49 protein-coding genes, 4 tRNA genes and 3 riboswitches (1 of these 56 running past the window's edge) are annotated in these 57,671 nt (G+C 39.8%); of the genes, 9 read left to right on the forward strand and 44 right to left on the reverse strand.

Annotation, left to right across the window (positions count from 1 at the left end; genetic code table 11):
- Positions 1-123: 123 nt before the first annotated feature.
- The 5 genes from M028_RS32035 to M028_RS0109835 form a co-directional block, all read right to left on the reverse strand.
- Positions 124-3,666: an immune inhibitor A domain-containing protein gene (locus tag M028_RS32035; protein WP_081810706.1), complete on the reverse strand. Its 3,543-nt coding sequence runs from the start codon at positions 3,664-3,666 to the stop codon at positions 124-126.
- A 346-nt stretch (positions 3,667-4,012) separates the two neighbouring features.
- Positions 4,013-4,813, reverse strand: coding sequence for an ABC transporter permease subunit (locus M028_RS0109820; RefSeq protein WP_026573766.1), 801 nt, complete (start codon positions 4,811-4,813; stop codon positions 4,013-4,015).
- 12 nt (positions 4,814-4,825) lie between these two features.
- The gene (locus M028_RS0109825) at positions 4,826-5,623 is read right to left on the reverse strand and encodes an ABC transporter permease subunit (RefSeq protein ID WP_026573767.1); all 798 of its coding nucleotides are present in this window, start codon (positions 5,621-5,623) and stop codon (positions 4,826-4,828) included.
- Positions 5,624-5,627: 4 nt separating this feature from the next.
- Positions 5,628-6,506: an ABC transporter ATP-binding protein gene (locus tag M028_RS0109830; RefSeq protein WP_026573768.1), complete on the reverse strand. Its 879-nt coding sequence runs from the start codon at positions 6,504-6,506 to the stop codon at positions 5,628-5,630.
- A 13-nt stretch (positions 6,507-6,519) separates the two neighbouring features.
- Positions 6,520-7,143, reverse strand: a complete 624-nt coding sequence (locus M028_RS0109835) for a TetR/AcrR family transcriptional regulator (RefSeq protein ID WP_026573769.1) — start codon at positions 7,141-7,143, stop codon at positions 6,520-6,522.
- Positions 7,144-7,339: 196 nt separating this feature from the next.
- On the opposite strand from M028_RS0109835, the gene M028_RS0109840 reads away from it, so the two are divergent.
- Together M028_RS0109840 and pepT are read left to right on the forward strand one after the other, a co-directional pair.
- Positions 7,340-8,308: a nuclease-related domain-containing protein gene (locus tag M028_RS0109840; protein ID WP_231510791.1), complete on the forward strand. Its 969-nt coding sequence runs from the start codon at positions 7,340-7,342 to the stop codon at positions 8,306-8,308.
- A 292-nt stretch (positions 8,309-8,600) separates the two neighbouring features.
- Entirely contained in the window at positions 8,601-9,833 is a 1,233-nt protein-coding gene (pepT, locus tag M028_RS0109845; protein WP_026573771.1) for a peptidase T, read from the forward strand.
- Between the two features lie 32 nt (positions 9,834-9,865).
- Here the strand turns inward: pepT and M028_RS0109850 are convergent, their stop codons facing one another.
- The 5 genes from M028_RS0109850 to M028_RS0109870 form a co-directional block, all read right to left on the reverse strand.
- On the reverse strand, positions 9,866-10,774 hold the full coding sequence (locus M028_RS0109850; RefSeq protein WP_026573772.1) for a phosphotransferase family protein: 909 nt from the start codon (positions 10,772-10,774) through the stop codon (positions 9,866-9,868).
- 86 nt (positions 10,775-10,860) lie between these two features.
- A complete protein-coding gene (locus tag M028_RS0109855; RefSeq protein WP_026573773.1) occupies positions 10,861-11,163 on the reverse strand; it encodes a hypothetical protein in 303 nt (100 codons plus the stop codon).
- A 174-nt stretch (positions 11,164-11,337) separates the two neighbouring features.
- On the reverse strand, positions 11,338-12,060 hold the full coding sequence (locus M028_RS0109860) for an amino acid ABC transporter ATP-binding protein (protein ID WP_026573774.1): 723 nt from the start codon (positions 12,058-12,060) through the stop codon (positions 11,338-11,340).
- Complete coding sequence (locus tag M028_RS0109865) at positions 12,057-12,695, reverse strand: amino acid ABC transporter permease (RefSeq protein ID WP_035424039.1); 639 nt, start codon at positions 12,693-12,695, stop codon at positions 12,057-12,059. Before M028_RS0109865 ends, M028_RS0109860 begins: the two co-directional genes overlap by 4 nt.
- Before the next feature lie 70 nt (positions 12,696-12,765).
- The gene (locus M028_RS0109870) at positions 12,766-13,557 is read right to left on the reverse strand and encodes an ABC transporter substrate-binding protein (protein ID WP_331280314.1); all 792 of its coding nucleotides are present in this window, start codon (positions 13,555-13,557) and stop codon (positions 12,766-12,768) included.
- 78 nt (positions 13,558-13,635) lie between these two features.
- A riboswitch (Lysine riboswitch) is annotated at positions 13,636-13,817 on the reverse strand.
- Positions 13,818-14,002: 185 nt separating this feature from the next.
- Here M028_RS0109870 and M028_RS0109875 point away from each other — a divergent pair.
- The gene (locus M028_RS0109875; RefSeq protein WP_026573777.1) at positions 14,003-15,652 is read left to right on the forward strand and encodes a M20/M25/M40 family metallo-hydrolase; all 1,650 of its coding nucleotides are present in this window, start codon (positions 14,003-14,005) and stop codon (positions 15,650-15,652) included.
- Between the two features lie 50 nt (positions 15,653-15,702).
- Here M028_RS0109875 and M028_RS0109880 read toward each other — a convergent pair whose 3' ends face one another.
- The 5 genes from M028_RS0109880 to M028_RS0109900 all read right to left on the reverse strand — a co-directional run bounded on the left by M028_RS0109880 (position 15,703) and on the right by M028_RS0109900 (position 21,536).
- On the reverse strand, positions 15,703-16,002 hold the full coding sequence (locus M028_RS0109880) for a hypothetical protein (RefSeq protein WP_026573778.1): 300 nt from the start codon (positions 16,000-16,002) through the stop codon (positions 15,703-15,705).
- A 37-nt stretch (positions 16,003-16,039) separates the two neighbouring features.
- Complete coding sequence (locus M028_RS0109885; protein ID WP_026573779.1) at positions 16,040-16,765, reverse strand: aspartate/glutamate racemase family protein; 726 nt, start codon at positions 16,763-16,765, stop codon at positions 16,040-16,042.
- Between the two features lie 45 nt (positions 16,766-16,810).
- Positions 16,811-18,712 (reverse strand): asparagine synthase (glutamine-hydrolyzing), encoded by a 1,902-nt coding sequence (asnB, locus tag M028_RS0109890; RefSeq protein ID WP_026573780.1) that lies wholly within the window; start codon positions 18,710-18,712, stop codon positions 16,811-16,813.
- Positions 18,713-18,784: 72 nt separating this feature from the next.
- On the reverse strand, positions 18,785-20,266 hold the full coding sequence (locus M028_RS0109895; protein ID WP_026573781.1) for a UDP-N-acetylmuramoyl-L-alanyl-D-glutamate--2,6-diaminopimelate ligase: 1,482 nt from the start codon (positions 20,264-20,266) through the stop codon (positions 18,785-18,787).
- A gap of 79 nt (positions 20,267-20,345) precedes the next feature.
- On the reverse strand, positions 20,346-21,536 hold the full coding sequence (locus tag M028_RS0109900; RefSeq protein ID WP_231510792.1) for a carboxylate--amine ligase: 1,191 nt from the start codon (positions 21,534-21,536) through the stop codon (positions 20,346-20,348).
- A gap of 429 nt (positions 21,537-21,965) precedes the next feature.
- Here M028_RS0109900 and M028_RS29730 point away from each other — a divergent pair, with 429 nt between their 5' ends.
- Positions 21,966-23,222: a GGDEF domain-containing protein gene (locus M028_RS29730; RefSeq protein WP_035424035.1), complete on the forward strand. Its 1,257-nt coding sequence runs from the start codon at positions 21,966-21,968 to the stop codon at positions 23,220-23,222.
- Between the two features lie 40 nt (positions 23,223-23,262).
- On the opposite strand, the gene M028_RS0109910 is transcribed toward M028_RS29730, so the two are convergent.
- Positions 23,263-24,168 (reverse strand): LysR family transcriptional regulator, encoded by a 906-nt coding sequence (locus M028_RS0109910; RefSeq protein WP_026573783.1) that lies wholly within the window; start codon positions 24,166-24,168, stop codon positions 23,263-23,265.
- A 148-nt stretch (positions 24,169-24,316) separates the two neighbouring features.
- Here M028_RS0109910 and gdhA point away from each other — a divergent pair, with 148 nt between their 5' ends.
- Positions 24,317-25,696 (forward strand): NADP-specific glutamate dehydrogenase, encoded by a 1,380-nt coding sequence (gene gdhA, locus M028_RS0109915; RefSeq protein ID WP_026573784.1) that lies wholly within the window; start codon positions 24,317-24,319, stop codon positions 25,694-25,696.
- Positions 25,697-25,759: 63 nt separating this feature from the next.
- Here the strand turns inward: gdhA and queF are convergent, their stop codons facing one another.
- The 4 genes from queF to M028_RS29735 form a co-directional block, all read right to left on the reverse strand.
- A complete protein-coding gene (gene queF, locus M028_RS0109920; protein ID WP_026573785.1) occupies positions 25,760-26,260 on the reverse strand; it encodes a preQ(1) synthase in 501 nt (166 codons plus the stop codon).
- Positions 26,261-26,336: 76 nt separating this feature from the next.
- Positions 26,337-26,383, reverse strand: a riboswitch (PreQ1 riboswitch).
- Between the two features lie 112 nt (positions 26,384-26,495).
- A complete protein-coding gene (locus tag M028_RS0109925; RefSeq protein WP_026573786.1) occupies positions 26,496-27,092 on the reverse strand; it encodes a hypothetical protein in 597 nt (198 codons plus the stop codon).
- A 14-nt stretch (positions 27,093-27,106) separates the two neighbouring features.
- Positions 27,107-28,282 (reverse strand): ParM/StbA family protein, encoded by a 1,176-nt coding sequence (locus M028_RS0109930; RefSeq protein ID WP_026573787.1) that lies wholly within the window; start codon positions 28,280-28,282, stop codon positions 27,107-27,109.
- 608 nt (positions 28,283-28,890) lie between these two features.
- Entirely contained in the window at positions 28,891-30,543 is a 1,653-nt protein-coding gene (locus M028_RS29735; RefSeq protein WP_051590993.1) for a sensor histidine kinase, read from the reverse strand.
- Between the two features lie 206 nt (positions 30,544-30,749).
- On the opposite strand from M028_RS29735, the gene M028_RS0109945 reads away from it, so the two are divergent.
- Positions 30,750-31,637: a DMT family transporter gene (locus M028_RS0109945; protein ID WP_026573789.1), complete on the forward strand. Its 888-nt coding sequence runs from the start codon at positions 30,750-30,752 to the stop codon at positions 31,635-31,637.
- Positions 31,638-31,969: 332 nt separating this feature from the next.
- Here M028_RS0109945 and M028_RS0109955 read toward each other — a convergent pair whose 3' ends face one another.
- The 7 genes from M028_RS0109955 to M028_RS0109985 all read right to left on the reverse strand — a co-directional run bounded on the left by M028_RS0109955 (position 31,970) and on the right by M028_RS0109985 (position 39,710).
- The gene (locus M028_RS0109955) at positions 31,970-32,692 is read right to left on the reverse strand and encodes an amino acid ABC transporter ATP-binding protein (RefSeq protein ID WP_026573790.1); all 723 of its coding nucleotides are present in this window, start codon (positions 32,690-32,692) and stop codon (positions 31,970-31,972) included.
- A complete protein-coding gene (locus M028_RS0109960; protein WP_026573791.1) occupies positions 32,685-33,344 on the reverse strand; it encodes an amino acid ABC transporter permease in 660 nt (219 codons plus the stop codon). Before M028_RS0109960 ends, M028_RS0109955 begins: the two co-directional genes overlap by 8 nt.
- 54 nt (positions 33,345-33,398) lie before the next feature.
- The gene (locus M028_RS0109965) at positions 33,399-34,175 is read right to left on the reverse strand and encodes an ABC transporter substrate-binding protein (RefSeq protein ID WP_026573792.1); all 777 of its coding nucleotides are present in this window, start codon (positions 34,173-34,175) and stop codon (positions 33,399-33,401) included.
- 221 nt (positions 34,176-34,396) lie between these two features.
- On the reverse strand, positions 34,397-35,560 hold the full coding sequence (locus M028_RS0109970; protein ID WP_026573793.1) for a M20 family metallopeptidase: 1,164 nt from the start codon (positions 35,558-35,560) through the stop codon (positions 34,397-34,399).
- A gap of 78 nt (positions 35,561-35,638) precedes the next feature.
- A complete protein-coding gene (locus tag M028_RS0109975; protein ID WP_026573794.1) occupies positions 35,639-37,012 on the reverse strand; it encodes a polysaccharide pyruvyl transferase family protein in 1,374 nt (457 codons plus the stop codon).
- Between the two features lie 148 nt (positions 37,013-37,160).
- Positions 37,161-38,360 (reverse strand): phosphoglycerate dehydrogenase, encoded by a 1,200-nt coding sequence (locus M028_RS0109980; protein WP_026573795.1) that lies wholly within the window; start codon positions 38,358-38,360, stop codon positions 37,161-37,163.
- A 140-nt stretch (positions 38,361-38,500) separates the two neighbouring features.
- A riboswitch (ZMP/ZTP riboswitch) is annotated at positions 38,501-38,579 on the reverse strand.
- 81 nt (positions 38,580-38,660) lie between these two features.
- A complete protein-coding gene (locus M028_RS0109985; protein WP_026573796.1) occupies positions 38,661-39,710 on the reverse strand; it encodes an LLM class flavin-dependent oxidoreductase in 1,050 nt (349 codons plus the stop codon).
- Positions 39,711-39,998: 288 nt separating this feature from the next.
- Between M028_RS0109985 and M028_RS0109990 the strand changes: the two genes are divergently transcribed.
- Positions 39,999-40,943 (forward strand): ABC transporter permease subunit, encoded by a 945-nt coding sequence (locus M028_RS0109990; protein WP_026573797.1) that lies wholly within the window; start codon positions 39,999-40,001, stop codon positions 40,941-40,943.
- Complete coding sequence (locus tag M028_RS0109995; RefSeq protein WP_026573798.1) at positions 40,943-41,896, forward strand: hypothetical protein; 954 nt, start codon at positions 40,943-40,945, stop codon at positions 41,894-41,896. Before M028_RS0109990 ends, M028_RS0109995 begins: the two co-directional genes overlap by 1 nt.
- A 78-nt stretch (positions 41,897-41,974) precedes the next feature.
- Here the strand turns inward: M028_RS0109995 and M028_RS29740 are convergent, their stop codons facing one another.
- From M028_RS29740 to M028_RS0110010, 3 genes are all read right to left on the reverse strand, one after another.
- On the reverse strand, positions 41,975-43,531 hold the full coding sequence (locus M028_RS29740; RefSeq protein ID WP_051590991.1) for a malate:quinone oxidoreductase: 1,557 nt from the start codon (positions 43,529-43,531) through the stop codon (positions 41,975-41,977).
- A 298-nt stretch (positions 43,532-43,829) separates the two neighbouring features.
- Complete coding sequence (gene fabF, locus M028_RS0110005; RefSeq protein ID WP_026573799.1) at positions 43,830-45,071, reverse strand: beta-ketoacyl-ACP synthase II; 1,242 nt, start codon at positions 45,069-45,071, stop codon at positions 43,830-43,832.
- Positions 45,068-45,976, reverse strand: a complete 909-nt coding sequence (locus tag M028_RS0110010; RefSeq protein ID WP_026573800.1) for a LysR family transcriptional regulator — start codon at positions 45,974-45,976, stop codon at positions 45,068-45,070. Before M028_RS0110010 ends, fabF begins: the two co-directional genes overlap by 4 nt.
- Positions 45,977-46,225: 249 nt before the next feature.
- Here M028_RS0110010 and M028_RS33325 point away from each other — a divergent pair, with 249 nt between their 5' ends.
- Entirely contained in the window at positions 46,226-46,384 is a 159-nt protein-coding gene (locus M028_RS33325) for a hypothetical protein (protein ID WP_197031400.1), read from the forward strand.
- A gap of 145 nt (positions 46,385-46,529) precedes the next feature.
- Here M028_RS33325 and rlmH read toward each other — a convergent pair whose 3' ends face one another.
- From rlmH to dnaB, 14 genes are all read right to left on the reverse strand, one after another.
- A complete protein-coding gene (gene rlmH, locus M028_RS0110020; protein WP_026573801.1) occupies positions 46,530-47,009 on the reverse strand; it encodes a 23S rRNA (pseudouridine(1915)-N(3))-methyltransferase RlmH in 480 nt (159 codons plus the stop codon).
- 101 nt (positions 47,010-47,110) lie between these two features.
- Positions 47,111-47,335: a CxxH/CxxC protein gene (locus M028_RS29745; RefSeq protein ID WP_035424037.1), complete on the reverse strand. Its 225-nt coding sequence runs from the start codon at positions 47,333-47,335 to the stop codon at positions 47,111-47,113.
- A gap of 67 nt (positions 47,336-47,402) precedes the next feature.
- Positions 47,403-48,635: a S1C family serine protease gene (locus tag M028_RS0110030; protein WP_026573802.1), complete on the reverse strand. Its 1,233-nt coding sequence runs from the start codon at positions 48,633-48,635 to the stop codon at positions 47,403-47,405.
- A 192-nt stretch (positions 48,636-48,827) separates the two neighbouring features.
- Positions 48,828-49,622: an MBL fold metallo-hydrolase gene (locus M028_RS0110035; protein ID WP_026573803.1), complete on the reverse strand. Its 795-nt coding sequence runs from the start codon at positions 49,620-49,622 to the stop codon at positions 48,828-48,830.
- 6 nt (positions 49,623-49,628) lie between these two features.
- Positions 49,629-50,423, reverse strand: a complete 795-nt coding sequence (locus tag M028_RS0110040) for a two-component system regulatory protein YycI (protein WP_026573804.1) — start codon at positions 50,421-50,423, stop codon at positions 49,629-49,631.
- Positions 50,410-51,732, reverse strand: coding sequence for a YycH family regulatory protein (locus M028_RS0110045; RefSeq protein ID WP_026573805.1), 1,323 nt, complete (start codon positions 51,730-51,732; stop codon positions 50,410-50,412). The genes M028_RS0110040 and M028_RS0110045 overlap by 14 nt, the downstream gene beginning before the upstream one ends.
- Positions 51,729-53,555 (reverse strand): cell wall metabolism sensor histidine kinase WalK, encoded by a 1,827-nt coding sequence (walK, locus tag M028_RS0110050; protein WP_026573806.1) that lies wholly within the window; start codon positions 53,553-53,555, stop codon positions 51,729-51,731. Before walK ends, M028_RS0110045 begins: the two co-directional genes overlap by 4 nt.
- Positions 53,556-53,563: 8 nt before the next feature.
- Entirely contained in the window at positions 53,564-54,274 is a 711-nt protein-coding gene (yycF, locus tag M028_RS0110055; protein ID WP_026573807.1) for a response regulator YycF, read from the reverse strand.
- A 162-nt stretch (positions 54,275-54,436) separates the two neighbouring features.
- A tRNA-Phe gene (locus M028_RS0110060) sits at positions 54,437-54,509 on the reverse strand.
- A gap of 7 nt (positions 54,510-54,516) precedes the next feature.
- Positions 54,517-54,593: transfer RNA gene (locus tag M028_RS0110065), tRNA-Asp, on the reverse strand.
- Positions 54,594-54,662: 69 nt separating this feature from the next.
- Positions 54,663-54,734: transfer RNA gene (locus M028_RS0110070), tRNA-Glu, on the reverse strand.
- An 18-nt stretch (positions 54,735-54,752) separates the two neighbouring features.
- A tRNA-Lys gene (locus M028_RS0110075) sits at positions 54,753-54,828 on the reverse strand.
- Positions 54,829-55,022: 194 nt separating this feature from the next.
- Entirely contained in the window at positions 55,023-56,315 is a 1,293-nt protein-coding gene (locus M028_RS0110080) for an adenylosuccinate synthase (RefSeq protein WP_026573808.1), read from the reverse strand.
- 188 nt (positions 56,316-56,503) lie between these two features.
- Positions 56,504-57,671, reverse strand: the 3' portion of a protein-coding gene (gene dnaB, locus M028_RS0110085) for a replicative DNA helicase (RefSeq protein ID WP_026573809.1). The gene runs 188 nt beyond the window's last position; the window shows 1,168 of its 1,356 coding nt (coding positions 189-1,356); its start codon lies beyond the right edge, outside the window — the gene reads right to left on this strand; it ends in the stop codon at positions 56,504-56,506.

Genomic DNA, 57,671 nt, shown 5'->3' on the forward strand with positions numbered 1-57,671 from the left:
AACCTAAAAAAGATGACCCCTGTTCAATACAGAGATCATCTTCTTCAAGTTGCCTGACCTTTTTTTAAAATGTCCTTTACAAAGGGTACACATTAATGGTTCCTGCCTTTTTACTTTATAATTTTATTTCTTTTTTACAGTGGTCTTTGCGGCGGAGCTCTTATTTCCTGCTGTATCCGTTGCCGTTACATAGACAGCCGTTCCCACTTTTAAGGCCTTTTTCAGGTTAATCGAGTACTTCCCTTTACTGTTAACATAACCAGTCACAGTGGTCTTTCCTGCTTTAATCGTGATTTTCGCGCCTTTTTCTGCATGACCGGTAACGATTTTCTTTTTACTTACGATTTTATCAACTTGAGGTTTACCCGGTGCTGTGTTATCTAAGGCAAATGATTTGGAATTAAAGGTTAACGTGTTACCTGCTTTGTCTTTTGCATAAATATGCAAATAATATTTTCCAGTCACCTTTGAAAGGGTTAGCTTAGAACCATTTTTAAACGATTTATACCCCGATTTCGGTGCAGTTGCACTCTTCGTCCAGGCATATGCAAAGCTGCTTAGGTTCGAATCCTTAACCGTAACTTTAGGTGATACCGATTTTGCCGGTTTCGTGTTGCCGTTCGGTGAAACCGTTACAGTTGGCTTTGCACTATCCAGATTGAAGGAATTTGATTTCCACGTTGTAGAATTCCCCACTTTATCTTTTGCTTGGACATATAGGTACCATATGCCGTTTTTACCTGGCTGTTTTAGAACAGAGCCATTCGTAAATGATTTATAACCTGAAGATGGAGCCTTTGTACTCTGTGACCAAACATACCCCAATGTGCCAAGATTGGCATCTGTAGCCGTAACCTTTGTTGCTGCTTCTTTTATAGGCGTCGTGCTGCCGTTTGGCGATGCCGTTACTTTTGGTGCATCGTTGTCAACTTTAAAGGACACTTGTTTAGAAGCTGAACCTGCCGTTACCTTCACTGTATAGTTTCCAGTTGGGGTATTTGCAGGCAATGCCAGTGTTTCATTAAAGGATTGATCCATCGCTGTTAATGTATCAGTAAAGGAAGTGATTACTTTACCGGAGCTGTTAAGAACCTCATACCTCAAACTGCTTCCAACTAAGCCTTTTATTTTACCGGAAATGGTTACTTTGTTATATCCAGCTTTATTGGAATAAACTGATTTGCTCAATTGGTTTAATGCCACAGATTCTGAAATATTTGCTGACAGCTTCACGGTGCCAACAGACTTATCTGCTGCTTGGTCCGTAACTTGGATTTTTAATCCCAACTTCGGTACATTGCGCCCTGCGTAAATGAGGCCTGGATTGCTGTAATCCTTTGCATCATCAAAGAGATTGACAGCCGGCTGTGCATTTAACGCAACATAATATGGAGCCCCATATTGTGAAAGATCGATATAGGTAGCATCCGTATTACTTAAGGAAAAGGCTGCATCTTGAATTTGGAATAATGAATATGGGACTACTCCGAGATCTGCATTTGTAGAACTATCGTAAAAATCAGCTGTACTCTGATGGGCATCTACTACCCCCAGGAATCCATCCCCAGGATGATCACCTACCCAATTATCGGTATATTTGTTATCTACATACCAAAGCAGGGCACCTGGATCATACGTTATACCATATGCGTTCGTTAAATGTCTCAGCGCTTCATCTGCAGCCGCATAGTTGCGCCACTCTAATAAATAATAGTTATCTGTTAATGTAATACCCTTATTTTTCGTAAAACCATAAAGCTCAAACAGCGATTGTGCTCCATCTGCGTTATCGCTTAAGATCGTCTTGCCATTTGCGATTACCTGGATATCATCTGCATAAAGACCAGGCATCGCAACGTATGGGTCAGCAACATAAGCAAAAACTAAATAAAACTTTTGCCCTTTTAGTGCAGATAGATCAAACACAGCATCTTTCCAGCCCTTTGAATCGCCTGTAATCCCATTTCCAAAATTACCACCGTATGGATTGCTAGTGGTTGTGATGTTCCCACTTAGCGGAGTAAAATTTACCCCATCTAAGGATACTCCCACATAGGCATAGTCAAAGTCTTGTTCAATGTTATACCAGGTTTTAAATTTTAACTGTGCAGAAGTTTTTCCTGTTAAATCCACAGCGGTTATCATACCATTGAAAAGATTATTTCCACTTCCACTAAAGTACTCATACTTACCGCTTGCAGGTGTATTAACTTTTGTCGGCTTATCTGGTAATTGAATTTTGATTCCGTCCTGGTTTGTTCCCTTGACACTTGCCTCATCTAAAAGAACGTTCTTTTCACTTTTAAGGTCGGTTAATTTATACTCGGTATTTTTAAACCAGTTCGACCCAGGCATGACTCCTTGCAAATATTCCTTATCATAGGGGCTAAAGCCTGTCGGTTCTGTCCCCGGAATGGTTCCGGCCCAATTTCCGGAGGACATAATCGTCCAATATTCGGTTGGAGCACCAACATCATTCTTGGTATACGCCGTATCATATTCATCAGGCAAGCCCAAATCATGACCGAACTCGTGAGCAAAGACACCAGAGGCTCCGTCTTCCGGTTCAATGGTATATGTGTATCCATAATAATTTGAATTTGGAATCTTAACCGGTTGGCCTAAATCCCAGCTGTGGGACCAAATCGCATCATTACCAAGTGCCCCTCCGCCGGCTTCTTCACCAATACCAGAATGGATTACCATTAAATGATCAATAATCCCATCCGGCTCCCGATAGTTTCCATCACCATCCAGATCGTATTGATCCTCCTTATCATAATCAGCTAAATTAATAGCTGGATCTTGAGCAGCTGCTGTTAAGGCTTCGGACACCAAAGCTTGCGGGTTTTTATCGTTGTCATATTGTGCTGGATCATTTCCGCCATAATAGGCTGCCGGATTCTTTGCGGTATACCATTTAGAAACCTGGCCATCAATCGTATAACTTCCGCCTGATTGCTGCTCGTAATATTGTTTTACAGAGAGTAAGTTTTGACCATCAGGGCCGCTATATCCATTATCACCAAAAATCATATCTTGATAGTGTTGCTGAGTATAATCCTTATAGTATAAAAGGGAACCATCTTCTGGTTTAATGCTGTTATGCGGGTAGTCTGGATAGTCAATTAAGAGCACCAATACCTTATCTTTTCTTTCCGTCCCCGTCCATTTTTCTTCCTGAATTGGTCCTACTTTTTTGCCGGAAGACACTTTTGGATTTACCTTTTTATCGGCTATCAGCGCTCCTGCAGGTTTAAGTTTTAACTTTTTCTTTTCCTGTAGCTTTGCCCGGACTCTTTTAATTTCTTGCTGATTGGTTCCTTTAATCTCTGCCTTTTCAGCCCTATTAGAAATATAATCATACATTTGTTTGTGCTGTTCCTCTAAGGAAGCTTTCTTGTCTACAATTCCCTGCTTAATTAATAGCTTAAGTACTTTGTCTTCATTTATGATCCCTTCGTCAAATGGGCCTCCTGTATGTTGGTCAAGAAAAGGTAATTTGCCTGAATTACCGCTTGGCTGGCTAAATTCCATATTATGAAGATTCTGCAGCTGAACGTTTTTCCCCTTTACTTCCTTTGCAAATGTTGCCGGTGCAAAAGAACTAAAAACTAGCCCGGCAGAAAGCAATGAAGAACCGAGCACCTTTTTCCATTTCACCATCCGCTTTTCCCCCCATTTTTAAAATGAATAAAAATGCCCCTCCTATTCTTATTCTTTTAAAATCTACAAATATAGGTCTTTAGCAGTAGATTTTAAATTTTCAAATAGTATTCTATCATCATAGCTCTGCGAATTTACGAATAATTTGTAAATTTTGGATATTATTTTTAGCTATAATACTTCCTTTTCCGCTATTTCTCCCACTAAAATGCTAAAAAAACACCCGGATGAAATTCTTCCGAGTGTTAAAGATATGATGATCTAGTAGTTTTTTTAGATACAGTTGTTGAATAAGCACTTTATACATTCTTAATTTAATGACTCATAAAATAAAGGGATTTGGTCTTTAAACATTCAAATCCCTTTTTTGATAGAAAACATAGGTAATTGCTGCTAAAACGGCTACTGCTGCGATAGACACACTCAAATATACAGGGTCAAGTGCTGCATCCGACATCACCTTTTTCGCCTCATAATATTTAAAGGGGGTCAAGTACTTTAATCCATCCAGCTTATGGTTTAGATCGATAAAAATCGATAATAGATACAAGATTAAAAGAATAGCTGTTCCGATGGATGCCGCCCGTTTTGGTTTTTTGAGAACAGCTGACATTGTTGAACCTAATAACACGAAAATAAGCTGCAGCATAAACATACCTGCCATTAAGGTATAGATAACATCCAGCGGATCACCTGCTTTATTAAATTTGGATACCATTGCCACTGAAAGAACTAACGTGACAAGATTGAAAATAACTACATTCACAAGGGCAGCCAATAGCTTAACCGTGATAATCCTACTACGCGAGATAGGTTTTGCCATTAAAAATTCTGTTGTTTTGTCCCGCTCTTCTTTTGCAATGATATTGGCGCCAATCATTAATGCATGAATTGCAGCCATTAAAAGAAGGTACGCAAATAGCATCCCGTAAAACCCGATTGGGGTTGAAAAATCTAACTCTCCGACGCCCATCATCGCCTGTAAGGATTTCGGCATACTCGCCATCAGTTCGTTAATCGATTGACCTGATGAGGAAGAATAACCCTCATATTTTCCCATTCCGGCTACAACCATAAACAGGATACCAAAACACCAAATGATCAATGACTTCCGATTTGCCTTCATTTCTCGTAAAAACAAATTCATGACCACACCCCCTTATACAGCATGCATGTCTTTTTTAGAATAAATCGCATAACTTGCGGTAATCGCTGCAAATATAAAAACCATTTCAATGATGACAAAAGAAATTTGATAGCTTGAATGTTTCATAATATAAGTTGTTTCATAATACTTAAATGGAGTAAGGTAGCGAATCGCCTTTTCACCAATCACCGAACCTAACATATTTAAGATGTAAAAGCCAAATACGGTACCAAGTGAAATCGGCAAAACGGATTTAATTTTTGGGACTGATACTGAAATAAGCATTCCCAGTGCCACAAACATCAATTCTATTAAAAAAGCGGTTAGTGAAATCAGCAAAAAGGCTGTTAAATCAAATGAATTCTTACTAACGGCTGATGCCGTATTGACTGCGATGATAATGTAAATAACATTCGTAATGATCAAGGAGGCTACTACTGCCAATAGTTTAGCTGTGACAATTTGCTTCCTTGTAACAGGCTTTGTGAGCAGGAAATCAGCTGTTTTTTCCCGAACCTCTTTTGATAATATCGAGGTTCCTAGATTCATTGCCTGAATGGAACCACACAAAAGCACATAGTTAAAACCGTAGGAATAAAACCCTAATAAAGATGTAATGCTATCAAGCGAAACACCCAGTGCCCTCCGCACCGCCTCGGGATAGTTTTCCAGCAGCTTTTTAAACTGATCCGCATCCTGTGTTAATCCAGGGAACATCGAGAGGAAGAAAACAATCAACGCTGCTAAAGAAAGTGTCCAGATTACCGTCGATTTCCGATATGCCTTTAGTTCATGGAGAAAGATATTCATCGTTTTAATTCTCCTTTTCATAATAGTGCATAAAGATTTCCTCAAGATCTGGTTCGTCAATCCAAATGTTCTCAAGCTCAAACTCCGAAAGCTTTTTCAAAATTAAGTTGATATTGCCGCTGTATAGGAAGCTAGTGATATTGTCTTTCACCTCAAAATTCGTGATCCCATCGATTGTTAGATTCGTAAGTGGGGCCTTGGTTTCTAATTTGAACTTCTTATGATTGTTTTCACGTAAGGTGCTGATTTTTTCCACCTTTACAAGCCGGCCCTCTTTAATAATCGCAACGCGATCGCACATTTTTTGCACTTCACTCAAGATATGGGAGGAAAACAAAATCGTCTTGCCCTTTTTATTTTCTTCTTTTAATAAATCAAAGAATTTTTGCTGCATTAACGGGTCAAGCCCGCTTGTCGGCTCGTCGAGGATGATAAGCTTTGGATCATGAAGAAGCCCTTGGACAATCCCGACTTTCTTTTTGTTCCCAAATGAGAGATCATCGATTTTTTTATTAAGGTCAAGATCCATGATTTCGGCTAATTCTTTCATCCGTTTACTGCAATCCTTTTTATAAAAACTTGCCGAGTACTTAAGGAGGTCTTTGACTTTCATGTTGTCATAATAAAAAACTTCTGAGGGCAAATAACCGATTTCTTTTTTGATTTCCGGTGCATACTTCACGCTGTCCTTGCCAAAAATCATGGCATTGCCGCTTGTTGGGTAGATGAGTGAAAGAAGTGTACGGATGGTTGTCGATTTTCCGGCGCCATTCGGCCCAATAAACCCGAAAACTTCTCCTTCCTCGACATGAAAACTGATATCTGTAATGCCTCGCGAATTGCCATAGGTCTTTGTTAGATGATTCAGTTCAATCACATTCATCGCATGAGCCCCCTTATTTATAAAAAGCTTTCATTAAGATTGCAAAATACTCTTCGATTTCTACTTGAATTCTTTCATAATCAATTTGGTGAGAGGGGGAAAGCTTTACCTTATTCATTTCCTCTTCACCCAGTTTTTCAAAGGTAGAGGTAATAATTTTTAAGACCTTTTGTATGTCCATATCCGATCGGAATTTTGAAAAATCAATGCCCTCATAGATTTTGCCAAAATTGATGTCATTTAGTTCCTTTACCTTTTTTTCAATCTCAATTTTAATTTCAGATGATTCATCTAGATAAGCCTCTTCAATAAATTTAAATAGGCTTGGATATTGGTTTAATAATTCTGTCTTGATTAAGATGGCTCCGCGAATTCTGTTGAAAAAGTCTGTTTCCTGTAAATTGATTTTTTTGTAAAATTCATCGGCAATAATTTTGCAGCAGTGATCAAATAAAAATAAAAACATTTGCTTCTTATTGCCAAAATAATGAAATAACAAGCCTTTTGATATCCCCGCGTCTTTTACGATTTCATTTGTTGAGGCGTTATCATATCCCTTCTGGGCGAATTCCTTTATGGCTGCATTGATTATTCGGTCTTGTTTTTCTTGATCTAGGTTGAGAAATTTAGAAAACATAGTGGCTGCCCTCTTTCTTTTATTGCGCTAAACCTTGTGTTGTTGACCACATCAGTCAATGTCATTGTAACCCCGTTGACCAATCAGGTCAATAGTGGTCAACGGATATATTTTACAATTTTTAGAACATTACTTTGTAGGCTTAGTATGGGTGTGTGGGTTGTGCTAAGATACTTACGAGGCTGAATATATAGAGGTGAAAGATATTTTTATATTAAAAGAAAGAGACCCGTCACTTACTCTTGCAGGTGTCATCTCTGCTCAAAATCGGTTAGCTGCGAACCATCCGATTCTGCCCGTTTTATCTAGTAAGCAGATATCAGTGGAGGCAGGAATTGGCGGAGAAGAAAAGGTAGCTGAAATTTTTAGAAGACACTCGTTTCCATTTGACCACCACATTTTCCACGATTTGTCCCCCAGCTCCGATGAGAAATTCCAAATGGATACCTATTTTATGACTCCCTCTTATGGGTTAGTTTTTGAAACGAAGAATATTGGTGGAAGTTTGGAGTTTAAGGAAAATCCACCTCAACTGATTCGCACAAGGGAAAATGGACAAAAAGATGGGTTTGAAAGCCCTTTCGTTCAATTGGATCGCAATCGTGAATTATTGAGTGCCTGGCTTAGATCCCGAAACATTTATATTCCTATTTATGGTGCTGTTGTTCTTGCTTACCCAAAACAAATTGTGGAAGTCCCGCCTTCGAAGGCAAAAGTCTTATTCCCCAGTTCGATTCCCGCTTTTATTAACAGCATCCCGCAGCAAGCAAAAAAGTTAGATCATCAGTGTTTTGAGTGGCTTTCTGCAGAACTGCTTAATAGTCATCAACGCTATATTCCAAAGCCAATCTGCGAGGCTTATCAAATACCATTTGGGGATATCCGGCCTGGGGTGATCTGTAAGGTGTGCGATAGGATTGGGATGGTGAAACACCGCAGGACCTGGTGGTGTCCTTATTGTGAGGCGACTGATCATTTGGCCCATGTGAGGAACTTACAGGAGTGGTTCCTGCTTTTTAAACGAACGATTACGAATCGAGAGTGTAGGGAGTTCTTGCAGGTTGATGATATAGATACCGCAAAACGTATTTTATTAAGCATGAACATGACTTTTCAAGGAACATTTAGGAACCGAGCCTACATCATGGACTTAACTAAGATATAAGGGGTGGGCATCTGTCAGTGGGACGCCTTTCGCTAGTTATGATTGCTTATCCGCTAGTTTGTGTGACGCTTCCGCCAGTTTTGGCTGCGTATCTGCTAGTTTGTGCGCCTTTCGCTAGTTTTGGCTGCGTATCCGCCAGTTTTGGCTGCTTATCCGCTAGTTACAGATGATCTTCCGCCAGTAAAGCACCTCCTATTTAAGCAATCATTTTTAATCATTCTAAAAACGTGTACCCATCCAACGAAAGTGCTATTATAAACATGTACAAAACAAAAAGGGAGTGCAAACAAACATGAAAAATGAAATCATTGAAAGATTTACTTCCTATGTAAAAATTGATACCCAATCTGATGAAAGCAGCAGCACTTGTCCATCAACACCAGGGCAGTGGACCTTGCTCCACAAGCTTGAAGAAGAATTAAAGGCAATTGGCATGCAGGAAGTCAGCATCGATGAAAACGGCTATCTAATGGCAACGCTTCCATCCAACACAGAAAAAGACGTACCCACCATTGGATTCCTGGCCCACGTCGACACTACTACAGACTTCACCGGCAAAAACGTCAACCCGCAAATCCACGAAAACTATGACGGCGGCGACATCACCTTAAAAGAGGCCCTAAAAGTTGTCCTATCACCAAAAGACTTCCCAAGCCTCCCAGAATACAAAGGTCATACCTTAATCACCACCGACGGCACAACCCTGCTTGGCGCCGACAACAAAGCCGGAGTGGCGGAAATCATGACCGCAATGGCATACTTAATCAACCATCCGGAAATCAAACATGGTAAGGTCCGCGTTGCGTTCACTCCGGATGAAGAAATCGGCAGAGGGCCGCATAAATTTGACGTTGCCCGATTTAACGCTACATACGCCTACACCGTCGACGGCGGTCCGCTAGGAGAATTAGAATACGAAAGCTTTAACGCGGCTGCAGCCAAGATTACTATTAAAGGAAACAATATTCACCCCGGCTCAGCAAAAGGTAAAATGATCAACTCTGCCAAAATTGCGATGGAGTTCAACAACAAGCTCCCAGCAGACGAAGCACCTGAGTACACAGAAGGGTACGAAGGCTTCTATCATCTCATTTCAATCAATGGGGATGTTGAACAAACCAAGCTATACTACATCATCCGCGACCATGACCGAGAAAAATTCAACAATCGCAAAACAGTCATTACAAACCTAATCAATGAGTTTAAAGCAAAATATGGCGAGGACAATATCCTTCTTGAACTGAATGACCAATATTACAACATGGGCGAAAAAATTGAGCCGGTTAAACAAATCGTTGATATTGCCCAGGAAGTAATGGAATCCCTTGACATTAAGCCGCTGATTAAACCAATCCGTGGCGGAACGGACGGTTCGCAACTATCCTTTATGGGTCTGCCAACACCTAATATTTTTACCGGCGGCGAAAACTTCCACGGGAAATATGAATTTATTTCTGTCGATAACATGGAAAAAGCCGTAAATGTAATCGTTGGAATTGCACAAAACTTTGAGAAAAAAGCGTAAATAGAAAAAGCTAACCCCGCGGTTAGCTTTTTTCAATTCAACAATTCCCCGATACAATCCCTTAAAGTTGTAACCGTTTCCTCGAACTGTACCTCCAGCTGCTCTCTCGGCCATTTTTTCTGCCCAGAATCCAAGTCACTTCGAATCAACAACAACATCCAAATCGAGAACGCAGCGGAGAATAGATAGTATTCCCTTATAAAGGTCTCATCCGATATTCCCGCATGCTCACAATACGTTTTTAAGGCCAACTCCCGAAACAGATGAGGTACTTGCTTCGGAAAAATAGGGTGGGCGAGATCCAACAGATGATACAAATCCCAATAGGGTGCATTCAGATGGGTATGCTCCCAATCCAACACCACCACTTTCTCACCCGTCCTTGCAATATTGCCAATATGAAGATCGCCGTGTGATAACACGAGCCTCTTTGAAAAATTAACCCCATCAAGGAGCGGGAAAATCTCATCTATCCCCAAATCCTGTACCAAAATCCTTTTCTCTGTAAGTTCTAAAAGGATGTGCTCCATTTTCGGTTTAAGCCCTGTCACAGGAAGTCCCACCATTCCTTCAACAGAGAGGGAGTGCCATCCCGCCATCAGCCTAACCACTTCTAAAACCGTATCCTCCTGAAAATCATGATGAAGCGATCCAAGATCCTCAAAAATCATCCAATTCTCATCCAGTTCCTCAGCAACCGAGTAAGCTAGTAGTTTAGGATAGACCTTCGGAAAAGAGGGGAGGACATGCTCATACACCCAAACCTCTTTCCCTAACTGCCTGTTATTGGTTAATGGCTTAAAAATGTAACTTTCAGTCGGTGACAGATAAAATCGCTCAACAGATTTGCCATTCATCCCTTGATAAAGCGTTTCACTTTTATAGACTTTTTCCCTGTTTAATGTCCCATTCAAAAGGACTAGATTTTTAAGGTGCTCCATAGTTCCTCCAACTCACTTTTAGTACATTTTATTCAGCCAAAACCAATTCATTAAAAAAAGCCCAACAATTTGTTGGACTTTCCATTTTAAAAAAGAGCCACTGATTTTTTCAACGTCTCAAGCTCTTGTCGCAGTTTTCGGTTTTCTCTTTGAACAGCTTCAATTTCTGTTTCGTCCTTCGAAATGACAGGGAATAATAGATTGATTTCATACCAATTCTTGCCATCTACTGACTCCATTGGCTGACACTGCTTAACATTCGCTTTAGGATATCTCTTTTTTACGAGTGAAACTTCATCCTGTGAAAGCCTTAATTCACGAAAATTGACTCCATCTGCAAAAGATCTCGATAAAAACTCTTCAAACTTCTCCATTTCTTTAAAAATCATCCTTTTCCCACCCTCCATTTTGACTATTCAAATGGCTAATCACGACATCATTTTCGGCATCGTATTAACGTAGAAAAGGAAGGATCAGTACTTATTTAACCTCATAATATATTTATTACGTATTTTTTCAGATATGCAAATTAAAAAAATTGCCCCCCATAAGGGGCAATCTCATTATAGAATCTTGTTTAAAAATCTCTGGGTCCGCTCATGCTTTGGATTTGAAAAAATTTCATTTGGAGACCCTTCTTCAATGATATTCCCATCTGCCAACATAATAATCCGGCTTGCCACTTCGCGGGCAAAACCCATTTCATGGGTGACAATCACCATCGTCATGCCCTCCTCAGCTAATTCCTTCATGACTTGAAGGACTTCACCAACCAGCTCCGGGTCAAGTGCAGAGGTTGGTTCATCAAAAAGCATCACCTTTGGTTCCATCGCCAATGCCCTGGCAATTGCAACACGCTGCTTTTGCCCGCCTGACAGCTGATCAGGATAAAAATTAGCCTTATCGGATAAGCCAACTTTTTTCAAAAGATTCAATGCCTTAGAAGTTGCCTTGGCCTTCGTTTCTTTTTTCACATAGATTGGCGCCTCGATGATATTTTCAAGCACAGTTTTATGAGGAAACAGGTTAAAATGTTGAAAAACCATTCCGACCTTTTCCCTTATTTTATTGAGATTGGATTTCCCATGGTCAACCTTTTCCGAATCAATGATAATCTCGCCGTTATTCGCCGTCTCCAGGAAATTCATACAACGAAGCAGTGTACTTTTTCCAGAACCACTGGCACCAATCAGCACGACAACCTCTTTTTCTTGAACCTGCAAATTAATATTTTTTAAGACTTCTAATTCACCGAAGGATTTGGATAGCTGTTTAATTTCAATCACGCTACTGCCGCCTCCTTCGGTTTACTGACATCTAGCTTCCGCTCAACCCGGTTTGCTAACCATGTAAAGATTAGCACAATGATTAAATAATAAAAACCGACAACGAAATAAGTCTCAAACGGCATATAGTTTTCACCTTGTACCGTCAGTGCCGTATTGAATAGGTCTGTAACAGAAATATAGGCGACCAGTGATGAATCCTTTAAGCTGATAATAAACTGATTGGCCAGTGGAGGAATCGAACGCTTGAAGGCTTGCGGGAAAATAATTCTCCTCATTGCAAGCGGCAACGGCATCCCTAACGACCTCGCCGCTTCCATTTGACCACGGTCAATAGACTGCACCGCCCCCCTGAAAATTTCAGCAATATAGGCACCAGTATGAATACTCAATGCCAGCGCACCTGCGGTAAAGCTATCCAGCGTAACGATATTGGCAATTCCATAGTATAAAAACATGATTTGAACAATTAATGGTGTACCGCGGATTAGCCCAATATAGATGTCTGCCACGCGATTTAACAGTTTTATAGACGAAATTTTAAATCCGGCAAAAATCACTCCAATGATCATGGCAAACACTAAAGAAATAACCGTAATCGAGATGGTCATCCAGGTGGCCTTCAAGAAGGCCATACCATTTTCACTTAAAATTCCCGTCACATTGTGTAAAAACGTCAATGTTACAGCCTCCTTAAAAAGCTTTTTATTTTTCTAAAAGGTTTTCATTAAACCATTTCTTACTGATTTTTTCATAAGTTCCATCCTTTTGCATATCAGCAATGGCTTTATTGATTTTATCAGTAAGCGCTTTGTTTCCTTCCGTAACCGCTACACTAACGCGGTCCTCATTTAACAGGTTACCAACCGCTTTAATTTTTAGATGCTTTTCATTTTTTGCATTCAGACCAACAATTTTATCCGTGATCACTGCATCGATTCGGCCTAACGCTAAGTCTTGAAGGGCGTAAACATCACTTGGATAGCCTTTTACCTTATCGGATAATTTAACCGCCATGTCCTTCCATGTGCTGGACTGAATAACCCCAATGGTTTTGCCTTTTAAATCGTCTTTTGATTGAATAGCATTATTGCTGTCAGCAACAAAGACTTGCGCGCCTGATAAATAGTATGGGTTTGTAAAGTCAACCTGCTTGTCCCGCTCAGGTGTTGCGGTCATGCTTCCGATAATCGCGTCATACTTGTTTGCTTTTAATCCTTGAATGATTGTTTCCCATGGGTTCGTTACAGGGTTTGCCTTTAAACCGATTCTTTTTGCAATTTCGTTCCCAATTTCCACATCAAATCCAGACAATTTTCCATCTTTTTTAAAGTTTAATGGCGGATATAAACCGCTCATCGCAAAGGTTAACGAGCCATCCTTTACTAGTTTTAAGTTAGAACCTTTTGCTGAAGCCGTTTCGTTATTTTGCTTCGTTCCGCATGCTGATAAAACAAATACAAGCGCAACTGCTAGCAGAATCATTATTCTTTTCACAATATTCCCTCCCTTAAATTAAAAAGGCACCGCCATATTCTTATGACGGTGCCTGGCACACCCTCATCTTTAAGCTTTGAAAAAGATAGCTCTCCACAATTTACTAAATTGTGACAGTTCTGCCCCTGTTTGAGTGCAGTCCCAGCCTCCTGAAACTAGTGATTTCAGTGACTTCGGCGATTATTCCTTTTTCCTATTTTCATAGATTTCACTAAATCTCCAATAGGATACTCTTAAAAATCGCGACCTCTACCCCATCTCAAAACTTGAAAAGATGAGGATTTATTATTTTATTTTTCAAATAACAGTTTTTAGTATAGCGAAATAATATGATAAAATCAATAATAAATATTCAAAAAATATTATATTAATAAACTACTTGACGCCAAAAAGCTTTAGGTATACATTTTTGTAAAAACATTTTATTCAAAAAGGGGAATGTACCATGCTTGAAAGCCGGGAAGCGGTTCTTGCTTTAACCACTCAGCTCGTGAATGTTGAAAGTATCGTTAATACAGCTGGCGAGAAGGCAATTGCCAATTCATTATATAAAATTATCGCAGATCTCCCTTATTTCTCCAAAAACGCATCCTACTTAACATTAGAGAAGACCATTAATGATATTCATGAACGCTACAATGTGTTGGCCTTTGTGAAGGGAACAAAGGGTACAAGCAATCGAACGGTTATTTTAATGGGTCATATGGATACGGTAGGAATCGATGACTTTAATCAATTAAAGGATCGGGCGTGTTTTCCTGATCAGTTGATGGAAGCACTAAAGCAGGAAGATCTCCCTGTTTCTGCAAAAGAACATTTGGACTCAGGGGACTGGCTGTTTGGACGCGGCGTCCTTGATATGAAAAGCGGTGTCGCCAGCCATCTTTATCTTTTACAATACTATTCAGAGCATCCTGAGGAATTAGATGGAAATCTTGTCCTTTTAGCAGAATGTGATGAAGAAGACAGCTCTCACGGTGTTTTATCTGCCTTAAAAGTATTAAAAAGTTGGAAAGAGGAACATGGCTTTGATTATGTTGCGGCCATTAATTCTGATTTTGTTTCGCCCCGCTATGCCGGGGATCTAAACCGCTATATCTATAGAGGCACGGTTGGGAAGCTCCTGCCATCGTTTTTTATTACTGGTGCAGAAACCCATGTCGGATCCTGTTTTGAGGGTTTAGACCCGAACTTTATTGCGGCGGAATTAACCAAACAGATTAATTATAACCCTGAGCTTTGTAACGAGGCATTTGGGGAGACGACGGTACCGCCTGTTTCCTTAAAGCAAACCGACCTTAAACCATCCTATACCGTACAGACTGCCCTATCTGCCTATGTTTACTATAACTTTTTTATCCATTCATGGTCTCCAAAGGATGTACTGGAAAAGTTAAAGGAGCAGGCACTAATTGCCTTTGAAAGGGCGCTTGCATCCTTTGATGAGCGCTATAAACGTTACAGTGCGGCGAGTGGTGAGCCTTATGTAGAACTGCCATGGGCACCTCGAGTGTTTACATATGAGGAAATGGAACAAATGCTTGTGGTGGAACATGGGGATGCGTTCGTTGGTCATATGAATGAATTTAAAGAGATATTATTGCAAAATCAAGAGCTTGATACGCGGATGTTTGCGGCAAGAGTAGTGGAGGAAGCCTGGAAATGGATGAAGGATAAAAATCCCGCGATCATTCTGTTTTACTCTTCACTGTATTCACCAAGAATTGAATTAACAGGGAAAACAAGTTGTGAACAGGCTTTAATTGATGCCCTGGATGAGGCAGTAGAGGCTGTACAGCCAAGCTACCAGCACCCAATTGTGACAAGGAACTTCTTTCCGTATATTTCAGATATGAGCTTTGTTGCTTTAAGTGATGATCAAGAGGGAATTAATGCCGTTTCGAAAAATAATCCCGGCTGGGGAACCAAGCACTATGTAGAATATCAGGATATCCGCGAGTTAAACGTTCCGGTTATCAATATTGGCCCTTATGGGGTGGATGCCCATAAAAAACTGGAACGAATGGAAATGACCTACTCTCTAGAAGTCGTACCGAATTTAACCAACCTAGTTATTCGCAGGCTCCTGGCATAAATAAGAAAACACCTAGCCCATCATCCTGCGGCTAGGTGTTTTTATAGCGATTATCCCAGTGTAACCAATGCTTTTTTCAACGCTTCCACTTCTTGCTTTAACCGTTCATTTTCTTTTTGAATGTCTTCAAACTTCGATTCAGCATCGTAAGCGGGCAATAGGTTGACTTCATACCATGCTTTATGATCCTCGGACTCCAAAGCAGTGCTCTTCAAAACACTGGCGTTTGGATACCTTCTTAGTAAGTAACCCACTTCCTCGTCCGATAATCGCAGCTCGCGAAAACTTACCCCGTCCGAGAACGACTCTGCTAAAAACGTTTCTAATTTTTCCAATTCAGTTGGTGCCATGAAAATCCCACCTTCCGCTCCGTATCATGCAAATCTATTAAGAATACACGGCTGAACTATTTTGTTTTTTCGAGGTGCCGCCTGAAAGGGCAATCGACTGTTCAACGAGAACCTCCAATGCATCCACACAGTACTGCGCTGCCTCATCACCAATCCTTACACAAGAAAGCTCCGTACAGGCAAGAACCACACAGTTACAACCTTCGTCAAAAATAAGCTGATGGATCATCTCTTCGAGTTCCAGCGGGTCAATCATTTTGTCCGCCTTTATGCTGTAAATAATATCCATCGTCTGTTTTTGGACTGCTTCACTCGGAACATACATCTGCATCTTGTATTTGCTGGATTCTTTTTCGTAAATACCGCTGCTGATGGTTCCCTTTGTTGCTAACAGTCCAACCTTGGCGTTTTCGCCGTATTTTTGATAAATCACTTTTAATGTTTCATCCACCATATGAATAATCGGAATCTCTGTCATGGCCTGCATTTGATCGTAAAAATAATGCGAAGTATTACAAGGAATCGCGATATGAGAAACACCGGCAAACTCCAATAGTTTGAAGTCCTTTTTCACTGCATCTAAAAATAAATCATCCTGTCCATTTAAAATGGCTTCGGTACGATCCGGTAAGGTGGCGTGATTCAGGATCATGATATCGATATGGTCTTGATCCCGATCAGCGACTGTATTTTCAACCACCTTATCGAAAAATACAGAGGTAGCCTTGGGACCCATTCCACCGATTACACCTAAACTTTTCATTCAACCACCTTCCATTTCTTGAAAATTATCGTTCCGTTCAAAGGATTAAACGGTAACCAACTCGTCAGGCTGTTTTGCCTTCTGAGAAGGCGCATCAGACTCTAATTCTATGAAAAACTTTTTATACCAAACTAAGAATACATAAACCGTCCAAATATATCGGGCATAATTGTGTCTGTTATGGTAATGGTCGTCCAAAAACTTCACCAATTCATCGGTGTTAAAGAATTCTTTGGCAATATCGGACTGAAAACTTTCTTTGACCAAATTATAATACTTTTCTTCACGTAACCAATAGCGGATTGGCACAGGGAAGCCGACCTTTGGACGATTGGCCCATTCTTCCGGCAATACTTCCTTCGCTGCAGTACGCAGTGCATATTTTGTATTTTCCTGATTCACACGAAGCGGCGTAGGAATGTGTGAAGCCATTCCCATCACTACCTTATCCAAGAACGGAACACGGAGCTCAATTGAATGCGCACAGCTCATTTTATCTGCTTTTAACAGAATATCGCCAGGAAGCCAGAGCTTCAAGTCAAGATATTGCTTTTTCGTTACATCATCTTTATTTTTCACTTTATCATAGACTTTTTGTGTAATGCTTCGAACGGAAGGACCCTTCTTAAAGTCATCCTTTAATACTTTTAACGCATCATTTTCATCCCAAACTTTGGCTTCACCAATAAAGGTTTCTTCAACCGTTTGGCCGCCTTTGACAAGGAAGCCCGTAATGCGGTTCTGTGGCAGCCCTTTCGCAACATTTGAGGCCGCACGGCGGAGCGCAAACGGAATTTTTTCGTATTTCGCCATAGCTGGAGTAGGGCGGTACCACTCATAACCACCGAAAATTTCATCGGCACCTTCACCAGACAACACGACGGTAACATGCTTGCTAGCAAGCTCCGCTAAGAAATATAACGGAACAGAGGACGGGTTGGATTGCGGTTCATCCATATGGTATTGGATCGTTGGCAGCTTCTCAAAGCATTCATCCGCATTAATAACCGATTTATGATTTTCAATTCCAAGAATATCCGATAAATCCTTGGCAAGATTCGTTTCGTTGAAGATCCCCTCATGGTCCTGGAAGCCAACAGAGAACGTTTTATTTGGCTTTAACAGGGAAGTGATATAGCTGGAATCAATCCCGCCGGATAAAAATGAGCCGACTTTCACATCACTGATCTTATGGTACTTCACTGATTCTTCGACTGTAGTTTTTATTTTTTCCACATAATGCTCTAAACTGTCTTGATTTTCATCAAAGTTAACATCCCAATAAGACTTGATGTCGGCCTTACCGTTTTTATAGATCATGTAATGGCCAGGCTTTAACTTAAATACACCTTTAAAGAAGGTTTCATCAAGTACAGAATATTGGAACGTAAGGTATGGTTTAAGAGCATCCTTGTTTAATTCCTTTTTAAAAGATGGATGCTTTAGAAATGCTTTGATTTCTGAACCAAAGATAAACGAGCCATCTGTTGTGTTCTGTGTATAGTAAAGCGGCTTGATTCCAAAGAAATCGCGCGCTAAGAACATCTCTTGTTTTTTCTGATCCCAAATTGAGAAGGCAAACATTCCTCTCACTTTTTGCAGTAAATCCACGCCATACTCTTCGTAACCGTGAAGAATGACTTCACTATCAGTATGACTTATAAATTGATGGCCTTTTGCAACAAGGTCTTTGCGAATTTCTTCAAAATTATAAATTTCCCCGTTAAAAATCAGCACCACGCTGTTGTCTTCATTGTACATTGGCTGACTTGCTTCGTCAGATAAGTCGATGATCGAAAGTCGTCTAAAGCCAAAGGCTACACGGTCATCGGTAAACACACCGCCGCTGTCCGGTCCGCGGTGGATGATCGTGTCCATCATATTATTCACTGTCATTACTTTATCTACAGTCTTGCTTGTATCGGCAAAGCCTACAAAACCACACATAGTTAATTATCACCTTTCGTTCTGCTTTGAATAATTATCGATTAAGAGTAAAAGTTTTTTTATCCATCTCTATTAAAACACTAATAGTTTACGATTCTTTAACGTTTCCTTTACAATTTCCGCTTCATTAAAGGGAATTTCCTTTTTGCCGACAATTTGGGCCGTTTCATGTCCCTTTCCGGCAATGAGAATCGTATCTTCTTCCGTGCTGACATGAATCGCATATTGAATAGCTTCTAAACGGTCAACAAAAACTTTATAGTTTCCATTCTCTTCCTCAACTGCATCAACGATTTCGTCAATAATGAAATTCGGATCTAAATCCTTTGGATTATCGGAGGTAACAATGGCTAAATCAGCAAATTTGGCCGCTGTCTTACCCATGGCACGGCGCTTCAATCTGCCGATCTCACTATCAGGCGCATAGACACCAAATACCACGATTAATTTGCCTTTTGTGTAAGGTCTAAGCGATGTGAGGGCCTTTTCCAATCCATCCTCAGTATGAGCAAAATCAATCACAATTTTATAGTCCTTGTCCTTAAAGACCACTTCCATCCGGCCTTTAATGCCATCAAGGTTGCGGATTCCTTTTTGAATCGTTTGCAAATCAATCTTGTGACAGTACGCACAAGCAATTGCAGCTAAACTATTATACACATAAATATCCCCGGGAATGTTCACTCTAACTTCGATGTTTCCTCTTGGGGTATTGGCTGTAAAAAGAGTATAATCAGCAAAATAGCGAATATCAGATGCATAGATAACAGCATCGGAATCCATTCCATACGTCATCAGGGTCGTATCATAATCTTTTATTTTCTCAATGAGCCGCTTGCCATAAGGGTCATCGTTATTGATGATATTGTAATCCTGCGTCATATCAAATAAAAGAGCCTTCGCTTGGAAATAATCTTCCATATTGTGGTGAAGCTCTAAATGATCTGGGGTAAGATTGGTGAAAATCCCTGTATTAAAGTTGCTATAGGCAACCCTGTTTAGGCTGAGCGCATGGGAGGAGACCTCCATAATGCAATCATCCGTACCAGCTTCAACCATATCGGTAAAGATTTTTTGCAGGTTTAACGACTCCGGTGTTGTATTTTGATTCTTCATGAGTTTATTGTCAATGACCGTTCCGATTGTACCAATAAGTCCAACTGATTTTTTAGCTTCTTCAAAAATCGATTTCAGAAAATAGGTGATCGAGGTTTTTCCATTCGTTCCCGTAATCCCGATTAAATTTAATTTTTCTGTTGGATTATTGTAAAAGTTAGCTGAAACTCTCGCTAATGCCTTGCGGGAATCTGCCACCTTTAAGATGGTTACATAGTCCTCAACCCAAATATCCTTTTCAACAATGATCGTTGTCGCACCCATTTCAATTGCTTTTTCAATAAATTGGTGGCCATCGACCTTAAAACCTGAAATCGCTACAAAGAGGCCATTTTCCACTACTTCCCTAGAATCATAGGCAATGGAGTTTACTTCCCTGTCTAACTCTCCCTTAATTGGTTCAAATTCAAGGTCTTTAACAACATCCGTTAATAACATGTAATCAACTCCATTTTTATTCTAGTAAGTTTTAAGAAAAACAATAAAAAGATGAACTGGACCAAACATGGTCCAGTTTTTATTTAAAAAATTTCTTCGCCACTTTCCCCGCAATGATTCCTGCATAAGAAATCCCTGGTTTTGGATCCTTCCAATCCCAAATTGCGTAGGCATGTTTTTTAAACAGCGATTTCACAACCTGCGGGACGGTCAGCTGTCCTGTTTTAATATAATCCTTCACAGCCAGCATATCTTCATAGCCATACCAGAAAACCTGGCCGGTATTTTCTTTGATTGCCTTAGGAGGCAGTGGATTTCCGGTTAGCTCGCGGTAGGCGATGTATGGCATATTCAAGCCAATTTTATTAATTAACGTATTAAAGTTCGTCGTACGTGCATTGATTTCAATTAAATAAAACTTGCCAGTATTGGCATCCTTTTTAAATTCAATTTCGGCAAATCCTTTCCAGCCGATTTCCTCTAAAAATTTCCCGCCAATTTCATACAGCTCCGGAATATATTTTTGGCCGGTATAAACAGATGCGCCAAAATTGATCGGATACTGGCGGAACTTTTGGAAGGTTGCCCAGTGGGACACCTTTGAATCCTGGTTTAAATACGCATCAAAGGTGTGCATATGATCATCGAAACCGGGAATAATTCTTTGTATAATGACTTCTAGGCCCGCTTCTTCTGCTTTGGCCAATGCTTCCTGTAATTCTTGACGATTATGGACCTTAAAAAGTTTCCTTCTAAACTTTGCCACGAAGGTAGGTGAATCGGTTGGTTTTACGATACATGGGTATTTCAAGATGCTTTCTACTTTTTCAAAAAGATTTTCTTCGTTTACCCGAACCGTTTCCGGTACATTCACACCTTTTTCCATCGCAATACGGTGCAATACTTCTTTATTCATGGCCTTCGTATATAAACCTTGTTCCGTCTGCGGGATTAAGTAGTACTTTCTGATTTCATCTAAGTATTCATCGATGACTTCCAAATAAGAATCATGACATGGAAATAATACCGGTTTCGCATTTTGTTTTTTCGCGTAATCAATTAAAAACTGAATGAATTTTTCCGATTCATTTTTATAATGAGGAGCGATCAGCCGCTCTGATGTATATTTTGATTTCGCTCCGTACGTATTTTCCTCTGAATAATCAACCGCAACTGTTTGGATTCCGTGCACACCCAAGCAGCGGATGACACTTAACCCGATATAATAGTTACACCCCAAAATGACTGCCTTATTACTCACTTTTTCCATCTCCTCATTCATTCGTTCCCTAGTCCGTTCTCACATTCTACAATATTCGATTTATATCAACACTATCTGGAGGTAGATTACAAGATTTATAATTCTTTTTGCAAAAACGCTCGAAAAATTTAGCATCTATATTATATGACGATACTCATTTATTATAAAGTAATTTAACCAAAATAGAATTGTAATTATTTAGGAAAAATCCATAAAATAAAGATTAGCACCAATCATAGCACAATATTCTTGCCTCGAACCATTATTCGCATTAATATTCCGACTTTATTTTGGCGGCACGCACCGTCAATATATATGAAAGGCTTTTGGATATATTCCACAATTTGCAAGTTTGATTTATCTGAAAATACTTATGCACCATTAGGTGATTTACGGTAAAATGGGAGATATAGTCTGGGGAAGGGGAAGCAAATTACGATGTTAAAGGCCAATATCTTAACGTTTTTACTATTTTTTGCTTCACTGGCTGCCGCAATAGGCTCCAGACCTATTCGCATTGAAAATAACCTTTACATGAAGGCCTTCCTTTTATATTTGTTCTTTTCCTGCCTCTATCATCACCTGAGGATTACAAGCAAAAATGGAAGTACATCCGTTGATTATGGAATTTCCTATAGCTTATCAATTGGATTATTTACCGGTCCACTAGGCTTGTTTATTTTTGAGACCTTTTACCGCTTTATTGTCTTTTTTTATAAGAAAGTAACGAAAACAGCCGATTCCCATGAATTTACCGATACATTTTATAATATCGGTGCTTTTGTATTGAATAATTCAATTGCTTTTTATTTATTCCATACGTACTATCCAAAATTTCAGGGAGTCCCATTCGGCTTTTGGATTTTAATGTTTTTACTCGTAACCGTTACCTCAATCCTATCTGATCTTTATCTCGTTTTAATCTTCTATTTCCTAGGGGATATTAAAACGGGTAAGGAAGCGATTGATTTTTTCAAAAGCAGAAGCGTGCTTGATATGGGGAAATTATCGTTCACAAACGGTCTATTATTTTTATTTCTCCAGGAACAAAAATGGGAGATGCTGATCAGTCTGTTTATTCTTAATTATCTAGTCAGCCGTTCCTTCGTTTCAAAATCACAGCATATTCAAAATAAGATTGAAAGGGATCGGTTTGAGCAAATGGCCTATACCGACTTTTTGACTGGGGTGTTTAACCGGGCCTTTATGGACAAAAAGATGGAGGAATTGAATCAAACTGGTGAATATCTCGGAATTGTTGTCGCTGATATTGATAAGTTTAAGCAAATTAATGATAACTATAACCATGCGGTCGGTGATCAGGTCATTCAGCATTTTGCAGCCACATTAAAAAGCTATATTTTGATGGACGATTATTTGTTTCGGAGCGGCGGAGAAGAATTTACGTTGTTTCTTCGGCATCGGCATTTTGAACAATGTGCCGCATTAATTGAAACCATCCTGCAGAGCCTTGAAACTAGTGAAGTTAATGTTGAGTATAAGGGCGAAACAGCCACGATACACTATACCTCTTCATTTGGACTGTATTTCTTTAAGGTTAATGAAATAGTCTCAATGGAAAAAGGATATGTGTATGCCGACCAATTGTTGCTGCAGTCGAAACAGTTAGGCAGAAACCGTTTATCGTCGACGAATGGAGCAAAAGTAAGCGAAACAAACCACCAGCTTGTGTAAGAAGGAAGACCCTGGCCAATTAATTTGGCACAGGGTTTTTTTAGTTTTGATATCCTTCCAACATCGAGAAAAATTCCTTTAAAAACTCATAAAACAATTTCTCTGTTGGAAGTAAGTCACGGTCACGGGGAATGATGACCCCAACGGAACGAGTCACAGACGGTTCCATCACGGGAATTTTGACTGTTCCACGCGGCAGGCTGTCCACCAATGTAATCTCAGGAATCAACGTCACTCCCAAACCGGCAGAAACTAAGCCTTTAATTGCATCAATATCTTCTCCTTCGAATGACACCTTTGGCTCAAACCCTAGCTGTCTGCACGCGTTTACAATGATTTCATTTAAGATAAATTTCGGAGGGAACAAAACAAATGATTCCTCCCGCAGTTGATTTAGCTCCAAAGTACGCTGCCCTGCAAGACGATGATCCACCGGCAAAAGTGCGACAATACTATCCGTGAATAAGGTGCTTCCTTTTACTTTCGCCTCATGTTTTGGCACCGGGCCAATTAAGGCCATATCAATATCTCCTTTGATCACTCCATCAATTAAGGAATGGTAGGAGCTTTGCCGCAGGTGGAATTTCACTAGTGGATAGCGTTCACGAAAAGCCGAAATGGCAGTTGGCAGTGTATGGGCAGCAAGGCTTGAGGGAAAGCCAATTCGAATGACCCCATTTTCCGGATCAAGATACTCTTCAACCTCTCTCAGCCCATTTTCAATCACCGTTAATGCCTGTTCCATATGTTCAAGAAATATTTTCCCTATTGGCGTTAATCGTACATTCCTTCCTTCACGGAAAAACAAGTCGACCCCAAGCTCTGATTCTAAATTAACAATTTGCCGGCTTATGGCGGACTGTGCTACATTTAATTTCTGCGCAGCCTCTGTCATATGTTCACGCCTTGCGACCTCGATAAAATACTGTATTTGCCTTAATTCCACAGCTCTAACCACCATTCATCTCAATTCGGCATGATTCTAATCTATTATTTATATTGATTCGATTATTTCTCCATTATAAAATATTTCATAATGATAATTCCAATAATTGAAAAAATAAATAGATAAATGTGTCAGGGGGAGAAAAGCAATGTCCGCAATTGAAGAGGTCAATCAGGTAGAGCAACTATTGGCAAAGGAGTATGTTAAAGAAGTATTTGAGATGGTAAAAAGGCGAAATCCAAATGAAAATGAGTTCCATCAAGCCGTAAAGGAAATCACTGATTCGCTTATTCCTGTTTTCGCAAAATACCCAAAATACATGCAGCATGGCATTCTTGAAAGACTAGTTGAACCTGACCGCACGATTAGTTTTCGGGTTCCATGGGTTGACGATAAAGGAAAAGTCCAAGTAAACCGAGGTTTCCGAGTTCAGTTTAACAATGCCATCGGACCTTATAAGGGCGGATTGCGTTTTCATCCTTCTGTAAACGCCAGTATTATTAAATTCTTAGGCTTCGAGCAAATTTTAAAAAATTCCTTAACTGGCTTGCCTATTGGCGGAGGGAAAGGCGGCTCAGATTTTGACCCTAAGGGTAAGTCTGACAGAGAAATTATGCGTTTTACCCAAAGCTTTATGACCGAACTTTATCGGCACATCGGGCCGGATGTAGATGTTCCGGCTGGTGATATCGGTGTTGGTGCAAGGGAAATTGGCTACCTTTTTGGCCAATATAAAAAAATACGCGGCGGCTTTGAAGCAGGTGTCTTAACCGGTAAAGGTCTTGGATATGGCGGAAGTTTAGCGCGTACAGAAGCAACAGGCTACGGGTTGGTTTATTTTGTAGAGGAAATGCTGAATAACCGTGGTCTTAGCCTAGAAGGAAGTACAGTTGCTGTTTCAGGCTCCGGAAATGTTGCAATATACGCAATGGAAAAGGCCTCACAATTGGGTGCAAAAATTGTTGCCTGCAGCGACTCGAGTGGCTATGTTTATGATGAAAGCGGAATTAACCTTGAAACCGTAAAACAGTTAAAGGAAGTCGAAAGAAAAAGAATTAGTGAATATGTAAATGTGCACCCTCATGCCCACTATTATGAGGGCTGCAATGGAATCTGGTCGATTCCATGTGATATCGCCTTACCATGTGCGACACAAAATGAAATCGATGAAGTTTCTGCAAATATTCTTGTTTCCAATGGTGTTAAAGCAGTCGGTGAAGGAGCCAATATGCCATCCACGCTTGCTGCTATTGATGTTTTCCTTCAAAATGATGTTCTTTTCGCTCCGGCAAAGGCAGCAAATGCCGGCGGTGTGGCTGTTTCTGCATTAGAAATGTCGCAAAACAGTGCACGTCTAGCATGGACGTTTGAAGAAGTCGATCAAAAGCTGCACATGATTATGGTCAATATTTACCATAACAGTGTAAAGGCATCAGAGGAATACGGCCATCCAGGCAATTTGGTTGTCGGTGCAAATATTGCAGGTTTTATCAAAGTAGCTGACGCCATGATTGCACATGGTATTTAAAACGAACTAAAGATATGAACAAAGACAGTCACCAGCTTTTAAAACTGGCGACTGTCTTTATTTTTATCGGTTATCTACTTTTTCTGGATATAGATCATGATTCATTAAGCGAAATTGAGCCATTTCTTCATATTTCGTCCCTGGTTTTCCGTAATTACACCAAGGGTCAATCGAAATACCGCCGCGCGGTGTGAATTTACCCCACACCTCGATATAGCGTGGATCAAGCAACTTAATTAAGTCGTTCATAATGATATTGACGCAGTCCTCATGGAAATCACCGTGATTTCGGAAGCTGAAAAGGTATAATTTCAATGATTTGCTTTCGACGATTTTTTTATCTGGAATATAAGAAATATACATGGTTGCAAAATCGGGCTGCTTTGTTAATGGACAAAGACTTGTAAACTCCGGACAGTTAAATTTTACAAAGTAATCCCGATTGACATGGAGATTATCGACTGCCTCTAATACTTCTGGTGCATATTCAAACGAATACTGTGTATTCTGATTTCCTAATAAAGTTAAATCCTTTAAACCTTCTTCATGGTTTCTGCCAGACATAAAAAGACCTCCTGTAAAAATAGCAATATAAAAAACAAAAAAGCCATGTCCCATATGGACATGGCATAATCGTCATGTATCCATAGTTTTTTATAGAGGGTTTCCGCTATGAACCTCTCCCGTCAAAAACGAGTATATAATTCTTCCATAATCATAAAGAACAAGTGGAAAAACGTCAACTGGAAATTGATGTTCGACAAAATTCGAGTGGTGGCACCACCCGAATTTTGTCGAATTATTTATTCATACTCGCAAGGAAATCACCGAGCAGGTCGTCCAGGTTACTTTCCACTTCTTGTTCTGTTTCATCTTTGGCGTCGTGCGGTTGACCTTGCGATACGTTATCCCAATCAAATGTGCTTAAGTCATCTTCAAGGTCTGACTCCGAGGCAGTTGCTGTTTCTTCCATTGCTGAAAAAGTGGGTCTGGCAGGAGAGATGACCTCCTCTGGTTCTTCCTGAAGGTACAATGCCTCGTCAATATCTATTGAGCTGCTATTTAACGAAGCAAGAAGTGCGGTTGACCTTACAGGGTCGGATAATAGATGATAAACAATACTTCCCATTAGGGCAAGGGAATGTTCATGCTTCAGCCAATCCCGCTGTGACTTACTTAGCTTATGGGGGAGCGGAATCGTAATGGTTTCCTTCTCCCTTGCATAGGAACTTGCCACACCCTGCATGACAAAATCAGCGATTTTACTTGAAAAGTTCCTTCTCTCCGTCTCCTTTAAACCTTGCAGTTGCTTAACTAAATGATCGGGTGTATCCGAAGGGATACGAAAAGAGATGGCCTGACCCCGCTTAATTTCACTTAAAGTGGACTTTTTCATAGGATCACCCTATTTTAGCCTTTTTTAACTGGTTCTTGTACCACTTTTGGCTTTTCGCTTTTTTTGACAAAATCAGTGATGAGCTTGTAATAGGCATTTGCCATCATCCAAATACTTTCCTTCTCATCTTCAAAAAACTCAATATTATAACCATCTAAATGATTGTTTAAGGTTTTAATATACTCCTTTAGAACAATTGAACCCCCGCCAACAAAATAGCAAATTTCGGTTTGTGAGTTCCTTTGCCAAACGTTGCGCAATAAGCGGTATTGCTTTTTGGCTAATTCGACAAGAATGCGATCCGTGATATCATGAACACTTGTCCGGCTACCTTTTACCATAATATGATTGCGGTCATTTTTTCTTGTAATAATTTCAACCACATCGCGGCGGCTGTCTAGTTCAACACCATGTTTTGTCCGAATTTCCTCACGAATTGCCTCCAATGATTCGGACACACCGAGGTTAAAGCCCTGTGCCTTATCATCATCGACATTACGGTTCTTGATGACAGCGATATCTGTCGACAATCCTCCGATATCTTGGATTAAGATTCGTTTATCAACTAAATCTTTATTGATAATTTTTAAGTTGTTATCCATAACAAGGTTAATAAAGGCAGCAAAGCCTTCTGGATAAACCTTTACTTCATTAAATTTAATATTTACCTTTAAACCTTGGTATTTTGGTGTTACGAGGAATTCTACTTGATGGACGGAACCAATCAATTTAGATCGGTAGCCCACATCCTTGCCCTCTTTTACCTCACGAAGGGGGAGACCAGTTCCAAGATTGTAGTTTGCATCAATCACATTTTTCATACGCGGAAAAATCTTTTCATTTTCTGCTCTTACAGCATCTAATGCAAGTGTTGCAAACAGCATGACCAATGTTTGGTCTTCCTCTGATTTGCTGCTTCCTGGATCTAATTCTGCAGCATTATTACTTTTAGTTGCTAAATTACCGATACGATAAATTGCGTTGTTTTCCTTCAGGGCAGGGGAGTGTACCTTAATATGGATTCCATCAAGAGGGTTTTTATTATCTAATTCTTCAATCCCGATTACTGGGCGGTCTTCTGTATCCCTTGCAATAATGTTGGGAACCGTTAATTGGAAGTCTAATTCCCCAAAAATAGCCTTAATTGAATCATTTCCTACATCCACAGCAGCAATTCTAGAATTTGTCATCAGTCAATTTCTCCTTTAATTGTTAATAAGATCATATTTAAATAGGTATGTATTTCAAGTTTGCCTTCTTTAATAGTACCTTCGAATAGTAGTTTCTTCAATATCATCAGTAGAAAAGAAATAAAACTGTAAACCTGTAAACATCCTGTAAACCTCATCTTACTTGTATACATTTTTGTAAACAACGATAACAAATGCGTACACACCCTTTTAAATAGCCATGTATACGCATTTATCTACATGTAAACTTTTCTGTATACATTTGTTTACAATAAGTAAACTTGTAGACATTTTTGTAAACATACATTTTTTTTATAAATAAATCGTTTCCTCAAGCTACTTTTTAATCCTCTTAATTTAGTATTCTCTATTTCTTCTTTTAAATGTGGTACCTTCTAGTCCAATGCTTCAATGCCGGTCTTAACAAGATTAATATCTTCTATACCATCATGACAAAGCTAGTTACAAACACTGGTAAATAGGAAAGTAAACTTTTTGTAAACAAGAATACAAATTCGTGTACAATTGTTTACAATTAGTAGACATGTATGCACTCTTGTATACACACGAAATTCCTAAAAAAAAAGACAGCTTTAGCCAGCTGCCTTTTAAAACATATTATCTTGGTATTCGCTATTTTCCTCTTCCCAGAGCGGAATGCAAACTTTAAAGGTGGTACCAACACCTTTTTCACTTTCTACATCAATCCTGCCTTTCATCCGTTCAACAATCTGATAGCAGACCATTAACCCCATGCCAGTTCCTTTTTCTTTTAAGGAGTAGAAGGCAGTTCCTAATCTTTCAATTTCTTCAGTTGACATTCCAATACCCGTATCTGTTACGATAATTTCTCCATAACTATTATTTTTTCGTACGGTTAAAGTCAATAGCCCGCCAGTTCTCATTGCCTCAATACCATTTTTTACAATATTAATTATGACTTGTTTTAATTCACTTTTATTCCCCTTCACTAAAACCTCTTTTTCCAAAATCGTATTCAAAGAAATATTTTTAGACATGAAGGCAAATGTGTTCATTAAATCTGCGACCTTTTTTGATAGATCACTTATATCAACCTTTTCAACATGTTCAAGGTCCGGTTTCGCCAGCGAGAGGTAATCATTAATAATTTTCTCCGCACGGTTTAATTCCTCTATCATTAATTGAATATAGCTTAATTCGGTTTCGTCCAAATGATCCTTTGTTAAAAAAATCTGCAAGAATCCACGCACTACGGTCATGGGATTGCGTATTTCATGGGCAACCGATGCAGCCAGCTGGCCAATTGCATTCATTTTCTCTGCTCGCTGCAATTCCTTCTGGATTTTCGTCTTTTCAATAATTTTTTCCATTTCGCCAATGGCTTCTTCCACCCGATGGACGCTGCCAATACTTTTTGGAATGGATCCAAATTCTTTATAGGTATCTGCAAGACGTTCAAATAATACGGTTAATTGGGAGGTCATATAGTTAAACTTTTCGCCAAGTTTCACCATGTCAGATTGATTTGAGATATTCAGCTTCACATTAAAATCACCAGAACTCACCGCATTGATTCCAGAGATAATTTCATTTACAGGAGCAAGAGCCTTTCGAATCCCCCATCTTAAGGTAAAGTAAACTAACATGGTAATAATGATTAAAGAGATAAGGGCGTAGATTCCAAGCTTCTCCTTAAATTGACTAATTACAGAAGCATCCACATCTACAGCAAGTACAGCAATCGCCTTGCCGTTATGGTCCGTAATCGGCTTGAAGGCCGTAATCCAAACCCCGTAACGGTCGTGATAAAGAGTGCTGCTAGTTACTTTCTTCTCTTTCATGGACCGTTCAAATGTTTGAAAAAATTCTTCCCCTGCTTGATAAGGACTAAAATTTTCGATTCCATCCAATCGGTCCACATCAGTAACAGCTAAAAAGTGTAATTTATTTCCTTTTTCAACTCTTGCATCCATTAAATATCCCTCTAAATATTTTGCATTTCTTTCTCGCACTAATCCAACCAAGTGATTTAGCTTTTTTAAGCTTGGATTATTCGGGTCATGGGAATGGATTGCATCTAGCACGTCATCAGACTGAATCGTATAGCTCCAGAGACTAGCAATTCCTTCTGCCCGCTCAGTAAGTTGATTAGCCAAATGCTTGGTTACATAATAAAATGTGAATCCTGCTGTTGACACTACTACCACAAATGTTATTAAAAAGGAAAATAATAGAATCTTGCGAAATAGAGGTAAATCGTTCACATGTCGTTTCCACATAGATATTGGTCCTTTCGGATTTATAATTACAATTATATCGTGAAAATTCGACATTTAATAAGCTAAATCCTTTGTCAACTTTTACCTCCACATACTTTTAAATTAAATATATCTATTCAGATTTTTTACCACCCCGCCGGAAAATTGCAACAATTCAACTTCCGTGATAATCTTGTGATTATGTATGTTTTTGGGGGAGAGAAAATATGAACACTAGGGCTTTCGTATTAGCCTTAATTACAGTCACTATTTGGGGATCTACATTTCCTGCAATCCGTGCAGGTTTGAATGGCGGTTATTCAGCAGGCCATCTAGTTCTCATTCGTTACTTAATTGCTTCTGGGTTGTTTGCGATTTATGCGCTGCTTCCCGGTGTTAGATTTCGACTGCCGCGAAAAGAGGATCTTTTAAGAATCTTATTACTCGGATGGGTTGGTATCAGTATTTATCATATTGGGGTTACCTTTGGTCAACAAACGGTTTCGGCTGGTACCGCAGGCATGCTTGTTGCCTCAGCACCCATTTTTACGGCACTCATTGCCGTGTTTGTATTAAAAGAGCGCTTGGGTTTTGCCGGCTGGCTGGGATTAGCAATTGGTTTTGTTGGGATTGCTGTAATTACCATCGGAACAGCAGGGCCTTCTTTAACCATTTCAAAAGGGGCCTTTTTAGTGATAATCGCAGCGGCAGCAACCTCTGTATTATTTGCTTTTCAAAAGCCGCTTTTACGCCGGTATAGCTCCATTGAATTAACAGCTTATTTTTCATGGGCTGGAACAATCCCGTTTCTTTTGTTTCTGCCCGGACTTTTCCAAGACCTCCAGCATGCATCATTAGAGGCAAACCTATCAGCCATTTATATCGGTATTTTCCCAACAGCCATCGGTTACGTCACATGGGCGCTCGCACTATCAGCAGGAAAAGCCGGCTCCGTAACCAGCATGCTCTACATTGAACCAGTCGTCGTCCTCATCGTCGCCTGGATTTGGCTAAAAGAATGGCCCAGCAACCTCACCATCCTTGGCGGCATCATCGTCATCTCCGGCGTCATTGTCGTGAATGTACTAGGGAATAAACGGAAAGCAACAGCGTAAATTCGACAAAAATCGGGTGGTGCCTGTCACCACCCGATTTTTCTTGTTTCACAAAGATCGTTCCACGAAACTCTCTTAATTTTTTTATATTAATTGTATATGAGAATGATAGTTTGGAAAGAATGAGGATAGGACAGTATATTGGGGGATTGATGATGGAGGGAAATAGGTTGTTGCTAACGGATTTTACTAGTGATGAAGGGTTTGAGCTTACAAGATACATTGCACATTTATTTGAATACGTTTCTAGCCTGCATGAAAACAATAATATACAATTTAAGCCAGCCCAAGAATGAAGGGCTGGCTTTTTGTTGTAGTAATATTAGTTGATTTTACAAAACTTTTTCTAGAAAGTCCCTTGCTCTACTTGTCTTTGGATTACTGAAAAACTCCTGTGGGGAACCTTCTTCAAGCAGCTGCCCCTCATCCAAGAAGATGACTCGGTCTGCCACTTCTCTAGCAAATCCCATTTCATGGGTCACAATCGCCATCGTCATTCCCGACTGAGCGAGGTCCTTCATAACATTCAGAACTTCCTTGACCATTTCCGGATCCAGTGCCGATGTTGGCTCATCAAATAGCATTAACTCCGGTTCCATTGCCAATGCACGTGCAATCGCCACACGCTGTTTCTGACCGCCGGAGAGATTACTCGGAAAGGCTGATTCTTTTTCTGTTAACCCTACGCTGGCTAACAAATTCCGTGCTTTTTTTTCAGCAACCTCACGGGATTCCCCTTTTACTTTCATTGGGGCATACGTTAGATTATCCAAAACTGTTTTATGTGGGAACAAATAAAAGTGTTGAAAAACCATCCCAATCTGTTGTCGTACCTTCATAATATTTGTCTTTGGGTCAGTAATATCTTGGTTATTCACCAACACTTTTCCCTTTGTTGGCGTTTCTAACAAGTTTAAGCACCGAAGGAAGGTCGACTTCCCAGAGCCTGAAGGTCCAATAATCGAAACTACCTCACCACGTTCAATCGTAGTCGAAATATTTTTTAAGACCTCTGTATTGCCAAATTGCTTATAAAGGCTTTCTACTTTAATCACTGTATTTCAACCTTCTTTCAACCCGTTTGCCAAGCATTGTCAGCACCATGACCATTACCCAATAAATAACACCAACAAATATAAGCGGTTCAAAATTCCGATAAATATCCGCGCCAACCACTTGGGCACGACGCATAAGGTCTAAATAACCAATTGTCGATACAAGTGCTGATTCCTTTGTAAGGGAAACAAATTCATTCATAAGAGCCGGTAAAATATTTTTCATCGCCTGAGGCAGGATAATATCCTTCATCATCAGACGGTAAGGAACACCAAGTGCCTGCGCAGCCTCTGTCTGCCCTTTATCGACTGCTTGTATTCCTGCCCGAATAATTTCCGAAACATAGGCTGCAGAATTTAAACCGAAAGCTAAAATAGAGGATAAAAATGGAGTAATATCATAACCGGTTAATTGTGGAACAGCAAAATAAATAATCATTAATTGTAAAATTAACGGTGTACCGCGAAAAATCGAGGTATAGATACCTGCAATCCAATTTAAAGCCTTTATATGAGAAATTTTAAACAGTGCAAAAACTGTACCAAGTGCAAAACCAAAAATAATCGCTACAATAACGAATTTAAGCGTCTCCCATATTCCTTTTAACATAAAAGGAATATAAGGCACAATTTGGCTAAAATCCAAATTCATGCCTTACACCTCACTTCAATATTTATTCTAATCTTGTCTGACACTGATGAAATATTACTGTTGATCCTTCAACCATTTATCCTTCAATTCCTGAAGCTTTCCGTTATCTTCTAACTTTTTAAGAACACCATTCACATTACCAACAAGCTTACTGCCTTTTGGAAAAGCAACTGCCATTCCTGGAGAACTGCTTGTTGGATCATCAAATCCAGCTAAATTTTGCTTTTTAATATAACCGGTAGCTACTGATTTATCCATATAAGCTACTTGAATACGTTTTGATAAAAGCTCTTGAATTAATGTAGTCGCATTATCCAGTGGCTTCACATCAAATTTAACTTTTTTCTGAAGTGCTTTTGCGCCTTCTTCTTGAATGGTCCCAAGCTGAACTCCAACCGTGTTCCCTTTTAGATCATCTACTGTTTTAATGTTTGAACCCTTTAAGGTAATAAACATTTCACCTGAACGGTTATATTCCGTTGAGAAGTCAACATTTTTCTTACGTTTTTCAGTAGCAGACATACCAGCAAGAACCATGTCTGCACGGTTAGCCTGCAGGGCTCCGATTAAACCGTCAAACTTCATATCCTTAATTTCGAGCTTATATCCTAATTCTTTTGCAATCATATTCGCTAAATCAATGTCAAAACCTTGAGGATTTCCTGCTGTATCTCTTGATTCAAATGGAGCAAAGTCAGCTGATGTCGCCATCGTTAATACTTTGTTTGCTTTTCCACTTTCCTTATCTGCTCCTTCATTATTGCTCTTACCGCAAGCTGCCATTATCACTAATGTAAAAATAACCGTAGCAAATAATAAAGTCTTCTTCATGATGTCTCCTCCTACAAAAATTAAGTATTTTATAAATCTAAATCTGAATTTTTATTCAACTAGATGAATATTAACACGTTATTTTTTATTTGAAAAGATATTTTTCCAATATAAAAATATTCAGAAAATACTTTTGTTAAATCGTTATGATATACACTAAAGTTCCTATACTAATATTATCCCCAAAAAAAGCACCTCTATTAAATAGAGATGCTTCAAATTTATTTACAATTGGATAAAAATTCACCTTTTATATTTTCTAGCTCTTCTTTATCGGTAATTAAGTCAAACCCTGTATAAGCCAGAGCCAGGACGCCGCTGGCAAGAATTCGATGGGAGTTGTCAGTAATGGTTGTCTCGGCAAATTCCGTTGTATGCGCAACAAGTCCTGGGGAATCTAAACCAATATAAGGGTGGATAGCCGGGACGACATGGCTTACATTCCCCATATCAATTGAGCCGTATGACTCCTTCGCCTTCTTGACTTCCTTAATGCCAGCCGAGAACAGATTTTTGGTAAAAAGCCTTGATAGGGTTTGATTGGTGACCATATTATCATAGCTTAATTCATAATTATCGATTTGGACCTCTGCACCTGTCATAAGCGCAGCACCGTTTGCAATATTTTTTACCTTTTCAACGACTTCATTTAAATAGCTTCGATTGCTTGCCCGAACATAGAATTGGGCTACGGCCTTATCTGGTACAATATTGGCCGCAACGCCGCCCTCTTTAATAATTCCATGGATCCGGACATCAGACGACACATGCTGACGAAGGGCATTGATTCCATTGAATAATTGAAGCACTGCATCAAGGGCATTAATCCCTTTTTCGGGGGATGCCGCTGCATGGCTTGATTTTCCCCGGAAATCAAATTGAATCGCATCCATTGCCAATGAAACCCCGCTCTCATACGATTCATCAGCAGGATGGAGAATCATGGCCGCATCAATATCCGCAAAAACCCCTTGCTCCGCCATTGGAACCTTTGCACCATTCGTTTCTTCCGCCGGAGTTCCCAGTACCACGATTCGTCCGCCAATTTCATCGACCACTTTACTCAAGAGAACCCCAGCCCCTGCACTCATCGTTCCAATCATATTGTGGCCGCATCCATGACCGACACCGGGTAATGCATCATATTCCGATAAATAGGCAATCGAAGGCCCAGCTTTTTTGCTGTCATACACCGCTTTAAAAGCTGTTGGCCGGCCAACAATCCCTTTTTCAACAGTAAATCCATGCTCTTCAAGAAAACCAACTAAGAGCTCCATCGACTCAAATTCCTGATCTCCTAATTCGGGGTAATGATACAAGTGATCACTAATTTCCCATAATTTGTGCTGCAAGAATTCTAATTCTTTTTTCAACTGATCCTTCATTGCAAAAAACCCCCTTTATTGTGTACATATATTTTGAAACCTTCTTCGGTCAATTTCAAGTTCCAAGGGGAGGGCTTTTTATCTAAAACTAAATTTATTTGCCGTCTTTAGAGCGAATCGGACCGATTTCCGATTTAATGTCCCTTGCAATTTCTTAATCGTTCGATCTTTTTCACTGAGCTTGGTTTGAAGTTCTTTTAACTTTTCATCTTTATTGGCGGATTCCAGCAGATAAAGGTTTTCCCACCGTTCTGTAATTTCTTGCAAATCACAGCTGCTGATCGGCGAAATAGGCGGGAGGGGCTGAATCTCCGCTAATTTCTCATCCAAAGGAACTTTAGCAGGTGTGTGGTCATCTTTATAAATATGTTCCAGGTTATTTTTATTTAGAAAGCTGATGAATTTATCAAAATTTCCTGCTTGTGTTTTAATAGGCGCTCTAAAATCACTTTTTTCAATTAAATCGCTCAGTCTTGTTTTACTTGTAATTTCATTTGCATTCACATGTGTTAAATTATGGTACTCAGCTAATTCTCTCATTCTAGCATCCTTTGGAATTAAAATGCTAGGCGTCCCGGCAATGGTTGCGGCAATATTCCCGTGAAGCCTGGCCCCGAAACTTAAATCAGCCTGCCTTAAAAAATCTAACCAAGTAGATACATTTAAAAAGAAACGTACCCTATTGTTCATATAAGTTGGATGTGACATCGCAACTGGGTAATTTTTGCTGGACCCAGCTATAGCAGGCGCCCCGGCAAAAGTAAGCCTCATTTCCTTCAGCCATTGGGGAATAAAATAATGATTAGGATATTCCTCCATACCTCTTGTAATAAAATCAAGTACATTCTTTGGAGAAAGGCGTGATGAATTAACACAAACCATTGAATCAGTTGTGATATTCGTTTCACGTATCTGTAATTCTCTGCCAAAGGCATACATAGAAGGGCAACCAATAACCGTATGGTCTATATTTTCGCGAAAACCTAATTTTGATAAATATTGAGAGGTAATTTCACCTCTGACACCAATCATTGCTGACTTTTCCAGTACAGCACTAACAAACGCTTTGACATCATCATCAAAAGGGAAGCCCTCATTTAGCTTTGGTTCAAATGGAGCACGCAAACCTACACCAATCACCACAACGGGGATCGTCAGTTTTTTGATTAATTTCGTATATTTGCGTAAGGATGAAACAAAGTCATTTCGGAAGGCATCGGCTAATGGAATAATGTAACAACTATACTTTTCATTGATTTCATCAGCCTTATCCGGGTCAATATCATAATAATCCGGTGTAATCATCGTTTCTTCTGTCATTAATGTACGGAACACACTAAAGGCATAAACAAGATTCCCTACGTTGCCGCCGATGGAATTATTCACAAGCATATGTGGTGCATCAAATGTATCAAGTGGCGATATGCCCGATCTGATTAGAATCTCTTTCATTATAAAAAACTTACCCCTTAAATTAATTTTTTATTAAAATACTATTAAATGCTACCATAGGATAAGTTAAGAAACCATTAAGAACCACTATTTGGCATTAAAAGGAGAAAAAAGCCCTAACTCATTTGCAGAGTTAAGGCTTTATCGATTAAATAATCCGTGCTGTTACAATTCCTTCGATTTGGTTAATTTTCTCTTCTATCGCAGGAAGAATATCACCGTTTACTTCGTTATCAATATCAATCATTGTATAAGCATAGTCACCACGGCTTCTGTTTACCATGTCAGCGATGTTCAAATCATAGCTTGAAATGGCAGAAGTTATTTGTCCAACCATGTTCGGAACATTACGATGGAAAGCTGTTACTCGTGTCTTTCCAGTGTATGGTAAAGATGCATTTGGAAAGTTCACAGAGTTCTTAATGTTTCCAGTCTCCAAAAATTCTTTCACCTGGCGTGATGCCATAATCGCACAGTTTTCTTCAGACTCCTGTGTTGATGCACCTAAATGCGGGATGGCAATGGTATTTTTCATTTGCAATACATTTTCATTCGGGAAGTCTGTGATGTACTCGCCAACGATTCCATCTTCAAGCGCAACCGCCATATCCACTTCATTTACCAGCTCTCCGCGGGAGAAGTTCAAAATATGCACACCCGGCTTCATGATGCTAAATGTTTCTTTATTAAACATTCCTTTTGTATCAGGAGTAAATGGCACATGTACTGTAATATAATCAGATTCCGCGTACAACTGTTCAATTGTCATAGCACGTTGTACATTGCGGGACAGGTTCCAAGCTGTATCTACAGAAATGAACGGATCAAAGCCGATGACATCCATATCTAAATCAAGTGCATCATTTGCTACAAGCGCACCGATAGCACCTAATCCAATGACACCTAACGTTTTCCCTTTAATTTCTTTTCCAACAAATTGCTTCTTTCCTGCTTCCACTAGCTTCGGAATTTGGTCACCTTCAACTTCTAACCCCTTTGTCCAAGCAATACCAGCAAAAAGATTACGGGATGAAGCAATTAAAGAAGTTAAGACCATTTCTTTTACTGCGTTTGCATTGGCACCAGGAGTATTAAAAACAACAATTCCTTGTTCCGTACATTTATCAACCGGAATATTATTTACCCCTGCGCCTGCACGAGCGATCGCCTTTAATTGATCGCCGAATTCCAATGCATGCATATTGAAGCTTCGGACTACAACGGCATCCGGATTTTCACTTTCATTGTCGATTGTAAAAGAATCCTTATTGAAAACTTTTAGCCCGCTTTCTGCAATAGCATTTAAAGTTTTAATCGTTTTTATTTTTTCTACAGTTACAGTGCTCATTTTAATTTCGCCTCTTTTGTTTTATTAGATTTAAAATCTTATAGACTATTATAAATAATCAAAAATATTCACGCTAGTCAACAGTTATTTCCTTTTTATCTCCCCCTAATAAACAGAAAGAGGCAAGGGGTATATTCCCTTACCTCTGCCCAGGCGAACGGCTGCGATACTATGTGCTCCCTCACGGTTCTCCGCGCTTCGCCAGTTACACATAGCCTTTTTATTTCCTCCATTTTATCAAGTTCTCTTTAAACCTTCAACTAAAAAATTCTTAAATTTTAAAAATTTCAATTTTACCATCTATAGTTCCTTTTCCCAGTTTGAAATTTCCTCACGAACACGAGGTGCCACTTCTGTCCCCAACAGCTCGATGGCTTTCATGACATCTTCATGCGGCATGGTTCCAACCGGCGTATGGAGCATAAAACGTGTAATTCCCACATTTTTGCGAAGATGAATAATCTTTTCGGCAACAGTTTTTGAATCTCCTACGTACAGTGCCCCTTCAAAGCTTCTTGCGGCATCAAAGCTCGCCCGGCTGTAATTCCCCCAGCCGCGTTCCCGCCCTAACACGTTCATCGCCTGCTGAGTCGATGGGAAAAATTTGTCTGCAGCCGTCTGTGTATCCTCCGCAATAAAGCCATGGGAATGAGACGCGACTGGAAGCTTCGATACATCATGACCAGCCCTCTCAGCAGCCCTTTTATAAAGTTTAACCAGTGGGGCAAACTGCAGCGGGCTTCCACCAATAATGGCAAGAACGAGCGGCAGTCCGAGCATACCAGCGCGAACAACAGATTGCGAATTACCCCCGCTGCCTATCCATACTGGCAATGGATCTTGCACAGGACGTGGATACACCCCTAAATTATGTATCGCTGGTCGATACCCGCCCTTCCAAGTTACTTTTTCAGATTCGCGTATTCTTAATAAAAACTCCAACTTTTCTTCAAACAGCTCATCATAGTCTTTTAAATCATAGCCAAACAGGGGAAATGATTCGATGAAAGAACCCCGGCCCGCCATAATTTCTGCCCGCCCGTTTGAAATCGCATCGAGCGTAGCAAAGTCCTGGAAAACACGTACCGGGTCCGCTGAAGATAACACCGTGACGGCACTTGTCAGCCGTATCCGTTTTGTCTGTGAGGCTGCAGCAGCGAGCACAACGGCAGGGGAAGAAGCCGCATAATCTTTCCGGTGATGTTCACCGACTCCAAAAACATCCAGTCCAACCTGATCGGCTAGGACAATTTCTTCAACTACTTCACGTATACGTTGGGCATGGCTGATTACCTCACCTGTTTGAACGTCCGGAGTTGTTTCCACAAACGTGCTCAAACCTATCTCCACAAAAATTCCTCCTATTTCATCGGGCCTTTCCTCCTACTATACCGTAAAAGAAGTGCCTATCACCAGTCGAACAACCTTTGTTAAGGGCAAAAAAGGATAATTTAAATAGCACGCTTTTTCAATTTTATGGTAAAATCTATGTAACTACTGGTTAAAAATGGAGGATATTCACAGCTCCTCTCTTAACAAAAACAGTATGTTGCCATCAGCAAAAACATGGTGTTTTTGCTTGCTAGAATAATAGAATTTAAAACGACGGCTTGTAGTCTTTTGGAGGTAAGTGGATAAATGAATCTTTTTTTACGCTTATTCGGCAGTCTTTTACTATGGGGATGTATGGCCATTATCTTAATTTTAGTGATTTTATTACCCCGGGAAACAGCATCCCATCGGGTAGGTGTTAAGGATGTCATGTCCTACCATTTTACTTGGGATGGTTATAAACAAAATATTTATGATTATGTTGAAGGAGTAAAAGCGAAGAAAAGCCTCGGAACAACGGTGTTTAATCAGCCAGTCGAAACAGAACTCCTCCTTTATTTTAAAAGAAGCATTGCCATTCTCCTTCCAGCATTTTTGCTTAGTATCATGATTGGAATCTATAAAGGTGTCTTCGATTATCGGTTTCAAAATAACAAAATAGGGCGATTATTTGGAAGAGGATCGACTTGGCTAGGGCAGGCTGTTCCTGACTTTTTCCTCATTTTCCTTTTTCAAACCCTCTTATCTCTCGCCATAAGCCACAGCCTTCTTCCAAGAGTAGACCTATACGGAAATGACAAATGGTACAGTATCTTTCTTCCCATCCTATTTTTAAGCATGTATCCAGCATTTATTATCGCCAAATACACCTTTCAAGCATTAGAAGAGGAAGATGAAAAGGATTATATAAAGACAGCAAAAGCAAAAGGGGTCCCGGACCGAGTGATCCTTTGGAGGCATATCCTAAAAAACTGCTATCCTAAACTGCTTCAGCATTTTATGCCGATTGTCTTAATCTTATTTTCCGGAATGTTTGTTGTAGAATTTTTAACCATGTATCACGGGATTGGTTATCGGTTAATCGCAGCCATCCATATTAAAAATAAGTTTATGGCAGGGGAGGCTTTCCCAATTGATGTACCTGCCGTCATCGGCTTTAGCTTATTAATCATGGTTCTTTTATTATTTGCACAATGGATTCACCAGCTCCTTGAGTTCTTTCTAAATCCAAAAAGGGGGGGAAGATTATAATGCGGAAAATATCTTCATTGTGGATTGGTCTGATTGGCTGCAGTATTTTTGCCATCATTTTTATATTTGGCCCCTATTTGCCGAATGTTGATAAAAAGGTTACTCCTCATACATATATGGTCGGTCCTGAAAGCAATCTGGATTTTATCCTCCCGCCCTTTGCCCCAAATAAGGAATTCTTGTTAGGCTCTGATAAATCCGGCAGGGATATCTATAGTGCTCTCATTATGGGAACACGCGGAACCTTAAGTATTGTTTTTACGATTTCATTGATCACATTTTTATTTGCCATTCCTTTTGGTGTGGCTTCTGCCCACTTGACCTTTTTCAGGGTGCTTTTACAGGCGTGGAATTATTTGTTTTCAAGAATACCTGTCTTTTTTTACTTTATTATCGTGTCAACGATTCCTTTTTTTATCCTTTCTCCTCACCGCACTATTTGGATGATTAGCTTTCTTATTCTATTTGAATTAGGTAAGGTAGGGGAGGTTATCTACAAAGGGGTCTTACTAATTCAAAAAGAAACCTATTATGAGGCTGGAATTGTGGTCGGTTCGAAACCATTCGGACTATGGAAACAATATTATTGGCCCGGCTGCTATCCTCAGTGGGTTGCCTACTTTGTACAGCATTTAGGGAGTATGCTATTTTTGCTAGGCCAGCTTGGAATCTTTGGAATTTTTATCTCCCAAGCATTTCTCCAACAAATAGACGGGTCTTACTTAATTGATAACCGTGCGATAATCTGGCCTATGTTCCTATTCGATGTCTTAATCGACTTCGATGCCTTTCCATGGGTCCCTCTATTTAGCTCGTTATTTATTACCCTTTCCATGTTATCCTTTGTTTCATTAGGTGAGGGGATACTAGAATATCATTCGAGAAAACGCAAGGGATTAATTGCCCAAGGAAGCCGTTCCTGCCGCGATTCAGGAGGGAAACAGTGGATATAAAAGGATAGAATGGAGGCATACGATTACTTTTATAAACATAGAAAAAAGCATCTATAAAGATGCTTTTTTCAAACAGTTTTAAACAGATACCGTTTCTTTTTCTAAATCACGTATCTCTTTCTGTAAATCTCTCTCATTTTGAATAGGTGAGCGACCTTCGCCTAGACCAAGCATCCACGCTGTAAAACTATTAATTTCGTGGAAAAGCTCTGGGTTTTCCACGAGTGATTTTCCATAAGAAGGAATCATTTCTTTTATTTTCGGTTCCCACGCCTTTAGATGTTGCGGGAAGCATTTTTTTATTACCTCAAGCATAACATGAACGGCAGTAGAAGCACCCGGAGAAGCACCAAGGAGTGCAGCGACTGAACCATCAGCGGCACTAACCACTTCCGTACCAAATTGAAGTGTACCTTTACCGCCAGCTTCAGTATCTTTTATAACTTGTACACGTTGGCCCGCTACAACAATATCCCAATCTTCACTTTTCGCATTCGGAATAAATTCCCGTAACTCTTCGATCCGTTGTTCTTTCGATAACATCAGTTGCTGGATCAGATATTTTGTCAATGGAATGTTTTTTGCACCTGCCGCTAACATTGTGAAAACATTATTCGGTTTTACCGTACTTAATAAATCCATATTTGAACCAGTTTTTAAGAATTTTGGTGAGAAGCCGGCAAACGGTCCAAATAGTAATGATTTTTTGTTTTCAATAAATCGGGTATCAAGATGAGGCACAGACATTGGAGGAGCTCCAACCTTTGCCTTGCCGTATACTTTTGCATGATGCTGATTCACAACCTCCGGATTGTTACATACTAGGAATAGCCCGCTTACTGGGAATCCGCCAATATGTTTACTTTCAGGAATACCCGTTTTTTGCAGTAACGGCAACGAACCACCACCGCCGCCGACAAAGATAAATTTTGCCGTATGGCGTTCAACTTCTCCATTAGCGTTACGCACTTTCAATTCCCATGAGCCGTTGCTAGTACGTTTAATATCATTTACCTGATGATTGTATTTAATATCAACGTTTTGATTCTTTAAGTGATCAAACAATATTCGGGTTAAAGCACCAAAGTTGACATCCGTTCCAGAGTCGATTTTGGTGGCCGCGATTGCTTCCTGCGATGTACGGCCTTCCATAATAAGTGGGATCCATTCCATTAATTTCTCAGGATCCTCGGAAAATTCCATCCCTTCGAACAGTGGAATGTTTGAAAGCGCTTGAAAACGTTTTTTCAAGAACTCAACATTTTCTTCCCCTTGTACTAAACTCATATGTGGCAACGGCATGATAAAGTCATGCGGATTGTCTATGAGATTTTTATTTACAAGATAGGACCAAAACTGTCTTGAAAGCTGGAACTGTTCATTTATTCTGATTGCTTTGCTAATATCTATTGATCCGTCTGGTTTTTCAACAGTGTAGTTAAGCTCACATAGAGCGGCGTGCCCTGTTCCTGCATTATTCCACTCGTTAGAGCTTTCCTCTCCCGCTTTGTCGAGCTTCTCAAACACTGTAATCTTCCAGTCCGGTACTAATTCCTTTAAAAGTGTCCCCAAAGTGGCACTCATAATTCCGGCACCAATTAAGATAACGTCTGTATTAGTTTGTTTGTTACTCATTTTAACCGTCCCTTATCCCCTAAGAATTGCAGAAAGGATGTAGGTGGTTCCGCTTAGGCATTACAGCAAGCCTGCGCACCTAGTCGCACATCTTTTCTGGATCATTTCATTTATAACCTATATATAGTGTATCACTAATAGTTAAAGATTTAAATATTTTGATAGGTTTTAAGGTGTTTAAAAGCTTGTAAAAAGAGGAAAGTCCATCCACATGACTTATGAAGGCAGAAAAACCAAGGTTTAAACCCAGCTTCTTGCCAGGTCTGAGTCCTTGGTTTTTTCATCTGTATTAATTCGTCTATTTACTAAACCTTTTAAAAATTAATGTCGCATTATGTCCGCCGAATCCTAATGAGTTTGAGAGAACAACCTGAATATCCTTCTTTTTAGCCACGTTCGGAACATAATCTAAATCAAGTTGTTCATCCGGTGTTTCATAATTAATCGTTGGAGGGAGGATCCCTTCCTTGATGGCTAATAAAGAAAAGATCGCCTCAATGGCACCCGTTGCTCCAAGCAAATGTCCTGTCATCGATTTTGTCGAACTTACTGAAAGAGAATACGCGTGTTCTTTGAAAACTTCCTTGATCGCTAATGTTTCATACAAATCATTATAATACGTGGATGTGCCATGAGCATTGATATAATCCACCTGCTCCGGAGAGATTCCGGCATCCGCTAATGCTAGGTTCATGGCCCGTTGTGCACCCTCTCCCTCAGGTGCAGGTGTTGTAATATGATGGGCATCTCCTGTAGCACCATATCCAATCAGTTCTCCATATATGTGAGCATCACGAGCTAGAGCATGCTCTAATTCTTCTAATACCAAAATTCCAGCGCCTTCTCCGATAACAAATCCATCGCGATTCTTATCAAATGGCCGACTTGCTGATGTTGGATCTGGATTTTTCGAAAGTGCAGTCATATTCGAAAATCCGGCAACGGTCATATCTGTAATCGTTGCTTCTGTCCCGCCGGCAATCATCATGTCCACATCCCCTTTTTGAATCACTCTGAAAGCATCACCGATTGAATTCGCACCCGATGCACAAGCTGTGACGGAACAATTGTTAATTCCTTTTGCTCCAAGTTCGATGGAGACTTGGCCAGCTGCCATGTCTGGGATAAACATTGGGATCGTAAACGGATTTACTCTTCTTTGCCCCTTTTCAATAAATTTCCGATGTTGTTCCTCAAATTCACCTAAACCGCCAATTCCCGACCCAATCCAAACTCCAACCCGTTCGGGCTGAATATCCACACCGATCTGAATCCCTGCATCCGTAACAGCCATTTTGCTTGCAGCAACAGCAAACTGACTATAACGGCCCATTCTTCTTGCTTCTTTTTTATCCATAAATTCTTCTGGTGCAAAATTTTTTACTTCCGCAGCAATTTTAATATCAACTTTTTCTGCATCCAATATCGTTGCCGGACCAATTCCGGATACACCATTTTTAATATTACTCCATGTTGCATTCGCATCATTCCCCAAGGGAGTGACAGCCCCAATACCTGTAACCACTATTCTTCGATTCATCTTTTGCTCTCCCTTAATTCATTATCCAAATGATCATTCAATGTCTCAATAAAGTTCACAAAAGCCTTCACAACATTCCATTCCAAGGATTCCTTATGGTAATACATCCATGTTCTACGTAATATAGGATTTCCCTTTTGGTTGGTTAAAACTATTTTATATAAATCATCTATTTCATTAAGTATACGGCTGGACAAGAAGCCATAGCCTAATCCATTTATAACCATTTCCTTACAAGTATCAACCTGGTCCACTTCAATACTGATAAAAGGCGGCTGCGAATAGTTTTCTGCCCACCAATGATCAATTAATGATTTTAATAAGAAATCTCCGTTATAGTCAATTCTGGGGAGATTCGGCAAATTTAAAATATCAATCTCTTCCCTCGACGTAACAGAAACGGTTTCTTCAAATAATAAATGCTTCTTCAATCCTCTACAGCTATAGTCACCGCGAATAAAGCCTATATGAACATCCTTATTATGTATAAGTTTGCTTACATCTTTACTCCAGCCTGTAATCACTTTAAATTCCACATGAGGATACTTTCTTTTAAATAATTTCAAAATATAAGGCAGTTCATAATTGGCAAAGAAGTTGGATACACCCAATTTTAATGTTCCTACAACTTCATTACCACCGTCATTACTCATATTCCGGACATGCTCTACTATTTTATTATATTGAGCAAGGATATTATCGGCACACTGAACAAGATATTCTCCTTCTGGGGTGAAATGGATCCCTCTGCTTTCACGGGTTACAATTTTGACACCTAATTCCTCTTGCATGTGCTTTAAACGATTGGTTAATGCAGGCTGGGTAATAAACAAAAGCCTTGCTGCTTTCGTTAGGTTCTTCTGACTATAGAGAACCTTCAGTATCTCCCAATCACGGTAATCCACGGTTACCCCCTAATTTTTGCCATATAAAAATTTCTTATATCTTATTATAAATTATTAGCATTTTATTTATTTCCATTATTGCATTATCATTGACCCGTAGCAATTAATAATCGTCTTTTAACCCTAGATTGAGAATTCATTATACCCCAATCACCTTTATGGTTTAACATAGTATATTTTCTCTTTAACCATATTTATAGATGTCCTGTCTGGGGGACAGAAATAATTTAAAAAATAGGAGGAATTTTTATGTGGATTATAACTCGTTATTTAGATTCAGATATTTCCATGTTTGAATTTGAAACGGAAGAAGAAGCAAGAGAGGCTCTTAAAAACATGAAGGGCTGTAAAATTATCTCTGAGGTTGTTTATTTCAATGACCCTTGTTTTCAGCAGGAAATCGCTTAAAGATCATATAGTAAAATATTAGGATATATTTATTAATTTTTTCGCCTCCCTGCATTTGCAGAGAGGCTTTTCGTTTAGATAATTTTAAAGATACCAATGGTCTAATCCTTTTGTTTTTTTATTATGTTGGAAAAATTAATATCCGCTATTTATGGTACGGCTCACCTCGATTTATTCGATATGCCCGATAAATCTGCTCCACCAAAATCAACCGCATCAGTTGATGGGGGAAAGTCATCTTTGAAAAAGACAACTGTTCATTCGATCTCCGCAATACTTCATCACTCAACCCTAACGAACCACCGATCACAAAAGCAATTTTACTTTTTCCATATGTAGCTAACTTATCTAATGTATCTGCAAGTTGCTCCGAAGATTGCATCTTCCCGTTAATCGCTAAGGCAATTACATGAGCATCTTGGCTGATTTTTGCCAAAATTCGTTCGCCTTCTTTTTCCTTGACCTGAAGCATTTCCGATTCACTTAATTCCTCCGGTGCCTTTTCATCCGCAACATCAATCACTTCCACCTTTGCATAGGCGGACAATCGCTTTAAATACTCATCAATTCCTTGCTTTAAATATTTCTCTTTTAATTTGCCAACCGTCACAATCGAGATATTCACAATCCACAGCCCTTTTCAAATTGATTACAAACAGCTTACAAACAAGATATCCACAGAAGTTATCCACATATACACAATTTTTATCCACATCTTGTATGGAATCACTTGTTCGCCACTATATATACAGCGCTATTTCGACAATATTCACAGCTTGTTGATAAATTATCCACATCTAATTTTGTTAATAACGGGAATGTTTCATGTTCGTTCACAACCGTATCCAATGCAATATCCACATGTTCCTCGCAGCAATAAATCATCTCTAACTTCACCCTTTGAAAAATATTTTCTTTTACCTTATTTTTTACTTTAAACCAATCAGTCATACTGAACCTCATCCATGTTACCACAAAATAAAGCAGGAGGGTGGTCCTTCACCTCCTGCCTCACAACTTACTGTGTTTTATCACTGACCAGTTTTAATGTTGTTTCGTTTAATTTCCCACTTCGGTAAAACTTAATTTTCATTTGCTCACCAATCTTCTTACTTTGATACAAATGTTTCCTCAAGTCTAAAACATCATTTATCTTCTTTCCATCCATTTCTACAATGACATCTAGTTCCTTTAGGCCTGCCTGATCGGCTGGTGAATTTGGTACAACCTCACGAAGGGCTACACCATAGTTTACATCCCTCGGCAATTTGAGGGCTTCCTCTTGATAGTAAGCTGGAATTTCAGATACGGATTTTAAATCGACACCCATATATGGCCGTTTTACACTTCCATACTGCTCTAAATCATTGATAATCGGTTTTGCGGAATTAATCGGAATCGATAAACCAATTCCTTCAACCGCCTCTTGAGATATTTTCATCGAATTGATTCCAACCACCTGGCCGCCAATATTAACTAAGGCACCGCCGCTATTACCAGGGTTGATGGCGGCATCAGTTTGTAAAACTTCTGCCTGCCAATCAATAATCCCATCCTGATTGATATCTACCGGGATTGTCCGTTTTAATCCTGAAACAATTCCCTGTGTCACAGAACCGGAGAAGGTAGGACCAAGCGGGTTCCCAATCGCAATAACCGGTTCGCCCATTTTTAATTCATCGGAATTTCCAAATTGAGCAATTTTTTTAACATGGCTGGCGTCAATTTCAAGAACGGCTAAATCTGTCCAAATATCACTGCCTAAAAGGTCTGCAGGGATTTTGGTCCCGTCGGTAAGACTCACCTCAAGTTTGGTAGCCCCTTCCACCACGTGGTGATTCGTGACGACAAAAGCCTTATTTCCAGCTTTTTTATAAATGACACCTGAACCGGTACCAGCTGCTTCTTCTGACTTTTTCCCATTGTCAGCCCAAAATTGGGTCGATTGAATGTTGGTAATTCCTACAACTGCCGGACCTGCTTGATCAACAGCCTTGGTTGTATTGGTGGTCACATTATAGGACACATTTTGCTGTACAAAACCTTGTTGGTTATTCGTGCCTGTTTCTGTTGAAACCTGATTTTTAGGTTGAATATCGTAGGGGAGAACGCCCGAATTTGCTAAGTTCGGAATGAACATAACTACCAAAACAGCTCCTATAACCGCTCCAATCAAACTGGAGAAGAAAAAGCCGCCTCTGCCTCTTTTTTCTCGATAACGTCCATTTGAATGATCATCATAATAACCCATTTACCGATTCCCTCTCTTTCGAAAAGCTGCTATCGTTTATTTTGGCTTATATGTACAATTATACTCTTCTAAACAGCGATTTATAAAAAAATGCAATTTCTTACAATATTCTTCCATTATTAAACACATTTTAGACTTAATCTCTACACAAAAAGAGCGAGGGTCGCCTCGCTCTATTGTTACTTAACTATTCTAAACGGCAGTTAAAGTGGTAGGGGTTTTCGGGTCGGTATCATAAAGTTCAAACTGCTCCCCAACAATCAAACCGCGGCCTTGTAATGTTTGCGACACGGACATCCGTGCTAAATCCTTCATGTTATTATCAAGGCTTAAATGAGCAAGATAGACCCTGCGCGTCTTATCACCAATCACTTCACTCATTGCCACCGCTGCATCTTCATTGGAAACATGGCCGACATCACTTAAAATCCTCCGCTTAATATTCCAAGGATATCTGCCCATCCGCAGCATTTGTACATCATGATTCGATTCGAATATATATGCATCAGCATTCGTGATAATTCCTTTCATCCGGTCGCTGACATAACCTGTATCTGTAATCAACACAAGCTTTTTATCGGAATGGTGGAAAACATAAAACATTGGTTCTGCCGCATCATGTGAAACACCAAAGGATTCAATCTCTACGGCCCCAAAGCTTTTTACCGTTTCCATGTTAAACACAAATTTTTGCTCAGTTGGAATCTCTCCTACTAAACCATCCATTGCCCGCCAGGTTTTTTCATTTGCGTAAACAGGGAGCTTATATTTACGTGCAAGCACTCCGACACCTTTTATGTGGTCACTGTGCTCATGGGTAACAAAAATCCCAGAGAGTTTACTTATGTCCCGGTCAATTTGCCCAAAAAGGCTTTCCATCTGTTTTCCGCTAAACCCGGCATCTACCAAAAAGGAATGTTCATCGGACTCAACATATAGTGCATTCCCCGTACTTCCACTCGCTAATATGCTATAACGCAATGACATTCTATTTCACTCCACTACATTTTTTTCGTCGCTGTTAAATTGAATAATCTGTCCTTCAAATGCATTTACAAACAGGCTTTCTTTATCATCGACAACAAAACGCCATGTCGGTGCCAGCACTTGAGAGGCTGCAAGCTGTATTAAGGTGGAATATCCCAGTTCAACCTTTGTAATTGTACTCTTTGGTTTCAAAATTCCCTTTTGATGCAGTGTTTCTATAGCCTTTAAAGGGGGGAGGATTTCTTCCTTTTTCGAAATTTTATCAATTCCCTCCAGATAGGTCTGCTCATAGGAAACAATTTGATAATCTTTATTGAAATGGAACGTAATCATTCCATTAATATTATAGTATAAAGGGTAGCCATCATATTGTTGAAAATACGTAATCGTCTTTTGTTTATCATTCTCTTCCCCAAATTGATACTGGTCCCCATAAAGAACATCACTTTTTAAAAAGGAAGCCAAGTCTGCCGGTTCAAATTTTGAACTCAACTGTAATGGGTGTTCCAATTTCGCCTGGATGGTTGTCTCATCCTTTAGAACAGCAGCTTCTCCCTTTAAGCGGCTTAAGTTACTTTTCTTAAACTTTTTTGGCTTCGCACTAAAATACGGTGCCTTAATGGGTGTTTTAGGAAGATCACCATATTTGATTTCATCCGCCTTTAGTTTTTCCTCGAAGGAAGCTTCGGTTATTAATTCATACTTATTGGAGTCCCGGATTTTCAGAAATTGAAAAAGCAGATAAACATCTAAAATTAAGAACGTTATGATAAAGATGGTTTTAATTTTACTCCAATCCATGCTTAAACCCTCCCTGGTCTACCGTCGTAAGCTGTACCCATGTGCCATCATATTGATAAAACCAGGCAGGTTCTAATTGGATTATCTTATTTTCCTGTGAATCCCGTTCCATTCGGTATCCCAATGCAATTCTTGTCAATAATCCTAGATTGAAGTTCTTTTTTCCCTCCAAAACTTTTAATACAGCCCGCCCGGAAGGTAGGACCAATTTCTTCGTTTCAGAACGAAGGGGCAAATCAAGGGAGATATTTGGCCTAACATATTTCATAATTTCATTTTTTCCCCAAATTTCCTTAATCTCTGAAGCCCCCTGGTCATTATAAACAGGATAGCCATCCATACTGTATAGCCGAAAAATGACTGCCTGATTAGAATCATCTTTTGAAACATAACGATAAGGGTCAGTCCAGCCGCCATGTTCGTTGACAAAATCAATGCTCTTCTTAACTAAATCATATGAATTGGACGGATACTGATTTTCCACTGTTGGATTTACATACACTAGCATATTACTGTCATAATTAATATTCATTTTACTGGAATCATTTGTATATTCTTCTCCATGCGGCAGCATGCTTTTTTGTACGAAGCTTGGGTCATCAAAAAGCGCTTCTTTAAATTCATTGGAATCTAAAGGCCTGGGTAAATACTGGTACTCCATCATTTCCGTTTCACCCTCGGGCAAAAAGATGGTCTTTTTTGAAGAAGGCTTATAGGCAAAGTACCTCGGTAAACTAACTGACCTTTTATAAAAATCCTTTTGAAATTCCTTTAATAGCCCAGTTGAAATATGACTTTGAAACACTTGTTGATGTTCCGAAGAGACAAAATAAACTGTTCCGAAATCCTTGTTGAAGCTCTCCGCATTAATTACAATACGATCAAAGTTAAAAGAGGGGATCTTTCGCTCTTCAAAGTTGAGAACACTGCGATACATGGCAATTGGAATCTCACCAGGAAAAAGAATTTCTGCTTTACCATCTCCATGAAGAAGATTATTTAAATTTCCTGCTTTGTTAGTGTAATTTTCAACATCCAAAAATGTCCACTGACCTAGTTTTTTCATAATTTCTTCAAGTTCATCCGAATTTGATGTTCCATAATGATGTCCATTGACATGATATAAGATTTGGTCCGGCTTTAGGATTTTTTGTACTTCCTGTTTCTCACTTAATGATACTTCCGCAACAGAATTATCATTTTTCATCGTTTCATAATTAGGTTGGTATGTCCATAAATTCCAAGTTAGAACAATACTAAGCATGACCAAAATTAATAAAATACCAGATTTTATATTTTCGTATCTCATGACCATTCATCCTCTTCAGAACCCTCATATGGCAGGGAAAAAGAAATAACCGTTCCTTTTCCTTCCCGACTGGTTGCCCAAATAGAACCGCCATGTGCATTGATAATTTCCTTTGCAATGGCCAGGCCTAATCCTGTACCTCCCAGCTTTCGAGTTCTTGCTTTGTCGACTCGATAAAAACGGTCAAAAATTTTACCGATATTTTCTTTCGGAATTCCCATACCCTGGTCCGATATACCGACAATAATTCTTTCTTCCTCCTCCTGAATGGAAAACGTAACTAGTCCTCCTTCAGGGGAATATTTTAAAGCATTGGATATAATGTTATAAAGCACTTGTGTCAACTTATCCTCATCAATTTCAACGAAAATTGGACCCGCTGGAAGCTCCCTTTTAAAGGTGACATTTTGCTCTTTCGCCATTTCAAAACGATCGATGATACTGTGGAAGAAATTCACAAAATTTACCCACTCAGGAGAAAGCTTATAATCCGTACTATCCATTTTCGATAGTGTGAGGAGGTCGTTTACAAGTCGAATCATTCTTTCTGTTTCTGTTCGTGTAACCTCTAAAAAGTTAGGAGCAATCTCCTCATCCTTCCAAGCCCCATCCGCCAAAGCCTCAAGATAGCTTCGCATCGTTGTCAACGGGGTTCTCAATTCATGGGAGACATTCGCTACAAACTCTCTACGTTCTTCATCAATTTTTTCTAATTCCGTAATATCATGCAGCACCGCAATTAAACCATTTACAAAGCCCGTCTCTTTTTGGATGACTGAAAAATTTGCCCGAAGGATATACGGCTTTGTCTTTGTGCTGTAATCTAAAATCAATGAATCATTTTCTTCAAGCAGGTCTTCAAACGTATTCGTTTCATTTAAACTTAATAGAGATATAATCGGCTGAGAAAGGACTGTTTCACGTGAAACATCCAGCATCTCAGCAGCTGGTTCATTTATTAAAATAACGCGTCCTTTCCGGTCTGTCGCAATGACACCATCTGTCATATACGACAAAACGGTGGAGAGCTTTCTACGTTCTCCCTCCGTCGAGGCTTGAGCCTCCTGAAGTTTTTTTGTTAAATTATTAAAAGTCATCGCCAATGTACCAATTTCATCATTTCCATACACTTTAACCTTTCGTGAGAAATTCCCTTTAGTCATGGCTATGGCCTGCTTTTTCAAATCTGAAATTGGCCGTGTAATGGTCTGAGCCAGTAATATCCCCAAAACAGCGGTAATCGCTAGGGCAATACCTGTCCCCGTAGAAAAAATGCCATTAATCGTCTTCATTTGTTCGAAGACATTCTCAATTTTAGCTACAAGATAAATTGCTCCAATCACCTTTTTACCCGATTTAATTGGCTTAGCGAGGACCCAGATCCTGTGTCCTGACTTTCCGTCAATAAAAATACTACTTTGATCCTCCTCTAATGTAAGAGCCCGTTTCACCTGTAAGTCTGTCGAGCGTTGGCCGACAACTCCTTGATTATTTGGGTCAGAGGTTCCCAGTATTTTTAATGAACGCCCATCGATCACGCGCACTTCTGAAATATCGACGGCTGTAAAATCCCTGAGGAGTTTTTTTATATCCTCTTCGAGAGTTAGGTCTTCAGGGGTCCGTTCCTTATTCATTTCTTCAACAATATTATAGGCAAGCAAATTAACACGCTCTGTTAAAGAAGTTTGGAAGTTGGTCCTTAGTGTTTCTTCTAATTGCTTTACAAAATAAACCCCGATAATTTGCATCGCAACTAAAATCAACAGGACATAGATGATGACAAATTTAACATTTATAGATCGAAAGAAACCAACCTTTCTCATGAAGGCCATTACTCCTGTTCAGGATTGCGCAAATAATATCCAACTCCTCTTCGCGTAACAATCCAAGTTGGATGGCTTGGGCTATCCTCAATTTTTTCCCGCAAGCGCCGAACGGTTACATCAACGGTTCGAACATCACCATAATAATCGTAACCCCAAACGGTTTGTAATAAATGTTCTCTTGTCATTACCTGGCCAATATGCTGAGCCAAATAATAGAGCAGTTCAAATTCACGATGTGTCAGCTCAATAGTTTCGCCGCGTTTCGAAACAACATAGGCATCAGGATGAATCACCAACGAGCCAATTTCAATTTCATTTGTTTCGGATTCTTCCTCCGACGGCGTGTTAAACTGCTGATGCCGGCGTAAATTGGCTTTTACACGGGCAATTAGTTCCCTTGTGCTAAAAGGTTTTGTTACATAATCATCCGCACCAAGCTCAAGCCCAAGTACCTTATCAATTTCCGAGTCCTTAGCTGTCAGCATGATGATCGGCATTTCATATTTCTTGCGGACTTCCCGGCAGACTTCCATACCATCTTTTTGAGGAATCATAATATCAAGAAGAATTAAATCCGGCTGGATTTCTTCGACCATTTTAATTGCTTCATTACCATCATAGGCACAATAGACATTGTAGCCTTCCTTTTTTAAGTTGAATTGTAGAATATCCGCAATCGGCTTTTCATCATCCACGACTAGAATTTTTTTCTCCATACCCATTGCTCCTTTATAGTTAATCTGAATAATAGTCATATATACTCTATTTTACTTTATCATTAAATCTGCTTTAAATCATCTATTAGTAGTATTTGCTTCAATTTCCATGGAATAAAAGGGGTATAAAAAAAGAAGTTTGCTTTAGCAAACTTCTTTGGATGGCTCAGGACGGAATCGAACCGCCGACACAAGGATTTTCAGTCCTTTGCTCTACCGACTGAGCTACTGAGCCACTTTTATGGCGGTCCGGACGGGACTCGAACCCGCGACCTCCTGCGTGACAGGCAGGCATTCTAACCAACTGAACTACCGGACCAAATTTATATGAATAGCAGTCAGCAAGGAAACCGTCCTTGCCAGTCACTCACTGACCACTAAATGCCAATGACCCCTACGGGATTCGAACCCGTGTTACCGCCGTGAAAGGGCGGTGTCTTAACCGCTTGACCAAGGGGCCATATAAAAAATTATAGAATGGTGAGCCATGAAGGACTCGAACCTTCGACCCTCTGATTAAAAGTCAGATGCTCTACCAACTGAGCTAATGGCTCGTATTTGGGCTTGTCCCCTAAACAAATACTAGTTTAAGTCAGATGCTCAAACTAATTTATAATATCGGGTTGTTACCTTTCGTGACGACGCTTTTTATAATATCATGTACTCTATAAAATAAGCAATACTTTTTTAAAAAAAATTTTATAAAATTGAAAAGTCCCCCTAAAGAGGAGGACTTTTCATAACCAATTTAGATTTGTCTCCAAGGGCTGCGGACAATATTTGTTTGATTACGATCTGGGCCCACAGAGAAAGTTGATAAAGGAATTCCTGTTAGCTGCGTTACACGCTCAACATAGTGGCGGGCATTGGCAGGAAGTTCATCTAATGATTTGCAGCCTGTAATGTCCTCTGTCCAGCCTGGTAAATCTTCATATACAGGCTCACATTGTGCCAATACTTTTAAGCTTGCTGGATATTCGGTAATTAATTCATCCTTATATCGATAAGCAGTACAAATTTTTAATGTTTCAATGCCTGTTAACACATCGATGGAGTTTAGCGACAAATCAGTTAAACCGCTGACACGGCGAGCGTGACGAACAACAACACTGTCAAACCAACCTACACGGCGTGGACGTCCTGTTGTCGTACCGTATTCACGGCCGACTTCACGGATTTGGTTACCGATTTCATCAAATAATTCTGTTGGGAAAGGACCATCACCCACACGAGAAGTATATGCTTTACATACCCCTACTACGTGAGTAATTTTAGACGGGCCAACGCCGGAACCTATCGTTACTCCACCTGCAACAGGGTTTGAAGAGGTAACAAACGGGTATGTTCCTTGGTCAATATCAAGCATAACGCCTTGAGCACCTTCAAAAAGAACACGGCGCCCTTCATCCAATGCATCATTTAGCACAACAGAAGTATCGCAGACATATTGTTTAAACTGTTGTCCATATTCATAGTATTCATCAAGGATTTCTTCTTTTGTGAATCCTTCTGTTTCATAGATCTTTTCAAATAAGCGGTTCTTTTCTGCAAGGTTTCGCTCAAGCTTTTCTTCAAAAACTTCACGGTCGAGAAGGTCAGCAATCCGAATACCCACACGTGCAGCCTTATCCATATAAGCAGGGCCAATTCCTTTTTTCGTTGTTCCAATTTTATTATCGCCTTTGCTGGCCTCTTCCACTTCATCCAATTTAATATGATAAGGTAGAATGACATGCGCACGGTTACTAATGCGAAGATTATCGGTTGCAATCCCTCTTTCATGTAAGTAAGCAAGTTCAGTCACAAGGGCTTTTGGGTCAACAACCATCCCATTACCAATTACGCTAATTTTTTCTTTTGAAAATATCCCGGATGGAATTAAGTGCAATTTGTAGGTTTCGCCATTAAATTGAATCGTATGACCGGCATTATTTCCACCTTGATAACGAGCAATTACTTCTGCATTTTCAGAAAGGAAATCGGTAATTTTCCCTTTTCCTTCGTCTCCCCATTGTGTACCAACAACTACTACTGATGACATGTAAGGCACCTCCGAATATTTACTACCATTAATTATTTTATTTATCCCATCACACAGTTTAACAATTTACCGAGGAAAAATCAAACGAAACACGAACATTTTATATATACTTAATAAAATATGTTCGTAATAAAATAGTAATCTAGTAAAAATAAAAAGGCCTGCCCCATAAAAAGGCTAACCATATATTACGCACCTGGCGGATCATTATAGCGTGTCTCCAGGTTTACGAACTTATTGTATTCTTTTACAAAGGCTAATTGAACGGTTCCAGTCGGGCCGTTACGCTGCTTGGCAATAATGATTTCAATGATATTCTTATTCTCTGATTCCTTATCATAATAATCATCACGATACAAGAAGGCAACAATATCCGCATCCTGCTCAATACTTCCTGATTCACGAATATCAGACATCATCGGACGCTTATCCTGACGCTGTTCGACACCACGGGATAACTGAGAAAGGGCAATGACTGGAACTTGAAGCTCACGGGCAAGCTGCTTTAAGGAACGCGAGATTTCCGATACTTCCTGCTGACGGTTCTCGCCAGAGCGGCCACTTCCTAAAATAAGCTGCAAGTAATCAATCAGGATCATCCCCAAGCCATGTTCCTGCTTTAAACGGCGGCACTTCGAACGGATATCACCAACCCGGACACCTGGGGTATCATCAATAAAAATCCCGGCGCTTGACAAGCTACCCATTGCCATTGTCAGCTTACCCCAGTCATCCTCTGTCAGGGAGCCGGTACGAAGCCGTTGCGCATCAATATTCCCTTCCGCACAAAGCAGACGCATTACCAGCTGTTCTGCACCCATCTCAAGACTAAATATCGCGATATTTTCACCCGTTTTATGGGCAACGTTTTGCGCAATATTTAGTGCGAACGCCGTTTTACCTACAGACGGACGGGCACCGACAATGATTAAGTCATTTCGCTGGAAGCCTGCCGTCATTTGATCAAGATCAACGAAACCTGTCTCCAGCCCTGTAATTTCACCGGCGCGCTGATGCATGGTTTCAATATTGTCATAGGTCCGTACAAGGACATCCTTAATATTATGGAAAGCACCAGCATTTTTCCTTTGGGCCACTTCAAGAATACTTTTCTCGGCTTCACTTAATAGTGTTTCCACTTCATCCTCACGTGAATACCCATCAGAGGCAATCGTCGTAGCCGTGCGAATTAACCGGCGCAGCAATGATTTTTCTTCTACGATCCTCGCATAATACTCGATATTAGCTGCCGTTGGAACCGAACCAGCTAATTCACTTAAATAAATTACCCCGCCAATATCCTCTAAAAGTTTAGAAGCAGCAAGGTCCTCTGAAACCGTGACTAAGTCAACAGCT

It is taken from the genome of Bacillus sp. UNC438CL73TsuS30 (assembly GCF_000482325.1).
Lineage (GTDB): Bacteria > Bacillota > Bacilli > Bacillales > Cytobacillaceae > Neobacillus.

Bases quoted from the DNA above. Each gene is read 5' to 3' on its own strand.
- M028_RS29745 (WP_035424037.1), bottom strand. From the start codon at position 47,335: ATGACTGATTGGTTTAAAGTAAAAAATAAGGTAAAAGAAAATATTTTT.
- M028_RS29735 (WP_051590993.1), bottom strand. From the start codon at position 30,543: ATGTGGAAACGACATGTGAACGATTTACCTCTATTTCGCAAGATTCTA.
- M028_RS0109850 (WP_026573772.1), bottom strand. From the start codon at position 10,774: ATGGAGCACCTTAAAAATCTAGTCCTTTTGAATGGGACATTAAACAGG.
- M028_RS0109825 (WP_026573767.1), bottom strand. From the start codon at position 5,623: ATGAATATCTTTCTCCATGAACTAAAGGCATATCGGAAATCGACGGTA.
- M028_RS0109970 (WP_026573793.1), bottom strand. From the start codon at position 35,560: ATGAAGGATCAGTTGAAAAAAGAATTAGAATTCTTGCAGCACAAATTA.
- M028_RS0109865 (WP_035424039.1), bottom strand. From the start codon at position 12,695: ATGGCCTTCTTGAAGGCCACCTGGATGACCATCTCGATTACGGTTATT.
- M028_RS0109945 (WP_026573789.1), top strand. From the start codon at position 30,750: ATGAACACTAGGGCTTTCGTATTAGCCTTAATTACAGTCACTATTTGG.
- pepT (WP_026573771.1), top strand. From the start codon at position 8,601: ATGAAAAATGAAATCATTGAAAGATTTACTTCCTATGTAAAAATTGAT.
- M028_RS0109855 (WP_026573773.1), bottom strand. From the start codon at position 11,163: ATGATTTTTAAAGAAATGGAGAAGTTTGAAGAGTTTTTATCGAGATCT.
- fabF (WP_026573799.1), bottom strand. From the start codon at position 45,071: ATGAATCGAAGAATAGTGGTTACAGGTATTGGGGCTGTCACTCCCTTG.
- M028_RS0109895 (WP_026573781.1), bottom strand. From the start codon at position 20,266: ATGTTATTAACGGATGTTGTTAAAGACCTTGAATTTGAACCAATTAAG.
- M028_RS0110035 (WP_026573803.1), bottom strand. From the start codon at position 49,622: ATGTCATTGCGTTATAGCATATTAGCGAGTGGAAGTACGGGGAATGCA.
- M028_RS0109820 (WP_026573766.1), bottom strand. From the start codon at position 4,813: ATGAATTTGTTTTTACGAGAAATGAAGGCAAATCGGAAGTCATTGATC.
- asnB (WP_026573780.1), bottom strand. From the start codon at position 18,712: ATGTGTGGTTTTGTAGGCTTTGCCGATACAAGCAAGACTGTAGATAAA.
- M028_RS0109880 (WP_026573778.1), bottom strand. From the start codon at position 16,002: ATGGCACCAACTGAATTGGAAAAATTAGAAACGTTTTTAGCAGAGTCG.
- yycF (WP_026573807.1), bottom strand. From the start codon at position 54,274: ATGGAGAAAAAAATTCTAGTCGTGGATGATGAAAAGCCGATTGCGGAT.
- M028_RS0110030 (WP_026573802.1), bottom strand. From the start codon at position 48,635: ATGGGTTATTATGATGATCATTCAAATGGACGTTATCGAGAAAAAAGA.
- M028_RS0109925 (WP_026573786.1), bottom strand. From the start codon at position 27,092: ATGAAAAAGTCCACTTTAAGTGAAATTAAGCGGGGTCAGGCCATCTCT.
- queF (WP_026573785.1), bottom strand. From the start codon at position 26,260: ATGTCTGGCAGAAACCATGAAGAAGGTTTAAAGGATTTAACTTTATTA.
- walK (WP_026573806.1), bottom strand. From the start codon at position 53,555: ATGAGAAAGGTTGGTTTCTTTCGATCTATAAATGTTAAATTTGTCATC.
- M028_RS0109960 (WP_026573791.1), bottom strand. From the start codon at position 33,344: ATGAATTTGGATTTTAGCCAAATTGTGCCTTATATTCCTTTTATGTTA.
- M028_RS0109980 (WP_026573795.1), bottom strand. From the start codon at position 38,360: ATGAGCACTGTAACTGTAGAAAAAATAAAAACGATTAAAACTTTAAAT.
- M028_RS0110045 (WP_026573805.1), bottom strand. From the start codon at position 51,732: ATGAGATACGAAAATATAAAATCTGGTATTTTATTAATTTTGGTCATG.
- M028_RS0109990 (WP_026573797.1), top strand. From the start codon at position 39,999: ATGAATCTTTTTTTACGCTTATTCGGCAGTCTTTTACTATGGGGATGT.
- M028_RS0109965 (WP_026573792.1), bottom strand. From the start codon at position 34,175: ATGAAGAAGACTTTATTATTTGCTACGGTTATTTTTACATTAGTGATA.
- M028_RS0110080 (WP_026573808.1), bottom strand. From the start codon at position 56,315: ATGTCATCAGTAGTAGTTGTTGGTACACAATGGGGAGACGAAGGAAAA.
- M028_RS0109875 (WP_026573777.1), top strand. From the start codon at position 14,003: ATGCTTGAAAGCCGGGAAGCGGTTCTTGCTTTAACCACTCAGCTCGTG.
- M028_RS0109995 (WP_026573798.1), top strand. From the start codon at position 40,943: ATGCGGAAAATATCTTCATTGTGGATTGGTCTGATTGGCTGCAGTATT.
- M028_RS0109830 (WP_026573768.1), bottom strand. From the start codon at position 6,506: ATGAATGTGATTGAACTGAATCATCTAACAAAGACCTATGGCAATTCG.
- M028_RS29730 (WP_035424035.1), top strand. From the start codon at position 21,966: ATGTTAAAGGCCAATATCTTAACGTTTTTACTATTTTTTGCTTCACTG.
- M028_RS0109835 (WP_026573769.1), bottom strand. From the start codon at position 7,143: ATGTTTTCTAAATTTCTCAACCTAGATCAAGAAAAACAAGACCGAATA.
- M028_RS0109975 (WP_026573794.1), bottom strand. From the start codon at position 37,012: ATGAAAGAGATTCTAATCAGATCGGGCATATCGCCACTTGATACATTT.
- M028_RS33325 (WP_197031400.1), top strand. From the start codon at position 46,226: ATGTGGATTATAACTCGTTATTTAGATTCAGATATTTCCATGTTTGAA.
- M028_RS29740 (WP_051590991.1), bottom strand. From the start codon at position 43,531: ATGAGTAACAAACAAACTAATACAGACGTTATCTTAATTGGTGCCGGA.
- M028_RS0109930 (WP_026573787.1), bottom strand. From the start codon at position 28,282: ATGACAAATTCTAGAATTGCTGCTGTGGATGTAGGAAATGATTCAATT.
- M028_RS0109900 (WP_231510792.1), bottom strand. From the start codon at position 21,536: ATGGAAAAAGTGAGTAATAAGGCAGTCATTTTGGGGTGTAACTATTAT.
- gdhA (WP_026573784.1), top strand. From the start codon at position 24,317: ATGTCCGCAATTGAAGAGGTCAATCAGGTAGAGCAACTATTGGCAAAG.
- M028_RS0109885 (WP_026573779.1), bottom strand. From the start codon at position 16,765: ATGAAAAGTTTAGGTGTAATCGGTGGAATGGGTCCCAAGGCTACCTCT.
- M028_RS0110040 (WP_026573804.1), bottom strand. From the start codon at position 50,423: ATGGATTGGAGTAAAATTAAAACCATCTTTATCATAACGTTCTTAATT.
- M028_RS32035 (WP_081810706.1), bottom strand. From the start codon at position 3,666: ATGGTGAAATGGAAAAAGGTGCTCGGTTCTTCATTGCTTTCTGCCGGG.